The following is a 55,581-nucleotide window of genomic DNA, read 5'->3' on the forward strand; positions in this document are numbered from 1 at the left end:
GGCCGGGACTGGGCCCGCACGCCCGCGCACGAACGGGGCGCCGTGCTGCAGGCCGCGGCCGCCGTCGTCGAAGCCAATGCCGAGGCCTGGGGCCTGGAACTGGCCCGGGAAGAAGGCAAGACCGTGGCCGAGGGCCGGGGCGAGGTCCGGCGGGCGGCACAGATCCTGCGCTACTACGGCAACGAGGGCGACCGCACCGCCGGGGAGATCTTTTCCTCGCCCCGGCGCGGCGAGAAGATCCTGGTCACCCGCAAGCCGCTCGGCGTCGTCGGGGTGATCACTCCGTTCAACTTCCCCATCGCCATCCCGGCCTGGAAGATCGCCCCGGCGCTGGCCTACGGCAACACCGTGGTCTGGAAGCCGGCCAGCACGGTCCCGCTGCTGGCCATGCGGCTGGCCCAGGCCCTGGACGAGGCCAAGCTGCCGGCCGGGGTGCTGAACCTGCTGATCGGGCCCGGCTCGATGGGCAGCGGCCTGGCCGGCCATCCGGGACTGGACGGGCTGACCTTTACCGGCTCCACCGGGGTCGGCCGGCAACTGGCCGGGCAGGCCGCCTCCCGCGGGGTGCCGATGCAGGCGGAGATGGGCGGCAAGAACGCCGCCGTCGTGCTGGCCGACGCGGACCTGGAGCTGGCCGGCGAGCAGGTACTCTACGGCGCCTTCCGCTCCACCGGCCAGAAGTGCACGGCCACCTCGCGGCTGATTGTCGCCGAGACGGTCGCGGACGAATTCCTGGACCGGCTGCGGGACCGGCTGGCTACCTGGACGGTGGGCGATCCCACGGATCCCGGCGTGCACATGGGCCCGCTGGTTTCCGATGCGGCCCGCAAGTCCGTCCTCGCTGGCATCGCCGCCTCGGTGCGGCAGGGCGCGCGGGTGGCGGCCGGCGGCGGAGCGGCCGGAACCGGCGGCTACGACGGCGGTGCGCTGGCCGAGGGGGCCTTCGTCGCCCCAACCGTGCTGGAGGTCTCCGGCGCGGGAGCAGCGGCGAACCCGGCCTGGCGTGAGGAATTCTTCGGGCCGGTGCTCACCCTGCGCCGGGCCGCGGACACCCAGGAGGCCTTCGGCCTGGCCAACGACAGCGAATTCGGTCTCTCCGCGGCCGTGTTCACCCGGGATGTCGGCTGTGCCCTCGACGCCATCGACGACCTGGACGTGGGCATCCTGCACATCAATTCCGAATCCGCCGGGGCGGACCCGCATGTGCCCTTCGGCGGGGCGAAGAAGAGCGGGTACGGACCCAAGGAGCAGGGCGCCGCGGCCAGGGAGTTCTTCACCCACACCACCACGGTGTACCTCAGGGGTGGTGCGGCATGAGCGCCATCCCGTCCATCGAAGGCATCCACAACATCCTGGTCGTAGGCGCCGGCACCATGGGCAGCCAGATCGGCCTGGTCGCGGCGCTGGCCGGCTACGCCACCACCGTCCAGGACATCTCCGCAGAGATGCTTGCCCGGGCCCGGGAGCAACTGGCCGCCCGGCTGGATGCCACTGTGGCCAAGGGCCGGCTCGCCGCCACCGACGCCGAGGCTGCCCTGGACCGTTTGGCCTTCGCCACCGACCTGGACGCCGCCGCGTCCCGGGCGGACTTCATGATCGAAGCGGCCACCGAGCGGCTGGAGGTCAAGGAGCAGATCTTCGCCCGGCTCGGCAGGCTCGCTCCGGACCATGCCATCCTGGCCACCAACTCCTCCACGCTGGGCTCGTCCAAGGTCGCCCCCGCCACGGGCCGGGCCGACCGGGTGTGCAACATGCACTTCTTCAACCCGGCGCTGGTGATGAAGTGCGTGGAAGTGGTCCGGCACGAGGAGACCTCGCAGGCCACCGTGGAAACCACCATGGAGCTGGCCCGCCGCTTCGGCAAGGAGCCGGTGCTGATCAACCGAGAAATCCCGGGATTCATCGCCAACCGGCTGATGGGCGCCGTCCAGCGCGAGGCCCTGGCCCTGGCCGCCGCCGGCATTGCCAGCAGGGAGGACATCGACGCCACCGCGCGCACCGCGCTGGGCTATCCGATGGGTCCGTTCGAGCTGATGGACATGGTGGGCCTGGACGTCATCGACTTCATCGCCCGGGCCACCTATGCCGAAACCGGGGACGAGGCGGACAGGCCGGATCCGCAGGTCGCCGCGCTGGTGGCCCAGGGCAGGCTCGGCCGCAAGTCCGGCCAAGGCTGGTACAGGTATTGAGCGCGGACAAGACAACTTAATACTATGCGAATGATTAACTTCATTGTAATGTAGCTCTCACAGTTCCGGATGGTCCGGCCGTCCAGAGTACAGGAAGGCACTGCTTCACGATGAAGAGAATCACGGTCCTGGCCGGCGGCGTCGGCGGCGCGCGGTTCATCCGCGGGCTGCTGACCCACCTGGCCGCAGCCTGGCCCTCCGGCTCCGGCACCGGGTCCTCGGTGGAGGTCACCGTCATCGCCAATACGGGCGATGACCTGTGGCTGAACGGCCTGCGCGTCTGCCCGGACCTGGACACCCTGATGTACACCCTCGGCGGCGGCATTGAGGAGGACCAGGGCTGGGGGCGCGCCGGCGAGAGCCGCCGGACCTCGGCCGAAATCGCCGCCTACGGGCGCGGCTGGGCGTGGTTCACCCTGGGCGACCTGGACCTGGCCACCCATATCGTGCGCTCGGACCTGCTGCGCGAGGGGGCCACGCTGAGTGAGGCCACGGAGGTCCTGTGCCGGCGCTGGCAGCCGGGGGTCACCCTGCTGCCGATGAGCGACGAGCCGGTGGAGACCCATGTGCGGCTGGCGGAGGCCGCGGACGAACACCGCGCCGGGGACCTGATCCACTTCGAGGAATGGTGGGTCAGGTACCGGGCCGGCATCCCGGCCGCCGGATTCGTCCAGGTCGGTCTGGAAACGGCTGCCGCAGCTCCCGGGGTCGTCGATGCGATCCTGTCCGCCGATGTGGTCCTGCTCCCGCCGTCGAATCCGGTGGTCTCCGTCGGCACGATCCTGGCCGTCCCGGGCATCCGCGAGGCCCTGCGCGGCACGGCGGCGCCGGTGATCGGCCTCTCCCCCATGATCGGCGGGACCGCGGTGCGCGGGATGGCGGAGGCATGCCTGGCAACGATCGGCGTCGCCCCGGCCGCCCTCGACGTCGGGCTCCACTATGGGCCCCGCAGCGCCGGCGGGCTGCTGGACGGCTGGCTGGTGGACACCGCCGACGCGGAGGCCGTCCCGACGCTGGAGGACGCCGGGATCCGGGCAGCGGCCGTGCCCCTGTGGATGACCGATGTGCCGGCCGCCGCCGCCATGGCGGCCGACGCCCTGGCCCTGGCCCGGCAACCCGCCCGCACCTGAGGCACAACCTGGAATCGCAGCAGATCCGGCGAAGGTACCGACCCGACCAACCACCCGATTGGAGCCCCGACCATGGCTGACAGTGAATCGTTTGTTCCCTCCGAGAGCGCGCTGCGCCGGGCCCTGCGCCGGGCCGAAGACGGGGTGACGCTGAATCCGGCCGAGGCCGAGACGCTGCTGCACGCCCGGGGCGCGCACCTGGACCGGCTGCTGGCTGCGGCCTCAAGGGTGCGGGATGCGGGGCTGGAGCAGGCCGGCCGGCCGGGGGTCATCACGTATTCGAAGAAGGTGTTCGTCCCGGTCACGCAGCTGTGCCGGGACCGCTGCCACTACTGCACGTTCGCGCAGACCCCGGGGCAGCTGGGGCGGGCGGGCAGGGACATGTTCCTGTCTCCGGATCAGATCCTGGACATCGCCCGCCAGGGTGCGGCACTGGGGTGCAAGGAGGTTTTGTTCACCCTCGGGGACCGGCCGGAGGCCAGGTGGCCGGCGGCCCGTCAGTGGCTGGACGCCCACGGCTACGACTCCACGCTGGACTATGTGCGGGCCATGGCCATCCGGGTGCTGGAGGAGACCGGGCTGCTGCCGCACCTGAACCCGGGGGTGATGAGCTGGGAGGAGATCCAGCGCCTGAAGCCCGTGGCCCCGTCGATGGGCATGATGCTTGAGACCACCGCCGCCCGGCTCTTCACCGAAAAGGGCGGGCCGCACTTCGGGTCCCCGGACAAGGACCCGGCGGTACGGCTGCGGGTGCTCGAGGACGCCGGCCGGTCGTCTGTTCCGTTCACCACCGGGGTGCTGCTGGGCATCGGGGAGACCTACGCCGAACGCGTCGAGGCCGTCTTCGCCCTTCGCGCGGCCGACCGGCGCTACGGGCACCTCCAGGAGGTGATCGTGCAGAACTTTAGGGCCAAGGACGCCACCGCGATGATGAACAGGCCCGACCTGGCCATGGAGGAGTACGCGGCCGCCGTCGCCGTCACGCGCCTGGTGCTCGGGCCCAAGGCCCGGGTACAGGCCCCGCCGAACCTGACCGACGCGGCCGAACTGTCCCTGCTGATCCGGGCCGGGATCGATGACTGGGGCGGGGTCAGCCCGCTGACCCCGGACCATGTCAACCCGGAGCGGCCCTGGCCGCACCTGGAGGACCTGGCGGACCTCACCGCGGCGGCCGGTTTCACCCTGCGGGAACGGCTGACCGCGCACCCGCGCTATGTCCTGGCCGGGGAACCCTGGATCGACCCAAGGGTGCTCCCGCACGTGCGCGCGCTGGCGGGCCCCGACGGGCTCGCGGCCGAAGACGCGCTGCCGGCGGGGCTGCCCTGGCAGGAGCCGGACCCGGACTGGGCCGGAACCGGCCGGGTGAACCTGCACACCGAGATCGACACCACCGGCAGGTCCGGGGACCGGCGGACGGACTTCGACGCGGTCTACGGGGACTGGGACGCCCTGGCCGAACAGGTGAACGCACAGGCATCCGCGCGCCAGATCCCGGCCGGCGGCGGGGACCTGGCGGTCCGGGCCGCGCTGCGCAAGGCCGAGGAGGATCCGGCGGGCCTGGCGGACGCGGACTACCTGGCCCTGCTCAGCGCCGACGGGCCGGACCTGGACGCGCTGGCGGACCTGGCCGACCGGGTGCGGGCGGACACCGTGGGGGACACGGTGGGGTACGTGGTGAACCGGAACATCAACTTCACCAATGTCTGCTACACCGGCTGCCGGTTCTGCGCCTTCGCCCAGCGCCGCACCGACGCCGACGCCTACACCCTGTCCCTGGCCCAGGTCGGGGACCGGGTCGACGAGGCCTGGGCGATCGGGGCCACGGAAATCTGCATGCAGGGCGGGATCCATCCGGACCTGCCCGGCAGCGCCTACTTCGACCTGGCCCGCGAGGTCAAGAAAAGGCAGCCGGGCATCCACCTGCACGCCTTTTCCCCGATGGAAATCGTCAACGGGGCCGCCCGCACGGGCCTGTCCTACGCCGACTTCCTCGCCCAAGCCAAGGATGCGGGCTTGGACACCATCCCGGGCACGGCCGCCGAGATCCTCGACGACGAGGTGCGCTGGATCCTGACCAAGGGCAAACTGCCGGCCAAAACCTGGATCGAGATCGTCACCACCGCCCACCGGGCCGGCATCCGCTCCAGCGCCACCATGATGTACGGGCACGTGGACAACCCCACCCACTGGGTGCACCACCTGCGCACCCTTACCCGCATCCAGGACGAAACCGGCGGTTTCACCGAATTCGTGCTGCTGCCCTTCATCCACACCAATGCCCCGGTCTACCTGGCCGGCATCGCCCGGCCCGGCCCCACCCTGCAGGAAAACCGGGCCGTGCACGCCGTCGCCCGCCTGATGCTGCACGGCCGGATCGGCCACATCCAGACCTCCTGGGTCAAACTCGGCACCGAAGGCACGCAACTGATGCTCGCCTCAGGCGCGGACGACCTGGGCGGAACCCTGATGGAGGAGACCATCTCCCGCATGGCCGGGGCCGAGAACGGCTCCGAGAAAACCGTGACCGAACTCGAGGACATGATCCATGCGATCGGGCGCACTCCGCGCCAGCGCACCACCACCTACGGCACCCCGCCGCCCGAGCGCCTGGCCACTGCCGCCCGGCACGCCGACACCGGGTACGCCGCGACCGGAAAATCCCTCAACGTCCTGCCCGCCGAGGCCGACGGCGGACGCGTGCACCCGGGCAGGGTCCCGGTGACCATCGGAATGCGGCCGCTGTAAGCCTCCGGCGGGCGGCCGAAAGATAAGGAGTCCATTATGCCGATCAGACCTTCCCCGGATCCGGCTCCCGGCGGGGCATGGACAATTGTGGTGCCCTTCAAGGGGGGCGCCGCGGCCAAGAGCCGGCTCGGATTGGCTACAAAAGAAGGCCCCGGATTCAGCCCCGGCATGCGTCACGAAATCGCCATGGCCTTCCTCCGCGACACCGTCACAGCCGCCCTGGCCGTCCCCGGCGTGGCGAACATCGTGGTCGTCTCCTCGGATCCGGCCCTGGTGACGGCCGTTCCCGGCATCGTCCTGGTGGCCGATCCGGGACGGGGACTGAACGCCGCCGCCGCGGCCGGCATTTCATGGGCGAGGAGGCAGGAGCCCAATCGTGCCGTCGCCGTCCTGACCGGGGACCTGCCCTGCCTGGCACCCCGCGACCTGGCCGCCGCCCTGGAAGCGGCCCGGCACCACCCGCTGTCCGTGGTGCCCGACCGCCACGGCACGGGCACCACTATGGTTTCCGCCCTCCCAGGAACGGAACTCATCCCGCGGTTCGGCCCGCACTCGTACGACGCGCACCTGCGGGCCGGGCACACCGTCCTGCCCGTCCCGGCGGGGTCCACAGTCCGCCATGACGTCGACACGCTCCACGACCTGGCCCGGGCGCTGCAGCACGGTGTCGGCGGCCACACCCGGGCTGCGTTGCCGCCGTCATGGCCGCGTCCGCACGCCGGCCATCGTGCCGGCAGCCGGCGATCCTTCGCTGCGGCGGCAGCCGGTTGACCTGACCGGCCGATAAACTGCTTCAATCCTTCGATTCCAGTCACTCCCCTTTGCAGAGGTAACCGATGTCCGGTTTTTCCGTCACCGCCCTTGAGGGCATCCCCGAAATCGGTCCCGGCGACGACCTGGCGGCCCTCATCGGCGAAGCCCTCGCGGTCTCCGCCGAAGGCATCCGCGGCGGGGACATCCTCGTGGTCACCAGCAAGATCGTCTCCAAGGCCGAGGGCCGCCAGGTGCCCGCCGCCGACCGGGAAGCAGCCATCACCGCCGAAACCGTGCGCCTGGTCGCCAGCCGGACCCACCCCGGGGGCGTGACCCGGATCGTGGAAAACCGGCAGGGACTGGTCCTGGCCGCCGCCGGGGTGGACAACAGCAACACCCCGGAGGGCACCGTCCTGCTGCTGCCCGAGGACCCCGATGCCTCGGCCCGCCGGCTCTGCACCGCCCTGCGCGCCCGGTTCGGCGTGGCCCTGGGCGTGATCCTCAGCGACACTCTGGGCCGGCCCTGGCGTGAAGGCCAGACCGACGCCGCGATCGGCGCCGCCGGCCTGCACGTGCTGGAGGACTACCGGGGCACACGGGACGCGCACGGGAACCTGCTGGCCGTCTCCGCCGCCGCCGTCGCCGACGAAATCGCCGCCGCCGCGGACCTGGTCAAGGGCAAGGCCACCGGCCGGCCGGTGGCGCTCGTGCGCGGCCTGGCCCACCTGGTGCTCGACGACCTGGACGTTCCGGCGGGCACCGCCCGTGCCCTGATCCGCCCCGCCGGACAGGACATGTTCCGGCTCGGCAGCGACGAGGCCTACGCCCGGGGCTTCGCCGACGGCCAGGCGGCAGGCGCTGCCCTTCAGACGGCCGCGTCGACAGTGCCGGAATAGGCCACCACCGGCCGCCTGCTCACCGGATGGGCAGAGACCTCCGCCTTCACCGCATGACACCTTCGACCATCTCCGCGGTCAACACGTCCGCTACCGGACCCGGGGCGACCGCCCGTCCGCCGGCCAACACGATCAACACGATCAGGTCAACACGATGAGGTGGTCGCAGAACACGGCGGCCAGGTTCAAGTCGTGCAGCGCGGCGACGACGGTAACTCCCGCCTGGGGCAGCCTCCGGACCAGGGAAAGAACGTTGAGCTGCACGTGGATGCCGAGGTGGTTAGTCGGCTCGTCGAGCATCGGCGGCGCACTCTTCGGGGGCCGGCGCTGTTCCTGGTGCAACTGCTGGTGATCCGCACGGCAGACGCGCGCTCGCCGTCGTACTATCTGATGGGTGCGGCCCTGACGCTGATCACACTGTTCACCATCCGCAAGTACGCAAAGACCGGCGAAGCACTGGCTTAGCCCGCCTGCGTACTGCCGCTGCGGCCACGGACGCACGAACCGCAGCCTGGGCGAACGCGGCCCTGGCTCGTCGCCTCCGTGTGGCTTCCGCCGGCAAAGGACCGGCCCTCGCTGACCGCCGGCAGCGACCGGTGGAAAGCAACCGGCACCCGTGCAACAAGTACGGGTGCCGGGCGGCAGCGTCCGGGGAGCGTGCCGGACGGTTCCGTCCTTCACGCTCCCCGGACGGGATTGGTCAGCGGGTCACGGATCCGGTCAGGGACGCGACGGGCCGCAGCAGGAGCGGACGGGCCGCGATCCAGGCCGCCGCCATGACCACCAGGGAGGCTGCGAAGATCCAGAAACCGACCCAGCTGTGGTCATCGCGCCCGCCGTACATGTGGTTCAGGTTGCGCAGGGCGCCGGTGGCCATCACCAGGGTGACGTGGACGATGATGAAGGCCACGAAATAAATCATGACCGGTACATGGATGGCCCTGGCCGCCTCGATCGGATAGGCCTTGTTCAGCTTTGCGGCCTCTTTGGGCCAGGCGGGGGACATCCGCAGCCCGGTGATGATGGCCAGCGGGGCCGCAATGAACACCGTGGCGAAGTATGTCAGGACCTGCAGGCTGTTGTAGTTCACCCAGCCGTTCTCCGTCGGCCAGTCCAGCGAGGCGTACTGCAGGGCCGCCGATAGAGCATTGGGGAAGACGTCCCAGCTCGTGGGGACAATGCGCATCCACTGGCCGGTCGCGACCAGCAGGATGAAGAAAACAACCCCGTTCAGGACCCAGAGGGCATCCAGGCTGAGGTGGAACCACAGGTGCAGGCTCATCTTGGTGGGGCGGTTTTTGGTCCGGATCAGGCCGGTGTTGTTGCGCGTCCAATAGGCCGGCGGGCGGATGGTGGTGCGGACCTGCCATCCCGACCTGACGATCAGGAGGATCAGGAGCGAGTTGAGGAAGTGCTGCCAGGACAGCCAGGCCGGAAAGCCGGCCGGGGCCCCGTGCGGCAGTTCGGATTCACCGGGGTAGTCCGCCAGGAACGACTGGACTGCGGGGAGGTCGCGGAGGCCTTTGGCAACGAGGACGACGGCAAGGAGTGCAACGATGGCGCCGGACAGGATCCAGGCCAGCTTGAACCACTTGTTCTTGGGAGTCGTTGGTCTTGTCGAAGTCGATGTGGACATGAGGCTTCGTGTCTCTCTGCGATGGACGTTCCCGTCCGAGGTTGGTTGGAACGGTGACGCCGAGTGCCTGCGGCTCCGGACGGCGCCGGCCGGAGCCGCAGGCGAGTTGGCGCTGGTTAGCTGGCTCGGGCTTCGATGGCCTTGACCAGCTGGGGCACGACAGCGAAGACGTCGCCGACGACGCCGAAGTCGGCAATGTTGAAGATCGGCGATTCCGGATCCTTGTTGATCGCGACGATGGTCTTCGACGTCTGCATTCCTGCCCGGTGCTGGATGGCTCCGGAGATCCCCAGTGCGATGTAGAGCTGCGGCGACACCGAGGTGCCGGTCTGGCCCACCTGGTACGACTGCGGCACGTAACCGGCGTCGACGGCCGCGCGGGAGGCGCCGACGGCGGCACCGAGCGCGTCGGCCAATTGCTCGACAAGAACGAAGTTTTCCTTCGACCCGAGCCCGCGGCCTCCTGAGACTACCTTGTCGGCGCCGCGCAGGTCCGGGCGGCTCGAGGTGACGGCGGCGTCCTTGACGCTGTCGATGACCGCGGAGGCGGCGGCATTGGCGGTCACCGATGCGGCCGTGAGTGCGGCCGACGTTGGAGTGGCGCGGTCTTCGACGGCCCCCTGACGTACGGTGATCACCGCAAGCCCACCCTCGACGGTGGATTCGACGTTGAAAGCCCCGCCGAAGACGGAGTGGGCCGCGACAATGCGGTCGCCCTCCAAACGCAGGTCGACGGCGTCCGTCACCAGCCCGGCACGCAGCCGCACAGCGATGCGGCCCGCAACATCGCGGCCGTCGACCGAGTTGACAGCCACGATCGCGGACGGCTCCAGCGCCGCCGCGGCGGCGGCGAGGGCCTCGACCTGCGGGGTCGCCAGCAGCTTGCCGGCCTGGTCGGTTTCGGCAAGGTAGACCTGCGCCGCGCCGAGGGATCCAAGGTGTTCGGCCAGTCCGCCGGAGGAACCGGGTGCCATGGCCACGACGGCCACCGGGGTGCCGAGCTTGGCCGCTGCGGCAATGACTGCGGCGGCGGTGCCGCGGATCTCTCCGTCGGCCGAGGTTTCGATGAGCGCGAGTACGTTGGACATGTTCGATTCCTCCGTTAGATCAGGCGGTTGGCGGCCAGGAAGTCGGCGAGCTGCTCGCCCGCGTTCCCCTCGTCGACGATCTTGGTTCCGGCGGTGCGGGCCGGACGCTCACTGGTGTTCAGGACGACGGACCGTCCCCCCGCCGGCAGCGCAGCCAGCTCCAGTCCGAGTTCGGACAGCGAGACAACGCTCAGCGGCTTGCGCTTGGCAGTGATGATCCCCTTGAAGTTGGGGAAGCGTGCCTCGGCCGCCCGTTCGGTGATCGAAATGACCGCGGGAAGCGCAGCGCGCACGTCCTGGGTGCCGTATTCCGTAGCCCGTTCTCCAGTGACCTCGCCCGAGGAGAGGTCGACGGAATCCAGGAAGCTCAAGTGCGGGAGGTTCAGGTGCTCGGCGAGCATCGCAGGGATGGCGCCGCCGCGGCCGTCCGTCGACTCGTTGCCCGCAATGACGAGGTCGTATTCGTTGCGCGTCAGTGCGGCGGCGAGGACCGAGGCGGTGACGCCCATGTCGGCTCCCTCCAGCGCGTCGTCCTGTACGTGGATGGCCGCGTCCGCACCCATGGACAGGCCCTTGCGCAGGGCCGCGGTGACTGACGCCGGACCCATGGAGAGCACGGTGACGTGCGTTCCCTTATTCGCATCTTTGTACCTGAGCGCCACTTCAAGGGCGCGCTCGCTGATCTCATCGAGGATCGCTTCGCCGGCTCCGCGGTCGACCCGACCAGTCCGGGTATCGAGCCGGCGCTCCCCGTAGGTGTCCGGCACCTGCTTCATGAGGACGATGATCTTCATTGCTTCACTCCTTTGTTGCGTCCGATTCCAACGTGGACAACTTGGGCCGCTTTATGACCACCGTACCAGAAAGATGCATATCATGACCATAGATTAGTCCGAGTCTGGCCGGGTCAGTGTCCTAGGGCTGCCCGCCGTCGACGGTGATGATCGCGCCGGTGGTGTAGCTGGAGGCATCACTCGCGAGGTAGAGCGCCGTCCCGACGATCTCCTCTGGCCGGCCGCCGCGCCCCAGGGCGAACGCCTGAGCACGCCGGGCGAAGGCCTCCTCGTCCCACGACCTGCTCACATCGGTCAGGAAGGTGCCGGCCATGATGGCGTTGCAGCGCACGGTGGGTCCGAAAGTGTGGGCCAGGCCCACGGTGAGCGCATTCAAGCCGGCCTTGGCCGCTGCGTAAGGCAGGACGTGCGGCTTGGGGTGGACGGCCGCCGCGCTGGAGATGTTGATGATGGACCCCCCGCCATCCGCCGCCATCCTGGTGCCAACGAGCGCGGACAGCCGGAACGGGCCCTTCAGGTTCACGTCGAGCACCTTGTCGAAGAGCTCCTCGGTGATCGTGTCCACGGAATCGTAAAGCGGGGACATGCCGGCATTGTTGACCAGCACGTCGACTTTCCCAAACCGTTCGTAGGATGCGTCGACGAGCGACTCCAGATCACCCCAGCGGCCGACGTGCACGCCGAAGCCCATCGCCCGCCGGCCGGTTTCGGCCTCTATTTCGCGGGCGAACTCCTCACAGGCGTCACCCTTGCGGCTGGCCACGATGACGTCGGCCCCTGCCCTCGCCAAACCGAGCGCCATGGCCCGGCCCAATCCACGGCTCCCGCCCGTCACAAGAGCGACACGGTCCTTGAGATCGAAGGCGTTCGGGATTTCGGTACGCATACTTTCCCCTTGGTTAGGTGGTTGCCCTGGACTTCAACGGCGGCCGATGCAACCAGGCCGCTGCGCCAGGAGGTCCGCCGTTACATGACAACAGTACTATGATAATCATTGATTTGTTTATGGATTCCAGAAAATGCGACGTCGGCAAGGCCTTCCGGTACCGGAGCGGACCGGGGGACCGTTGTCATCCAACTTCCGTTAATCCATTATCATTATTACTATTTTCTAAACTTGGACCGAAGGAAGAGGGTGAGGCTGCCATGGACCAGCCCCAAACGGAAACCCCGCGCCTGCTCGAGGGTGTGCGGGTCGTGGAACTGGGATCGATGTATGCTGCCCCCACTGCGGGGCGCATGCTGCGCGATTTCGGCGCCGAGGTCATCAAGGTCGAAGACCCCGTCAGCGGGGACATGGCCAGGCAGTGGCAGCCGCAAAAGGACGGGCTGGCACTGGGGTTCGCACGCCTGAACTCCGGGAAGCGGTCCGTGGGAGTCGACCTGCGCCATCCGGAAGGGCGGGAAGTCGCACTTGAGCTCATCCGCACTGCCGACGTCGTCATCGAATCCTTCCGCCCGGGACGCCTCGAGGCATGGGGCATGGGCTACGACGTCCTGTCCAAGATGAACCCCGGCCTGGTGCTGACCCGGGTCAGCGGCTTCGGTCAAAGCGGGCCTTACAGCAGCAGGCCGGGATTCGGCACCGTCGCCGAGACCGCCAGCGGCTACGCCTTTCTCAACGGGTGGCCGGACACCCCGCCCACGGCCCCGCCGTTCGGTTTCGCCGATTCGATCGCCGGCATCTCCGCCGCCTTCGGCACCGCCATGGCACTGTTCCGGCGCGAAGTCAGCGGCGTAGGCTCGGAAGTCGACGTGGCTCTGTACGAGCCCTTGATGTTCATCCTCGGCGACGCCCTGCTGAACTACACGTCCACCGGAACCATCATGACCCGGGTGGGCAACACCTCCGGCTCCGCGTCGCCCCGGGGCATCTACCAGGCCGGGGACGGCGGGTGGCTCTCCATCGCGGCCTCGGCCCAGACCATCGCCATGCGGCTTTTCGATGCGATGGGCCGGCCGGAGCTGAAGACGGACGCGCGCTACGCCACCAACGAGGCCCGCATGCGGAACAATGCCGACCTGCAGGAGATCGTCAAGGCCTGGGTCGGCTCAATGCCCCGCAGCAAGGTCCTGGACACCCTGGAGGACTACGAAGTGGTCGCCGCGCCCGTAAACGACTCCAGCGACATCGTCCAGGATCCGCACTTCCTGGAACGCACCCTGGTCAACCTGTCCGGGACCATCCTCGGCAACGCGATGATGACGGGGCCGATCCTCCACGTGACCGGCTCCGCCGAACCGACCTACCACGGGGTCCCGGGGATAGGTGAACATACCGAGGCGGTCCTCGCCGCCCTTGGCATCGAAGCCGGCACCCTGCGGAAGCTCGCCGCCGACGGCATACTCACCGGGGCTTGATTTCCATGACGCAGACATCGATGCGCCCCCAGAAAACGGCGGTGCTGGTCGCACAACGGATCGTTGCGGACATCCAGCGCCGCGGCAACACCGTCGGGGATCGGCTCCCGCCCGAACGCGCCATGCTGGAGGAGTACCAGATCGGACGGGGAACGCTGCGCGAGTCGCTGCGCTTCCTGGAACTCCAGGGCGTCATCGCCCTCAAGCCGGGACCGGGCGGCGGGCCGGTGGTCCAGCAGCCGGACGGCAGCGGCCTGGCCACCGCACTGACGCTGCTGCTGCAGTTCGAAAATGCTCCGTTCCGTACCATCGCCGAGTCCCGGACAGGCCTGGAACCCATGATGGCCCAGCTGGCTGCCATGCGTATGAGCGATGCACAGATCGCCGAACTCAAGTACAGCGTGGACCATATGGGCGAGCACCTCGGCGACGAGGCCGAATTCCTGGAAATGAACAAGCGCTTCCACGACATCATTGCCCATGGCTCCGGCAACGTGATGTTCGGCTATCTCGTGGAGTCGCTGCTCGGAATGCTCGACGGCAGTGCCATCGGCATCGACTATCCCGAACATCGCAGGGGCGCGGTCCATGCGGCCCACGCCAACATCTACGAGGCCATCGCCGCCCGGGATCCCGAAGCATCCGCAGCGGCCATGCACGACCACATCGCGGCCTATGCGCATTATGCGGAGCGGAAGTTTCCGGAACTGCTGGATATGCCGATCTCCTGGACCTCCCACTAGCGGAGGACCCCGGAGGACGGACCGGTTCGAGAGGCAGGACGGGTATGGGACCGCACGCAGACATCAGCCGCGGGGCAAACCGGCAACGGGCCGCCGAGTCGTTCGAGGAAGTATGCGCGCTGCTGCGGCCCCGCCCGCTCGGCCACGGCCGGTATACCGGCGGCACGATGTCGGCCCGGTGGGGCGTTTCCTATGGGGGCCTGCTCGTCGCACAGGCGCTCGCCGCCGCTTCCGCGGATGTGCCGCAGGGCCTCTGGGTGCGCAGCCTGCATGCCTATTTTGTCGAAGCCGGGGCGGCCGACCGGGGCGTGGAGATCGACGTCGTTCCGATCCGCGACGGCCGTTCCACCTGCTGGCGCAGCGTGCGCGTACGGCAGGCAGAGCGGTTGCTGCTGACCGCAGACCTTACCTTCGCCAGGGATTCCAGCAGCCCTGCCCATCAGGCGCCGATCCCCGCTGTCCGGCCGCCCGAGGTACTGCCCAACGTCGGCCGCGTCCTGGCAGATTTTGACGACGTCCACGTCCATTGGAACGACGATTCGGCGTTTGACCTTCGCTATGTGGACAATCCACCGCGGCTGACGGCACGTGAAGCCGGCCGTGACCGGCCTCGGTCTTCGGTCTGGGTCAGGGCCATGGGGCCTGATCCGAACGACAGGGCACTGAATGCGGCCCTGCTCGCATACGCCAGCGATATGTGCATGCTGGATCCATTGCTGAAACCCCACGGCCTGTGGTGGGGAAACGGCAGCGCCAAGGGATTCTCGATGGATCATTCAATGTGGTTCCATGCGCCGGCCCGGACGGATGAGTGGATCCTGGTCGACCAGCATTCCCCGGCCCTGCGCGACGGCCGCGGCCTGGCGCTGGCGGACATGTTTACCCGCAGCGGCGAACTGCTGTGCAGCGTGGCGCAGCAGGGGTCCATGCGGGCCCCTCCCCCGCGGCACGGCTGATCGCCGGGAACACCGCACACCGGCCCGCATCCACCGAACGGCCGGACGCGGTCAGAGGTAGGCCTTGAGCCAGGCGCTGCCGTCCTCCGAGTAGAGCGCCTCGGGCCAGTCCGCCGGCCGGTGGTCGCCGTAGGCGCGCACGCTGTTGCGGTCCCCCAGGCCTTCGGCGTACTCGGTCACCGGCAGGTAGTACATGTAGGACATGAGCCGGTCGGCGAACTGCCAGCGGCCGCCCGCCCGGCGGTAGGTGTCCTTGTACCGCAGGGCCACCTGCATGGCCACACCGTTGCGGGCCACCTCGGCGTGGGAGGCCAGCAGCCCCGTCGCGGTGTCCGGGTCCTCGTCGTCGAAACGGATGACGTGCCCGTGGCTGTAGTGGTTCGTCGGGCCGAGTGCGGCGAAGCGGCCCAGGTAGGTCGTGACAATCTCCTCGATGCCGGTGGCCGCGAACACCCCGTCCTGGGAACGGAGGGTGGCGTCCGCGGCGAAAATCTGCCGGATGCCGGCCTCATCGCGCTCGTCCATGACGAACCCGTACAGGATCGCGAGTTCCTGGATTGCCGCGCGGTCTTCGAGCCGGCGGATCCGGTCCTCAAGCGACAGTTCTGCTGCCATGGTCACTCCTTTATCGCAGAACAGTTCTTCCGAGCATTCGGACCCTGCGGGACCGTGAGGGACATCACTGGCACCATTCATTATTACCATTTGCAGAGAATTTGGAACAGGAAAGGCTGAAGCAAGGCCGGCGGCCCCAGTGCCAGGCGAAATCCGTTGCCTCCATGATGACAATCATGATAAGCAATAAGGAGGAGGTTACCCTTATGACTACTGAGGCCCTGATCATCGACGCGCTGCGAACCCCCACCGGCCGGGGCCGCGGCAGCGGAGCGCTTGCCGGCGTCCACCCCGTGGACCTGCTGGCCCAGGCCCTGGCCGCCCTGGTGGACCGCACCGGCATAGATCCCGGCGCCGTCGATGACGTGCTTGTTGGCTGCGTGTCCCAGACCGGGGAACAGTCCGCCACGCCCGGGAGGATGGCCTGGCTGGCCGCGGGCTATCCCGCCCACGTTCCGGCCACCACCATCGACCGCAAGTGCGGCTCGTCCCAGCAGGCCGTCCACTTCGCAGCACAGGGCATCCTGTCCGGCGCCTACGACATCGTCATTGCCGGCGGCGTCGAATCCATGAGCCGGGTGCCCATGGGCTCTGCCCGCGCCGGCGCCGACCCCTTCGGTCCGTCGGTCACCGCCCGGTATGCCCCGGGCCTGGTCCCGCAGGGCGTCGCCGCGGAACTGGTCGCCGCCAAATACGGCATCACCCGCGAAGCCCAGGACGAGTATGCCGCCCGGTCCCACCGGCTGGCCTCGGCCTCGGCCCAAGCCTTCGAACGCGAGATCGTGCCTGCGGCCACGCCGGACGGCACCGTCCTCGCCCAGGACGAGACGGTGCGCCCCGACACGACTGCCGAGCGCCTCGCCGCACTGGATCCTGTGTTTGAAACCCCCGAACTGAGCGGGCGCTTCCCGCAGGTCAGCTGGTCGGTCACCGCCGGGAACTCCTCCCAGCTGGCCGACGCCGCCACCGTCGTCCTGCTGGTGAGCGAACGCAAGGCGCGGGAGCTGGTCCTGCAGCCCAGGGCCCGCGTCCACGCCATGGCCGCCGTCGGCGACGATCCCCTCCTGATGCTCACCGCCCCCATCCCGGCAACGGAAAAAATCCTCGCCCGGTCAGGGATGGCGCTGGGGCAGATGGACCATATCGAGATCAACGAGGCCTTTGCCCCGGTCCCGCTCGCCTGGCAGAGCCACTTCAATGCCGACTTCGACAAGGTCAACCCCCGCGGCGGCGCCATCGCCCTCGGACACCCCCTCGGCGCCTCCGGGACCCGGCTGCTGACCACCATGCTCCATGCGCTCGAGGACAACGGCCAGCGCTACGGCCTCCAGCTCATGTGCGAGGCCGGCGGCATGGCCAACGCCACGATCATCGAACGTCTCTAACAACCCAGGCAGGAGAAGAGCCATGAATATCAATGGAGCATCCGTCGTCGTTACCGGCGGCGCTTCCGGTCTCGGCGCCGCCACGGCACGCCGCCTCACCGCGGAGGGCGCGAAGGTCGTCATCCTGGACCTGCCCACTTCCCCCGGCGCGCAGGTCGCCGCCGATCTCGGCGCCACCTTCGTGGGGGCCGACGTCACGGATCCGGACACGGTGAACGCGGCGCTCGACGCCGCGGAGAACCTGGCGCCGCTGCGCGCGCTGGTGCACTGCGCCGGCCGCGGCGGTGCCGTGCGCCTGGTCGACCGCGACGGCAATCCGGGCTCGCTGGAGGCCTATGAAGGCGTGGTGCGGACCAACCTTATCGGAACATTCAACGTCCTGCGCCTGGCCGCCGCGCGCATGGCGAAGAACGACGACGTCGACGGCGAGCGCGGTGTCTGCGTCCTGACCGCTTCCGTTGCCGCATACGAGGGCCAGATCGGCCAGATCCCCTATGCCTCGGCCAAGGCAGGCATCGTCGGCATGACGCTGGTGGCCGCCCGTGACCTGGCCAGCAAGCATATCCGCGTCACAACGATTGCCCCCGGCCTCTTCGACACGCCCATCCTGGCCAGGCTGCCGGAGAACGTCCGCGACTCGCTGGCGCAGAGCATTCCCCATCCGAGCAGGCTCGGCGTGCCGGAGGAATACGCCTCCCTGGCCCTGCACATCATCAGCAATCCCATGCTCAACGGCGAAACCATCAGGCTCGATGGCGCCATCCGCATGGCCCCGCGCTAAAGCCGGAGAACGGAAAAGGACATGACACACAAAATCGCAGTTATCGGAGGCACGGGTCCGCAGGGCCGGGGCCTGGCCTACCGCCTGGCGCTGGCCGGGCACACCGTCACCATCGGCTCGCGCGACGCCGCGCGGGCGGCCGAAAAAGCTGAGGAAATCGCGGCGAAGATCGGCGGGCCGGCCGCCATCGGCGGAGCCGAGAACTCCGTGGCCGCCGCCACCTCCGACGTCATACTGCTGGCCGTCCCGTGGGACGGGCACGCAGAGCTGGTCACCGCCCTGGCCGCGGAGCTGGGAGGCAAGACCATCATCAGCTGCGTCAACCCGCTCGGTTTCGACCAGAACGGCCCCTACGGGCTGACCCTGGCCGAGAGCGCGGCCGAAGAGGCGCAGCGGATCGTGCCCGATGCCACCGTCGTCGGGGCGTTCCACCACGTGGCGGCGCTGTCGCTGTGGAAGACCGATGGCCTGCTCAGCCACGAGGACATCCTGGTCTGCGGCGACGACCTGCAGGCGAAGGAGCTGGTCATGGACCTGGCGGCCGCGGTCACCGGCAAGAAGGGGATCGACGCCGGCGCGTTGCGCCTGGCGCGGCAGCTCGAGCCGCTCACCGCCGTGCTGATCAACATCAACAAGGCGTACAAGACCCGTTCGGGCTTAGCCATCACCGGCGTCGGGGAACACGCATGAGCCGCGAAGAACAGCCGCTGCTCATCGAGGAACGCGGGCGCGTCCTCGTCCTGACGATGAACCGTCCGCAGGCCAGGAACGCCATGTCGCTACAGCTGTCCGAGGAACTGGCTGCAGCCTTTGCGGCCCTCGACAGCCGCGAGGACCTGAGCCTGGCGGTTATCACCGGTGCCGGCGGCACCTTCTGCGCCGGCATGGACCTGAAGGGCTTTGCCCGCGGCGAGATCCCCATCGTTCCGGACCGCGGTTTCGCCGGACTCGTCCAGCAGCCGCCGCGCAAGCCGCTCATCGCCGCCGTCGAAGGCTACGCCCTGGGCGGCGGGTTCGAAATCGCCCTGGCCTGCGACCTGATCGTCGCGGCATGCAATGCGACCTTCGGGCTGCCGGAAGTCAAGCGCGGGCTGACGGCCAATGCCGGCGGCCTGCTGCGCCTGCAGCACCGGCTGCCCTACCACTACGCGATGGAGCTGGTGCTCACCGGACGGATGCTGCCGGCCACCGAGGCCGGGGACCTGCATCTGGTGAACCGCGTGACCGAACCCGGCCAGGCGCTTCAGGCGGCACTCGAGCTTGCGGACGAGATTGCCAAGAACGCACCGCTGGCACTGGCTACCTCCAAGCGGATCATGGTCGAGTCCGTGGACTGGCCGGTCGAGGAGAAATTCGCCCGCCAGCACGAATTCGTCGACCCCATCCGCAAGTCCAACGACGCCGCGGAGGGAGCCCGGGCCTTCGTCGAAAAGCGCGTTCCGGTCTGGACCGGCAGCTAACCGGGAAAGAACTGCATTACAGCTGCGGCTGGCGGGAACTGCCGGCGCCCCGCGGCGGCTGTTGCGGACCTAGATGTCCGCAACGGCCGCCGCCTGCTTTGCACGGCAACACATCGGCCCGAGTCTCTGGGAGGCAGCAGTGAGTGGTGGAATGGCGTCCCGGGGCAGCACCTTGGAATTGCGACCCATCTGGGCGGGCAGGGCCCTTGCCCTTACCGGCATCGTCCTGGTCGCGCTCAACCTGCGCTCGGCGGTCACCGCCATGTCGCCGATCGTCGGCCGGATCAACGCGGACGTGCCGCTGGGTGACGTCGCCCTGGGCATCGTCGGCATGCTTCCCCCCTTGATGCTGGCCACGGGCGGCCTGCTGGGGCCGGTCCTCGCCCGTTGGATCCGGCTGGAAACCAATCTGGTCCTGGCCTGCGCCGGCATGTTCGCCGGGCACGTGGTCCGCTCGTTGGCCGATGACTTCGCGCAACTGCTCGTGGGCAGCATCGTGGCAATGCTCTCGATGGGCGTGGGCAACGTCCTGCTGCCGGCGTTGGTGAAGAAGTACTTCCCCGACCGGATCGCCCTGATGACCAGCATCTACGCCATGCTGTTCTCCGTCAGTACGGCCATTCCGGGAACCGTCTCGCCGATGGTCGCGGACGCAGCAGGCTGGCGAAACGCGCTCATGGCCTGGGGCATCGCCGCAGCGGTTGCGGCGCCGCCATGGATCGCTTTGGTTCTCAGGGACAGGTCGCGGTCCAGGCAGGACGAGGCTGCTTCGGCGGCGGTCGTCACCGGCCGCACCGCGGGGCCCCGACTGTGGTGTTCGCGTGTGGCCTGGGGGCTGATGCTGATGCATGGGCTGTCCGCGCTCAACGGATACGCGATGCTGGCCTGGCTGCCTGAGATCCTGGTGGACACCGCAGGGACCTCCAGCGTCGAGGCCGGCGTCCTCCTGTCCGCCTACGCCGTGACGGCCGGCCCGCTGGCGCTGGTTGTTCCCGCGATCGCCCTCCGGATGCGCAACCCCGGCGTGCTCGCCTACATCGGTGCTGCCATGTTCGTGGCCGGCTACGCGGGACTGATGATCTCTCCCGGCTTCCTGACGCCGGTCTGGGTCCTCGTCTCGGCATCGGGCACCGGCCTGTTTCCCGTGATGCTTGCATTGATCAACGCCCGGACCGAGACTGCGGCCACGACCGCGGCGCTGAGCGGTTTCGTGCAGGGGAATGGGGCGCTGATCTCGGTCGCCGGTCCGCTGGTCGTGGGTCTGCTCCACGACTGGACCGGCGGGTGGACAGCGCCGTTCTGCTTCCTCGTCGCGGCTGCGGTGGGCATCGTGCTCGGCGGAATGCTGCTGCGGAGCACGCTCTCGGTCGACGAGGAACTCCTGGACGACGCCGCACGCCGCTGATCTGAGCCGGGTGCCGTTGTGGTTACCAGTGCCGGGCTTCTTCGCCGGGCACCGCATGCCGAAGGTCCGCACCGTGCGCGGTGCGGACCTTCGGTGTCTGCCGTGACCGCCTAGACGAGAAGGTCTCTGGCGGACGCCTGCTGCCCACCTGCCGTCGTCGTCCTGCCGGCCGCGGTGCGTCCTGCAAGGTAACCGAAGACGAGCCCCGGGCCGAGGGTGCCGCCGGCGCCGCCATAGACCATGCCGGTGGGTCCAGCCATGACATTGCCCGCCGCGAAGAGTCCGGGGATAACCTGGCCGTCGACGGCCAGGACCTCGGATCTGGGCGTGGTGCGCGGGCCGCCCTTGGTGCCCAGCGTGCTGCTGTGGAGCTCCACCGCGTAGAAGGGGCCCCGTTCCAACGGCCCGAACGTGGAATCCGCGCCCGGGTATCCGTCCCGGTTGCCTACGAAACCGTCGAACGCGCTCTCGCCGCGCCGGAAATCCGGGTCGGTTCCCCGCCTCGCGTGCCCGTTCCAGCGCTCGACCGTTTCTTCCAGTGCGCCGGCCGGCACACCGATTTCCGCGGCCAGGCCGGCGAGCGTGTCCGCCCGGGTGATCCATTCGGGCACCGGGGAGCCCGGAGGGGCGCCAAAGCCCCCGAAGCGCTCCATCATCTGGGCATCGAAAACCACCCAGCATGGGATGTTGCGGTAGTCGAACGAGGTGGGATCGAGCTCGTGGAAGGCCCCGCCCATGGCGTTGTAGTTCGCGGCCTCGTTGACGAAGCGCTTGCCCTCGCGGTTGACCATGATCGAATGGGGTACCGTGCGCTCACGCTGGACCAGGTACACCGGCTGGGAACCGTAGGCGTTCTGCCCGGGCAGGGTGCACACCGGAACCCACCAGGCCTCGCGCATGTTGCCGAGCCTCGCGCCGACGCGCATGGCCATGCGCAGGCCGTCGCCGGTATTGGTGGGGACGCTGGCGGGGTGGCTGATCGGTCCGCGCAGGAAGTCGCGGGCCAGGTCCTTGTCCCACTCGAATCCACCGGTCGCCAGCACGACTCCCCGGCGTGCCGCCGCCTCGTGGACACCCTGCCGGCCCTCGAGGCGGACGCCGCGGACGGTTCCGTCCTCGAGCAGCAGTTCGACCGCGCGCTGCTCGAGGTGGACTTCGACCCCCTTGTCCAGGCACCCCTGCAGCAGCGCCGCGACCATGGCGCGGCCGAGCCCCTCAACCTGCTGTTCCTCGCGCTCGCGCGCGACATCGGGCGCCAGGAATCCTGTGCCGCCGCCGATCGGCGTCTCTCCCACGAGCATGCGGCGCGGTGTGCCCCCCAGGCGGTCCGCCCATTCGCCGAGGCCTTGAAGCGAGAACAGCTGCGGCTCCAGCGACCGCCCCCCGCCCGGCTTCCCGCCCGGCTGGTCGGGATGGTAGTCCGGGTAGCCCGGCACCAGCGACATCTTCAGCGGGGTGGTGTCCAGCCAGTCCAGCAGCTCCGGGATCGTGTCAACGAAGGCCTCCACCATCTCGGGAAGGATCATGCCGTTGGACAGGGATCCGAGGTAGGCGAGCGCGTCGTCGCGCGAGTCCTGGACCCCCTGTTCCCGCGCGTAGCGATTGTCCGGCATCCATGCGACAGCGCTTGACAGGCAGGTAGTGCCGCCCACGACGGGCGCCTTCTCGAAGACTCCCACAGTCGCGCCTGCGTCCGCCGCTGCGAGCGCGGCGCAGAGGCCCGAGGCCCCGCTTCCCAATACGATCACGTCATAGGCGGAATTACTTGCTGTAGTGCTCACTTGCCCATTCCCCTTTCCTAGTGACACACGCCATAAGGGAAGTTAGCATTGAAGGGCCACCATTACAATGGTTATCCTAGATTTAGGACTGCGCAGGATTAAAGGCCTTCCCGGCCTGCCGCAGCCCCTCAGGCGGCGGGCCAAAGCCTGGAAGTTGGGCGTTCACGGCCCTCAGGAACTCGGGCTGTTCAGGACGTCCAGGAAATCGGGGTGTTCAGGACGTCCGGGAACTTCCGTTCGACGTAGTTCGCATACTCAAGGATGTGGTCGTGCATGGCACTCGCGGCGGCAGCCGGGTCCTTGGCAGCCAGGGCCTCGTAGATGGCTGCGTGCGCCTTGTGGACCGCGACCCTGCGGTGCTCCGGGTAGTCGACACCGATCGCAGTGCCGTCCAGCATGCCCAGAAGGGTATCGATCAGATGCCCGAACAGGGCGTTTCCGGAGTTGTGCGCGATGAGGTCGTGGAACCGCTTGTTCATCTCCAGGAAGACCGACTCGTCCCCCACCTTGTCGAGCATGTGGTCGACGGTGTACTTCAATTCCGCCAACTGCTCGTCGTTCATCCGCGTCGCAGCGAGTTGGGCCATCATCGGCTCCAGCGCCGTCCGGGCTTCGGTGATGGTGCGGAACGGGGCATTCTCGAACTGCAGCAACAAGGTCAGGGCCGTCGCGAGGCCGCTGCCGTCGGGCTGCTGCACCACGGGCCCGCCGCCGGGTCCGGGTTTGAGCACGATCAGGCCTTGCAACTCAAGGAAGCGCAGCGATTCCCGCAGCGTTCCGCGCCCGATGTTGTATTCCTCCAGCATGACCCGCTCAGGGGGCAGTCGGTCTCCGGGCTTGCTCCCCCTCCGCTGGATGTCGGCGATAATACGCTGGGCCACCAGCACGGCCGTCTTCTGCGGCCGTAATGAGGTCTGCATGGATCTCCTTCAACAACGGATTTTGGCGGCGCGGTCGCCGTAATAATCGAATCATAAGTATAGTCCGGCTATTACTATTCTCCACGCCGCCCCAGCTGTCAGGAAGCGGGCTCCAGTTCCGCCATCAATTTCTTGAGCGGAGTGCCCGCGTCCCCGGCCCGGTCCGCCGGAACGTTGAGCCCCTTGGCCAGGAGAGTCTTGACGGCCATGAAATCCACAGGGTTGTTGATGCAATCCACCGCGATGACCTGCCCGTCGCGATAATAGATCACCGAGAACTTCTCGCCGGAGACCGTCCCGCGCACCACCACCTGGTCGTGCCCTGCCGACAGGCCGGCCATCTGCAGCTTCAGGTCGCCCTGGTCGGACCAGAACCACGGAACCATGCGGTAGGCGACTTTTTCACCGACGATCGTGGCGGCGGCGTTGCGTGCCTGCTCGACGGCATTGTTGACGCTCTCGAGCCGCAACCGTTCCGGCGCACCCTCGCGCGGCAGGGGGTTTGGTATATCGGCACAGTCGCCGGCCGCCACGGTAGTGCCATCGGAGGCCAGCGAGTACTCGTCCACCACGACCCCGTTAGCGCAGGCGAGCCCCAGCGATTCGGCGAGTTCCGTGCGCGGGACCACGCCGATGCCCACCAGCACGACGTCGGCAGGCACAATTTGCCCGCCGTCCAGTTCGACGCCGGATACACGCCCCCGGGCATCGCCGGCGAAGCGGACGATCCTCGCGTCCAGGGTGACATCAATACCGCGCGACCGGTGGGCCCCGAGGAAGAATTCCGAAGTGGCCTCGCCCACCGCCCGCCCGATGAGCCTGGGCGCCGCCTCGAGGACGGACACCGTCTTGCCCAGCTTCCGGGCGCTCGCCGCGGCCTCCAGTCCGACGAAACCGCCGCCGACCACGACGACGTTCCGGGCACGTTCCAGCCGGGCCTTCAGGTCGTCCGCGTCGTCGGCGTCGCGTAGATAGAGCACTCCGTCCAGCCCGGCGCCGTCGATCTGCAGCTTGCGCGGCCGGGCGCCGGTTGTCAACGCCAGGCGGCCGAAGGCGAATTTCCTGCCGGAGGCGGCGGTCGCCATCCCGGCGCCGTCGGCTCCCTTGTCGATTGACACGATCCTTTCGCCCAGTACCAGGTCGATGTTGTGCTTCCCGTAGAAGTCCGGGGTCCTGTACGCCAGGGTCTCCGCGGTCACGAGTCCCTGCAGGAACGCCTTGGACAGCGGCGGCCGCTGGTACGGGGCGTGCCGCTCCGCGCCGATCATGGTGACCGGCGCCTCGTAGCCCAGTTCCCGGAGCGTGCTGGCCAGCTGCACGCCGGCCTGCGAGGCTCCGACGATGAGGATCCCATTGTTCTGCGCCATGCGATCAGACCTGGCTTTCGGGTGTTTCGACGTACACATGGACATCGCCTTCGAGCTTCAGCTGGCATGAGAGGCGGGAGTTGTGGCGGCGTTCTTCGGCGGTGCCGTCGAGCATCTCGTCCTCGAGTTCGCTCATGGCCGCCAGCCGCTCCAGGTCCTCCTCGCGCACGAACACGTGGCAGGTGGAACATGCCAAGGATCCGCCGCAGTCGGCCACGATGCCGGGCAGGCCGTTCCGCACCGCAATTTCCATTACGGAATCCCCGGCGTTGCCGTCGAGGACTCTGACGCCGCCCCCGGCCGAGGTATAGGTCACCTTTGGCATGCTCTTTCCCTTTCATTCCGGAAGTTCGTCGAATTTATGATTATGATTGTAACCATAAGTGGCCACATGCAACAGGGCGTGCGCAAATGTTTCGCAGGGAACCGCGCCGGGCTACGCCGCGGCACAGAACCTGACCGGCTCCAGGAGTTCGCCGACGGCATAGACCCCGTTGAAGACCTCGACGCCGGCCGGCGTCAGTTGCGCCTGCATCTGTTCCCACCCCTGCGGCATGCGCGCCGCGCCGGATTTGGCAGGCAGCAGCGTTGCCAGCTCAATGCGGCGCTCGCGGCTGGGCCAGTGCTCGGCGTCGACGGCTGTCAGCACAGCTCCGGCTCCCCGGAACTCGATCCAGGGATCAACTATCATCACGAAGAGCAACCCCCCGTGCCCCTTGTAACGCAGGTCGCCGCGGTATTTGACAATCCCCTCGCGGAGCGCCGGATCGTAGCCGGAGGCGTCGTCGAGCTCGAAGAAGTAGACCCCCTCGCCCGCCTCCGTGGCGCCATAGCCTGCACCCCGCCGGCCATCCGGCATCGAGTCAATGTAGCGCGTGAAACTGCTCTTGACGCCCCAGGAAAGCCCGGGGCGGGCCGCCGGCTCCTCCCCGCCCGGCATCTGGGTCGGGACACTGATACCCATCTCCACCATCCTCGTCGGTGCTTAAAGCAAGGCCGGGCTGCCGGCCGGAAGGCGCGGCAGCCCGGGCGCTGGTACGGCTCCGGGCATCCGGAGGCGCAGGCTCTCCTAGAGCCGCTCGTCCAAAAGGCGCTTGCCCGGGGTGAACGTCGCAGGGAGCTTGTCGAAGCCAGTATTGACGCCCTGCCGCGGGTAGCGGACTACGTTGGCATGGTCCACCTTGTAGTCGGGCATCCGCTCCAGGACCTGGGTCAGGATCGTCTTGGCCATCAGACGGCCCAGGTGGGAACCAGCGCAACGGTGGCTGCCCACACCGAACGACATGTGGCGGTTCGGCATGCGCTCGATGTCGACCTCGTCCGGGTTCTCGAAACCACCGGCGGCATCGCGGTTCCCCGAGGCCCAGGCAAGCAACGCCCGGTCCCCCTTCCTGATCTTGACGCCGTGGAAGTCGGCATCCTTGCCGACGGTGCGCGCGAGGGCCTGGGTCGGGGAGAAGAACCGCAGGAACTCCTCGACGGCATTCTGCATCAGGCCGGGATTGTCGATCAGCCGCTGCCGGACATCGGGGTTCGCGGACAGCCACTCAAGCGCCTGGCCGCTGAGCGAGGCGACGGTGCCCACGCCACCGGAGATGATCAAGTCGACCATGTTCAGCACTTCCTCATCCGTGATCGGCCTGCCGCCGATTTCATGGCCCAGGATAAAGCTGATGGGGTCGTCACCGGGGTTGCGCCTGCGCTCGGCGATGATCTCCTTCACCTTCTCGGTCAGGGCGGGGATCTCTTCCTCGGTGACCTTGATGTAGTCCGGACTGCCCAGCGGCGCGGAGAGGACCTTCCGGTGGGCGAAGGAGTAGCGGCGCCAATCCTCGACCGGCAGGGACAGCCAGTCGATCGTGATAATGGACGGGATGCCGGTCAGGGTGGCGAAGTCCGCCTCGCCGCTTTCGATGATGTCATCGATGAACAAGGTGGTGTACTTCTCAACCATCGGGCGCATCTCCTCGACCCGCGAGGGCGTGAGCAGCTGGTTCATGATCCGGCGGTACGGCAGCGATGCCGGCGGGTCGAGGTCGATGGGAAAATGCTCGGTGATCGGACGCTTGGGGATGAGGATCGCCTGGCCTTCGCCGCCGTGAGGACTGCGGGCCGAGGAGAACATCTCGTCGTCGCGGGCAGCGTCGAAGATGGCGTCATACCCGCTCAGAACCCAGTAGCCGCCCCACGCGTCCGTCCAGGTGATTGGTCCCCGGGACCGCAGCTTGCGATAGCTCGCGACCGGATCCTTACCGTGCTCTTCGGCGTTGTGGTCGAAGTCGACGACCGGGCGATCGGTCCGCGCCTCTGTCTCGAGGGCCGTTTGCTCTGTCATAGAACTCCCCTTCATTTCCGGCTTGCGCTTCGGCGGCCCGGACCACCCGGTGTCCGCAGCGAAAATCATCCTTGTATCTACTAATTATTATAATAGAATCGGGATTAAGCCCAGTCCAGAGTCCACCGAAGATTTCACGAAGGATTTTCGCCCCGGACCTCGCGACCGGCTCACCACCGTTCGGGTAGGACCACCAGAAGGAGTACTGATGCGCATTGAACTCAACCGCAACGTCTGCCAGGGACACGGCGTGTGCCAAATGACCGCCGCGAACCTATTCCGGCTCTCCGATGAGGACGGCCTGGCCATCCAGCCCGCCAACCCGATCGCCGAGGAGTTCCAGGACGAAGGACGCCTGGCCTCCGCCAGTTGCCCGGAGCGCGCGCTCAGCATTATCGAGGACTAGCGGATCGGTGCCGGGCCGGCTGCGGTCCGGCACCGCATCCCTTGAGCCCACACAAGAGATGCCCCACCATGGCCGGCGGGGCATCTTGCCCGCTCAGCCTCAATGGGAAACAGCCACACCGGAGGCCCCGCAGAGACATCAGATGGCGGCGCCAACAGACTCCGCCGGGCCGTCAGGTGAATCAAGGCGCCGATAGCCGCCGCCAGTGCAGCGACAGCGAGTTCATTAGCCCCAGAGGGTCTCCACCCGCAGAAAGCGTACACAGCCCAATCCGTCTGTGTCCGGCCTGGTTCCGTCCCCAAGGCCTTCCGCACTCAGCAAGCTTTCAAGAACGGACTGGGCTCGGCATGTACCGAACGGCTGCCGGCAGCGGTTCCAGCAGCCCCTTACGGACCGTGAGCAAAATCCCGGCACCCACGGTCAGTGCCAGCGCCAGCACACAGACCAGCGCTATGGCCGCGCCCAGGCCCAGGGCAGGGACCAGTGCACCGGTGGCGAGCACTGTGGCCATCCCCGCGGCGTAGCCAAAGAAATTGATCCGTGCGAACCCCTGCGCCAAGGCCTCCTCGCCCAGGAACTCGCGGGCAATGGACATCGCTGCCAACTGCCCCGCGCCTTGGCACCCGCCGCTTAGGACCGCGGAGGCAAACAGCGCCGGCACCGAGGCGGTGAGCATCCCGTAACCCAGGACGGCAGCCCCGGCAAGGCCCAGGGCCAATGACCAGTACGATTTGGCCTGCACCGATGACCGCCCGAGGACAATCTGGCCCAGAAAGCCTGCCGCAAACACCATGGCAACCATGCCGCCGGCGGCGAGCCCGGTCCGTACCCCGAGCTCCAGGGCCAGATAAACCGAGCCCACGGACATGTGGACCGAGCAGATGATGCCGCAGGTGATGATGACAGCCAAGGCCAGCCGCAGCTGCGGCGGTCGCTGCCGGGACGAACGCAAGCGCGCACGGCAGGTCCTTGGCTGGACTGCTACGGTTTCGAGGCCGGCTGCCGGGCGTTCCTGCTGCGCGGCAGGCACCGCCGGCCGCAGCAGCACCGCGAGGCCGGCAGCCAGCAGCAGCGCGGCCTCGGCGGCGAACACACTCACCTCCGGATTGGCCACCAGATCAATGAAGGCACCTCCGGTCAGCGGTCCCAGGCCGAGCCCGGCCGTGATACAGAGCGACGCCACCCAGTGCCCGTTCGTCCGGCCGCGGGCCGTGTACTGCGCGGTGACCGTGGCCGCGCCGTAGGAGACGAAGATGCCGGACGCTATTCCACTGAGGAACCTGGCCAGCCCCAACTGCCACGGCAGCGCCGCCAGCGCCAGCAGCACGGCGGAGGCAATTGCGATGCCGATGGTCACGGGCAGCGACCATCGCGGCCACCGGCGTTCCGCGGGCCGGGCCAGTCCGAGCAGTCCGCACAGGACGCCGACTTGGTAGGCAGCGAAAAGCAGCGTGGTCGTCGCCGCCGAATAGCCCATCTGCAGCTGCCAGACCGGATACAGCGGCGAAGGGGTGTTGGACAAGAGAAAGACTATGAACAACGCGCAGGCGAACCGCATCACCGTGCCCCGTCTCCGGGAATCGTTCCCGGCTCATCGGCTGCCGTGCCCCGGGGAAACGCCGCCGGCACGGCCGGCCTGCAGCACGACGCCGGGGCAGGAAGCCCCGGCGTCGTGCTGCAGCGGTCAGGGAATCCTGCTGCGGCGGTCAGAGGTAGGCCTTGAGCCAGGCGCTGCCGTCCTCCGAGTAGAGCGCCTCGGGCCAGTCCGCCGGCCGGTGGTCGCCGTAGGCGCGCACGCTGTTGCGGTCCCCCAGGCCTTCGGCGTACTCGGTCACCGGCAGGTAGTACATGTAGGACATGAGCCGGTCGGCGAACTGCCAGCGGCCGCCCGCCCGGCGGTAGGTGTCCTTGTACCGCAGGGCCACCTGCATGGCCACACCGTTGCGGGCCACCTCGGCGTGGGAGGCCAGCAGCCCCGTCGCGGTGTCCGGGTCCTCGTCGTCGAAACGGATGACGTGCCCGTGGCTGTAGTGGTTCGTCGGGCCGAGTGCGGCGAAGCGGCCCAGGTAGGTCGTGACAATCTCCTCGATGCCGGTGGCCGCGAACACCCCGTCCTGGGAACGGAGGGTGGCGTCCGCGGCGAAAATCTGCCGGATGCCGGCCTCATCGCGCTCGTCCATGACGAACCCGTACAGGATCGCGAGTTCCTGGATTGCCGCGCGGTCTTCGAGCCGGCGGATCCGGTCCTCAAGCGACAGTTCTGCTGCCATGGTCACTCCTCCGAGTCACAAATTCTGAACTTCATTATCATTTATTGATGCTTTGCCCACGATACGTGCGGGAACTTACCTTGAATCAGGCTGGCGGATTACGGCTCAGGCCGGCCAGCCCTTAGCAGCTAGAATGAGTTCCCGGCGACGTCGGCGGGTGCATGCCCGGTAATGCCGGGCAGGGCGACGCCCGGAATGCTGAGTCCGCAACTGTCTTACGATCTGATGAGCCTCTTGGATTTCATCCCACATTGTCATCACTTCCTTTCATGCATGGTTCCCTGGGCGTTCGGTGCACATAGACGGCACGCCTCATGTCCCTTAGAACGTGTTGGGAAAGCAGATGCCTGCCCGTTAACCGCCACGGCCGGCGGGGCAAGTGCTGAGGCATGGAGGCCTCAGCACTTGCCCCTGTCCATCGGATCTGGCCGATGCGCAGTGGGCGCCGATCACACTCATCGTTCCGGTCAAACCCGGCGGCCGTCCGGCGAAGCATTCGAAGCGGCGGTTCGTGGAGACGATCCCACACCTGAACCGCACCGGGTGCGCCTGGCGGATGCTGCCGCACGACTTCCCGCCCTGGGACACCGTGTACTGACACTTCCAGCGCTGGAACGCCGAGGGCATGACTGACCGGATCCGCAGCGCGACGCCCCTGGCAACCCGAAACGGCCTGCCCGTTCCCCACACCTACTAAGAAACTTTTAGGGCAGCTGGATGAGCTTGGTTTCGTGGAACTCGTCGAACCCTTCGATGCCGCCTTCGCGGCCGAGGCCGGACTGCTTGTAGCCGCCGAAGGGCTGGAGCACGTTCATGCCCCAGGAGTTGACGGAGATCTGCCCGGTACGCACCTGCCGGGCGATGGCCTCGGCGGTGGCGTCGTCGCCGGCGAAGACCGCACCGGAGAGGCCGTAGTCGGTGCCATTGGCGATCTGCACCGCCTCCTCGATGCTGTCGTAGGGGATGACCGAGAGCACGGGGCCGAAGATCTCCTCCTGGGCGATGCGCATCTCCGGGCTGACGTCGGCGAACAGGGTCGGTTCAACGTACCAGCCGGTGTCCAGGTGCTTGGGCCGGCCGCCGCCGGTGACCAGGCGCGCCCCCTCGGCCTTGCCGATCTCGATGTAGTTCTCTACGCGCTCGCGCTGGCGCTCGGCGGCCAGCGGGCCCAGCACCGTGTCCGCCTCGCGCGGGTCGCCGACCTTCAGGCCCTCCATCACGGCCTTGATCCGCTCCACCACCTCGTCCTGGCGCGACCGCGGGACCAGGATCCGGGTCAGCGCGGCGCAGACCTGGCCGGAATGGCCGACACCGTAGAACACCAGCTCCGGGAACACCGTGTCCAGGTCCACGTCGTCGGTGAGGATGGCGGCGGACTTCCCGCCCAGTTCCAGGGTGACCCGGGCGATCCGCTCGGCCGCGATGCCCATGATCTTCCGGCCGGCGGCGGTGCTGCCGGTGAAGGTGATCATGTCTACGTCCTTGTGCCGGACCAGGTGCTCCCCGACCTCGCGGCCTGCCGGCAGAAGGCTGACCACGCCCTCGGGCAGCCCGGCCGCCTCCAGCGCCTCGGCGAAGACCATCATGCTCACCGGCCCTTCCGGGGCCGGCTTGACGACGACGGTGCATCCGGCGGCCAGCGCCGGGGCGAACTTCAGCGACGCCGTGGCCACCGGGCCGTTCCACGGCAGGACGGTGGCCACCACCCCGATCGGCTCGCGGACCAGCCGGCCCCTGCCGCCGGGCCAGGAGCGTTCCTCCTCGAAGCTGAACCGTTCGTGCAGGGTGACCACGTCCTCCCACACCTTGACCGCATTGTCATGGAACGCCGTGCTGGCCGCGGCCGGCGCGCCGATCTCGGCCGTGAACGCCGCGGACATTTCCGGAATCCGCTTTTTCACCTCTTCGCCGACCCTGGTAAGGACCGCGGCACGCTCCGCCGGGCTCATGCGCGGCCACGGGCCCTCGTCGAAGGCCTTCCGCGCGGCCGCGACCGCCGCGTCGATGTCAGCCTCCTGCGCATCCGGGACGGTCGCGATCACCTGCCCGGTCATCGGCGAGACCACCTCGATCACCTGCCCGCTGGAGGGCTCCACCCACCTGCCCCCGATGAAGAGCCGGTCGAAACTGCGCAGCCCCCGCGAGGCCCCTGCCGATACTGCCGAAGTTGCTGTTGTCATGCCTGCTCCTGACCTCCAAGACCATTCCCCCGGACTTCCCGCGTACGGGCGGCAGCAAACATCGCGGCCGACCCGGTGTACAGCACACAACCTCCTCGCCGTTGAGGACAGACGGTCCCGCTGACGGCGACGTGCATCACATGCGGATGCTCAAAGCTATGAATGATAAGCACTGTTTGTCAACGTTTCGCGGCTCCTTTGCAGCAATTCCGGCTGGCCGGACCCGCTGGACAGGATAAATACATTGTTGCCCGCAGTGTCCCGAATATAACCGTTGACACATTTCGGCTAGGTCCATACGGTGAGAATCATGCGCCTGGATTGGCGGCACGTCGACGTGCCGCGTTGGGGACCGGGAGCAGGAGAGTGCGCACTCTGCCAAGAGAATTTCCACTACTCGGCTGGGAGATACACCCATGGCTAAAACGACAGTAATCATTGGTGCAGGCAGCGGCGGCGGTGCGCTGGCAGCACGACTGACCGAGGACAAGGACCAGAACGTCATTCTGGTGGAAGCCGGCCCGGACTACGCGGAGCTGGCACTGGTGCCGGACGACGTGCGCGATGCCGGCGAGATGAGCGTGGAGAAGCATGACTGGGGGCTGAAGGCCTACTTCCTGGAGCCGCAGGACGCACGCGCCGCGATGCCTTACCCCCGTGGCCGCATCGTCGGCGGATCCTCGGCGGTCAACGCCGCGATCGCCGAGCGTGCCACCCGGGAGGACCTGGACACCTGGGTGGCGGCGGGCAATCCCGAATGGTCCTACGAAAAGACCCTGCCGTACTTCATGCGCCTGGAGAACGACCTGGACTTCCCCGACGCGCCGGGCCATGGCTCCTCCGGCCCGGTCCCAATCAAGCGGCACTTCGACGATGACTGGCCTGCCGCTACCCGCGCCTTCGCCCAGGCCTGCGCCGACCGCGGATTCTCCCGTTCGGAGGACGCCAACGCCGATTCCGCCACCGGCTTCGGGCCGACCCCCCGGAACCTGATCGGCGAGGAGGAACTGCGCGCCAGCTCCTTGCTGACTTACCTGGCCGAGGCCCGTAAGCGCCCCAACCTGACCATCCGGCCCGATACCCTGGCCCGGCGGGTCGTTTTCGAGGGAACCACCGCCGTCGGCGTCGAGGTTGAGCATGCAGGCAAGGTCCAGATTATCTCCGCGGACCAGGTCGTCCTCGCCGGCGGGGCCATGCACAGCCCGCACCTGATGATGCTCTCCGGCATCGGTCCCCGCGAGGTCCTGGAGCGCCACGGCATCGAGCCTGTCATCGTCAATGAGGCCGTCGGCCGGAACTTCCAGGACCATCCCTTCGCCCCGATGGTCGCGCTGCTCAAGGAGAAGACGGACCGGAACGGCGTCCGTGCACGCCTGAAGTACAGCACCGGCACGGACGACCTGGTGGACGACATGATGATTTTCGCTGCCGTCCTGGATCCCTCGACCATGAACATCCCCGCCGACACCAAGGGCCGCAAGGCGCTGATGATGAACAACCTGCTGGCCAAGCCCCGCTCGGTCGGCTGGATCACGCTCTCCTCGCCGGATCCGAAGGTACAGCCCGAGCTGCACGTGAACTTCCTCTCCGATCCCAGCGACATCGAGCGGCTGAAGGGATCCCTGCGCCTGTCCTGGGACATGATCACTTCGTCCCCGCTGGCGGACGAAATCCTGGAGATCTGCTTCCTGGACGCCGAGACGATCGCCGACGACGCCAAGCTCGAGGCCTACATCCGCGCGTTCGCCTCCACCTCGCTGCACGCGGCCGGAACCTGCCGGATGGGCCCGGCAGGCGATCCCACCGCCGTCGTCGATCAGCACCTGGCCGTGCACGGCGCGCAGAACCTCTGGATCGCCGACGCGTCGGTCATGTTCAACGTGACCACCGGCCTGACCAACCTGACCGCCTACATGATCGGTGAACGGCTGGCCGATTGGCTCAAGAACGGCACGGACTCCCCCACGGACGAGACCGAGCTCGTCTCGGCGGCCTCCTAGGCGACAGGCGGCAGCCATGACAGCAGCAGAAACAGCGACGGCTGCACCGGCGGCGACCCAGTGCGTGGACACGGACGTGGAGGCGATCCGCCGCCTGACCCACGAGTACTCGTGGGCCGTGGACAATGCCAGGCTCGACGACATCGTGGCCCTCTTCACCGAGGACGCCGAGTGGGACGTCACCGCCTTCGGCATGGACACGGTGCGCGGATCGGACGCGCTCCGGGCCTTCTACGCCGGCCTGATCGAGAACACCACGCACCGCTGCCACCTGGCACTCAACCACCGTATTGATGTGAACGGCGATTCCGCCGCCGCCACGGTGTATATCCACGCGTTCGTCACCATGCCCGACGGCAGGCGGGACGAGTCGCTGGGCTATTACTCGGACAGCTACGTGCGGACCGGACAGGGCTGGAAGTTCCAGCGGCGGGCGGCGTATCCGCTGCTGCCCGCGCCGCCGGCGCCGGTGTAGCCAGGGCCCGGGCACTGCCGGGCCGGACATGCCGCGGGGTTTCCCTCACCGCGGGAAACCCCGCGGCACCACCATCGAACCACCGGGCCCGGCGGCGACGAAGCTGTGCCGGACCCAAAAGATAAAGGAGCAGACATGTCTGCAGTCCAGACCACCGAAACAACCGTTGACGCGGACGTAGAGCAGATCCGCCGCCTGGTCCACGAATATTCCCGGGCGATCGACACCTTCCAGCTGACCGGCGTCGTCGGCACTTTTGCCGACGACGCGGTCTGGGACATGAGCGCGCTGGGGGCGCCGCAGGCCAGCGGCATCGACCAGGTCCGGGCTGCGTTCGCCGCCCTGATCGACAGCCTCACGGCCTGCTGCCACTTCACCACGAACCATCTGGTCGACGTCGACGGCGATACCGCCACGGGAACGGTCTACTGCCACGCCTTCGCCGTCGGAGCCGACGGGAGCCGGGCAGAAAACCTGGTCCTGTACTCGGACGACTACACCCGGACGGCCAAGGGCTGGAAGTTCCAGCGCCGCACCGTCACCCCGCTGATGCCGGCCGCGGCACCTGCCGAATAGCCCGCATCCGCACCGGCATTACCCGCCAGACAACTCAATGAAGAGGAACTGACATGGCACTTGACAACTCAACCATGGCCTTTTTGGCCGCCGCGGCCGAAGCCGCCGGCCCGGACGCCAAACCGATGTGGCACCTGCCGCCGGCCGAGGCACGCGCGGTTTCGGCCGGCATGACGCCCATGTTCGGCACCGGCCCGGACATGCATTCCACCCGGGAGCACCTGCTGACCGGCGTCGACGGCGGCCAGTTCGCCGTCCGCGTCCACGTCCCGGTCGAGAAACCGGCCGGCGTGTTCGTCTACCTGCACGGCGGCGGCTGGGTGCTCAGCGACATCGACTCCTTCGACACTCTGGGCCGGCAGCTGGCCGACAAGTCGGGCTGCGCCGTGGTCCTGGTCAACTACCGCAAGGCCCCCGAGTCCCGCTTCCCCGTCGCCGTCGAGGATTCCTGGACCGCGCTGCAGTGGGCCGCCGACCACCTCGGTGACATCGCCGGGGCGCAGGTGCCGCTCTTCGTCGGCGGCGACAGCGCCGGCGGCAACCTGTCCGCCGTCATGGCCCTGCGGGCCCGCGACAACAACGGCCCGCAGCTGGCCAGGCAGATCCTCATCTACCCGGTTACCGACGCGAACTTCAGCCGCGGATCCTACCTCGAGGAAGAGAACCAGACCCTGCTCACCACCGAATTCATGCAGTGGTTCTGGGACCACTACGTGCCCAATCCCGAAGACCGCGGGCACCATGAGGCATCGCCGCTGCGCGCCGAAAGCCTCGTGGGCCTGGCCCCGGCGCTGGTGATCACCAGCGCCCACGATGTGCTGCGCGACGAAGGCGAGGCCTACGCCCAGCGCCTGCGGGAAGCCGGCGTGCCCACCGAGCACCGGCGCTGGGAGGGCCAGATGCACGGCTTCTTCTCGATGGTCAATGTCCTGCCCGCGGCGGCCGAAGCGATGGACTTCGTCGCGGCCACGGTCCGCGCCGACCTGAAGCAGGAGGCTGCCCGATGAACACCAACCGCGAAGCCGACGTTGTCATTGTCGGAGCAGGCTTTTCCGGCCTCTACATGCTGCACCGCCTGCGCCAGCAGAACCTGGCCGCCGTGGTCTTCGAAAAGGGCGACGGCGTCGGCGGCACCTGGTACTGGAACCGCTACCCGGGTGCGCGCTGCGATGTGGAGAGCCCCTACTATTCCTATGCTTTCTCCCCCGAGCTGGAGCAGGAATGGGAGTGGACCGAGCGCTATCCGTCCCAGCCCGAGATCATGGCCTACCTCAACCACGTCGCGGACCGTTTCGGCCTGCGCGACGGCATCGAGCTGGAAACCGAGGTCACCGCGGCGGCTTTCGACGACGCCACGAACCGGTGGAGCGTCAGCACCAACCGCGGCGAAACGGTGTCGGCGAAGTATGTGGTGATGGCAACCGGCTGCCTGTCCACCGGGCGTATTCCGGAATTCGACGGCATGGAGTCGTTCGCCGGCGAGATTTACCACACCGGCTCCTGGCCGCACGGCGGCGTTGACTTCACCGGCAAGCGCGTGGCAGTGGTCGGAACCGGGTCCTCCGGCATCCAGGCCATTCCCGAGATTGCCAGGCAGGCGAAGCACCTGACGGTTTTCCAGCGCACGGCCAGCTTCAGCGTCCCCGCCCGGAATGCGCCGCTGGACCAGAAGGAATGGAAGGAAATCAAGGCGGACTACCGCAACCTGAGGGAGCTGGCCCGGCATTCGGCGACCGGCCTGCCCTTCGCCGGCGGCACGTCGTCGGCGCTGGAGGCAACCCCGGAGGAACGCCAGTCCAACTACGAAGCGCACTGGGGCCTGGGTGGGTTCCGGATCGGCGCGGCCTATGCCGACCTGATCGTGAACAAGGAAGCCAACGACACGCTGGCGGAGTTCATCCACGCCAAGATCGACGAACAGGTGGAGGATCCGGACACCGCCGAACTGCTCAAGCCACGCGACTATCCGGTGTCCACCAAGCGGATCTGCGTGGATTCCGATTACTACGCAACCTACAACCGAGACAACGTCTCGCTGGTGGATGTGCGCAGCGTACCCATTGTGGGCCTGAGCGAACACGGGCTGAAGACCGAGGACGCCGAGTACGAGTTTGACGCGATCGTCTTCGCCACCGGGTTCGATGCCATGACCGGTTCGATGCTGAAGGTGGACATCACCGGCTCCGGCGGCATAACGCTGCGGGAGAAGTGGGCCGCCGGTCCGCGCACCTACCTGGGCCTGTCCATCGCAGGATTCCCCAACCTGTTCTCCGTGGCCGGCGCCGGCTCGCCGTCCGTGCTGACCAACATGGTCACGGCCATCGAACAGCATGTGGAATGGATCAGCGACCACATCGCCTACCTGCAGGAGCGCGGACTTAACCGGTCCGAGGCCTCGCCCGCGGCGGAGGACCAGTGGGTGGACCACGTGAACGAGGTGGCCGCGATGACGCTCTTCAACCAGGCCAACTCCTGGTACCTGGGCGCCAATGTGCCGGGCAAGACGCGGGTGTTCATGCCCTATGCCGGCGGCCTCGGCGCCTACCGGGCCAGGTGCGACGAGGTGGCTGCCGCGGATTATGAAGGCTTCACGCTAAGCTAGGCGCAGTTCCGGACGGCGGCGGCGGTACCCACCCCGGGTACCGCCGCCGTCGTTCTGCGTGCGGCAGGTTCCGGCGTCGTGCGAACCCCCGAGGCCCTGCCGCCGCCGTGCCAACCGCACCGCCATCGTCGGGCATCCGCCGGCAGGGACTCCCCCACAGCAGACAAAAGTCCGGCGGTCGGATCGCCGGCCGCCGGACTTTTTAGCTATCTGAGCGCAGCTTACACGCGCCACTGGATGTGCTTGGCCTCCAGGTACTCGTGCACGCCCCATTCGCCGAGCTCGCGTCCGACGCCGGACCGGCCGTAGCCGCCGAACGGCGCATCGGGGCGCATCGAGCCGCCGCCGTTGATCCACACCGTGCCGGCGCGGATCTGCTCGGCCACCCGGCGGCCCTCGGCCAGGTCCTCGCCGCACCACACGTTCGCGGCCAGCCCGTACGGGGTGTCATTGGCCAGGCGGATCGCCTCGTCGGTGTCCTTGAACGGCACGATGACGGCAACGGGGCCGAAAATTTCCTCCTGCACGGCACGCGCACTGTGTGGCAGCCCGCCGAGCAGCACCGGGTTGACGAACCAGCCCTTCTCCGGCAGCGGCCTGGTGACCTCCAAGAGCTTCCGGCCGCCTTCGGCCACCGACCCGTCGATGAAGCCCCGGACCCGGGCCTGGTGGTCGGGGCGGATCATCGGGCCGATGTTCGTCGCCCGGTCCCAGGGGTCTCCCACAACCATCTGGTCGAAGGCCGAGGCACCGGCTTCGAGGAACTCGTCGTACAGCGCATCGTGTACCAGGATGCGCGCCAGCGCCGCGCAGCCCTGGCCGCCGTTGCGCGCCCAGCGCAGGTGCATCTCGACGGCGATCTGCTGCACGTCGACGCCGGGCAGGATCAGCGTCGGCGATTTTCCGCCCAACTCCAGCGTGACGTCGGTGAGGTTGGCGGCCGCCTGGGCCATGATCTTGGCACCGACGCCGTCGGATCCGGTGAAGGAGACCTTGTCCACGCCCGGGTGCGCGGACAGCTGCTGGCCGACGTCGGCGCCGCCGATGATCACGTTCATGACGCCGTCCGGCAGGCCCGCCTCGCGGATCAGGTCGCCCAGGAACAGGGTGGTCAACGGCGTGCGGGGCGAGGGCAGGAGCACCACGGTGCAGCCGGCGGCCAGGGCTGCACCGAACTTGAAGACGGCCAGGTTCAGCGGGTAGTTGTAGCCGGTAATGGCCGCCACCACGCCCACCGGCTGGTGCACGACGTCGCTCATGGTCGGGTGCGGCTTGTCATAGCCGCCCAGGTGCTGGATGCGTTCCTGTTTCGCCGCCTCGGCGGCCCAGCGCAGATGCTCCTGGACGGCCATCTTCACCTGCAGGTACTCGGCCAGCGAGACGGGAGTGCCGACCTCGTTGACGATAGAAGGCAGCAGCCTGTCGGCGGCTGCCTCGAGCACGTCGGCCAGCCGGTGGATATGGCGCGAACGCTCCTCCCCGGAAAGGGCCGCCCAGGCCGGGAAGGCGGCACGGGCCGCGGCGACGGCGTCGTCGACCTGCCGGCTGGAAGCGCCGGCGACGGTGCCGATGACCTCTTCGGTGGCCGGGTTGAAGACGTCCCAGCTCTCGCCCTCGGGCTGCACCTCGGCGCCGCCGACCAGCAGGGTGCGGGTCCCGGGGACCCAGTCCTTGAGCGGATGCTGCCCGGTTTCGGTGCTCAGCGTCATGCTGCTGCTCCTTCCGTGGGCCGCTTGGCCATGAGACCGACGCGGATCATGTCGCAGACGACCTGGTCGCGCTGGTTCAGGCCGAGGTGCTTGAACCAGACGATGCCCGAATCGTCGCGGGACTTCGACTCGCGCTTCTTGAGAATGGTGGTCTCCGCCCGGAGGGTGTCCCCGTGGAACACGGGGTTCGGGAACTTGACGGAGTCGTATCCAAGGTTGCCCAGGGTGGTGCCCATGGTCAGCTCCGGCACATGGAAGGCGCCGATCAGGGCGACCGTGAAGAGGCTGTTGAGCACCCGCTGCCCGTGGATCGTCGTCTTGGCGTATTCCTCGTCCAGGTGTAGCGGCGCCACGTTCATCGTCAGGGACGTGAACATGACATTGTCCATCTCCGTGATGGTCCGGGTCAGGGCGTGCTTGTAGTGGGCCCCTTCTTCGAACTCCTCGAACCACAGTCCGCGCATGGTCATTTGTTTCCTCCAGTGGTGATCTGTGCCGCGCGGTCGAGCCACTCAACGGCCTTGTCGTAGTGTGCCTTGTCGATGTGCAGGCCGCGGTAGCGCAGGGCGCCGGTCCCGTCCGCGGCAGCGGCCTCGTAGGCCTTGACCATCCCTTCGTAGAAGGCGATGTCCTCGGCCGACGGCGAGAAAACCTCGTTCACGGTGGCGACGTGCTTGGGATGGATCGCGATCATGCCGCGGAAGCCCAGCTGCCGGCCCCGGAGGGCGAATTCCCGCAGCCCGGCGATGTTCTCCAGGTCTTCCCAGAGTCCGGTCAGGGCGTGGATGCCCGCTTCCCGGCAGGCCAGCAGCACCCGGCTGCGCAGGTAGAGCGTCTCCTGGCCCTCCGGAGTCCACTCGTAGCCAACCGCGCGGGCAATGTCCGCGTGCTCGGCGCTGGGGCCGATCATGGCCCCGACCCGGGGTGAGCTCAGCGCCACCTCGCGGCAGTTCTGGATGGCCTGCACGGTCTCGACCGGCACGATGTATTCCAGGCCGCGCACGCCGTTGCGTTCCTCGAAGTGGTCCAGCAGCGCGTCATACTGCAGCACGTCAGTGGCCCGCTCGACCTTCGGGGCGAAGATGCCCGTCAGCCCGGGTACCACCACTTCCTCCAGGTCGCCGCCGGTCAGGCGGGTGGCCAGCGGGTTGACCCGGACGAACAGACCGACTTCGAAGTTGGTGGCGCGGACCCGGCGGATCGACTCCGCGACCTGTGACCGGGCGGCCACCTTTTCCGCCGCCGGGACCGAGTCCTCCAGGTCCAGCACCACGCAGTCCGCGCCGGCATTGATGGCCTTCTGGACCCAGGCAGGCCGGTGGCCGGGCACGAAGAGAATGGAGCGGTACGCGCGCATCAGTAGCTCCTCGGCAGCTCGAGCACGTGCTCGGAAAAGTAGTTCAGCACCATCTCCTGGCTGATCGGCGCGATGCGCATCAGGCGGGCCTCCCGGAAGTAGCGTTCCACGTGGAACTCCTTGCCGTAGCCGAACCCGCCGTGCACCTGCAGGGCGACGTCGGCGGCGAAGAAGCCGGCCTCCGCACAGAGGTATTTCGCCGCATTGGCTTCGCGGCCGCAGGGGATGCCGTTGTCCACCATCCAGGCCGCCTTCTGCACCACTGCTTCGGCGGCGTCGAGCTTGATCTGGGCCTCGGCGAGCTGGAAGGCAATGCCCTGGTTCTGGCCGATGGGCCGGCCGAAGACCTCGCGCTCGTTGGCGTAACGCACGCCGCGGCGCAGGGCGGCCTTGCCGATACCCAGGGCCGCATTGGCCGAGATGACCCGCTCGGCGTTCAGGCCGCCGAGGATGGCGCGGAAACCGTGGCCGACCTCGCCGACCACGTCCTCGTCGGCGACGAACAGTTCGTCGATGAACAGCTCGTTGGTGTCCACCGCATTGCGTCCCATCTTGGGGATGGGCCGGATCGAGACCTTGGCCCGGTCCATCTCGGCAAAGAACAGCGTCATGCCGGCGGTCCGCTTGCCGTTGGGGTCGCGCGGGCTGGTGCGGGCCAGGATGAGCATGCGCTCGGCTTCCTGGGCCTTGGTGATCCAGACCTTCTGGCCCGAAATCAGGTAGCCCCCGTCCACCTTCTTCGCGAAGGTGGAAATGTTGGTGGTGTCCGTACCGGCATCCGGTTCCGTGACGGCGAAGGAGGTGTGCAGCTCGCCGGTGACCACGCGCTTGAGGAAGCGGTCCTTCAGGTCCTTGCTGCCGTGGTGGATGATCGGCTCGAAGCCGAAGATGCCGATGTGCACCGCGCTGCAGCCGCCCATGCCCGCACCCGAGGCCGCAATTTCCTGCTCCACGATGGCCGCCTCGGTGACCCCAAGCCCGCCGCCGCCGTACTCCTCCGGGATGGTCAGTCCCAGCCAGCCGCCCTCGGCCACCGCGTTGTAGAACTCCCACGGGAATTCCTTGGACTCATCATGTTCCATCCAGTATTCGTCCGGAAAAGCCTTGCACAGGGTCCGTACCGATGCCCTGATGTCGTCGTGCAAGGGGTTGGGGCTGAAATCCATCAGTTTCTCTTTTCTCGTGAAGGGGCGGGTCGTCAGGAAACGGATACTGCCAGGCGGTCGAAGGTGTCCCCGTCAATGGCTTCGGCGCGCAGTACCGCCTTGCGGATCTTCTGTGACGGTGTCTTGGGCAGCTCGTCGACGATGCGCAGGTAGCGCGGGATGGCGAAGGCCGGGATGCGGCCTTCGCACCAGGACAGGATGTCCGCCGGCGCCACCTCGTCGTTGACGACGACGACGGCGAGCACCTCGTCCTCGCCGGCCTCGACGTCGGCCGGAACACCGACCACCGCACATTCGACGACCGCCGGGTGGCCCATCACCGCGGATTCGATCTCGTAGGAGCTGATGTTCTCGCCCCGGCGGCGCAGGGCATCCTTATAGCGGTCCACGAAGTAGAACCAGCCGTCCTCGTCCTGGCGCAGGGCATCGCCGGTGTGGAACCACAGGTTCCGCCAGGCCTCGAGGGTCTTTTCCGGCATCCCGTAGTAGCCGTTGCTGCAGGTCCACGGCTGCTTGGGGCGGACCACCAGTTCGCCGACCTGCCCGACCGGCACCTCCCGATCCGTTTCCGGATCAACGAGGCGGATGTCGAACCATTCGGCGGCGGCCAGGCCTGCCGCACCGGCCGGCCGCGGCACCCCGTACGGGGACAGGATCGGCGCGCACGTTTCGGTCAGCCCGAAGGCGTCCACGAAGGCCTCGATCCCGTAGCGCTCCTTGAACTGCTCCACGATGGTGCTGGCGGTCGGCGCCGCGTAGACCGCGCGGAGCACGTTGTCCCGGTCGTTCTCCCTAGGCGGCTGCTTCCAGGCGAAGTCCATCATCACGCCGACGAAGTTGGTGACGGTGACGGCGGAATCACGGACATGGTCAATCCAGCGGCTGGCACTGAATTTCGGCCGGATCACCGCCCGTCCCCCGGCGATGATCACCGGGTAGACGGCCATGAACTGCGCGTTGCCGTGGAACAGCGGGGTGGTGGTCAGGTAGGTGTCTTCGGGGGTGAGCCGGGTCAGGCACACCACTTCCTGGGCGAAGAAGTAGAGCTGGGAGTGCGGCATCGCCACGCCCTTGGACGGACCGGTGGTCCCGGAGGTGAAGAAGATCGCGCCCAGGTCCTGGGCCCGGGGCGGCACGATCTCGAGCACGGGACCGTCTTCCAGATCCTCCCACGGAACCGCGTCCCAGCCGTTGGCGCGCAGCAGGTCGATCGCGGCGCCGCGGATTCCGGCGCCTGAATCGATCACCCAGAACCGCTCGATGCCGCGGGCATGCTCGGCGATGGCTACGAAGCGCTGGGCGAAGGTGTCATCGATGACCGCGAACCGGGCATTGACCACGTTGAGCTGGTGGCGCAGGAATTCGCCCTCGTAGTTGGTATTGATCGGCACCTCGACGAAGTTGCCCACTGCCGCGCCCCACCAGGAGCGGACCAGCTGCGAGGAGTTCATCGCCATGATGGCCACACGGTCCCCGGCGGTGCCGCCGGCCTCCAGCCAGGTGCCCGCGATGCGCTCGGCGCTGGCCAGCGCCTCGGCGTAGGTCCAGCGGGCCTGCTCTACCGGCGCGTCCAGGCACACGGCATCGGGACGGACGGAGGCATGGTGGCGCAGCACCTGGTCCAGCGTCCAGGTTTCCGGGTCCGGGAACGTCGGAACGAGATCCGTGTAGACCTGCCGCTTGCTCATCGATTGCCTCCAAACATCGAATCCTCCGTGAAATCCATCCGCGGGATAGCGGTCCATCCGTGCGCGGCCGAAGCCTGGGGCCGTCCTAGGATGTGTTATCCAGCTAACAATTCAGAACCGTAGCACCAACCTCTGTCCATGACAATCATGCGACTAGATTGTGTCGGCAGATAGTCTCGGCTCCCCAGAAACCAGGGCCCCAGCATCGACGTACCATCGGGCGGCGCCGCCGTTTGACCCATTGAGGTGCCCGGTGCCGGCGGCGTGCAGCAGGAAGGGGCCGGTCAACAGTACGGACTGTCACCCGGCCCCTTCCCTGATACACCCCAGCGGGTGTGGCCGCCAATGGGACGCTGGAGCGCAGACGGCGGCTGCGCGCCCAGCGGCTGGAGCTAACGGGCTCCCACCGCGCCCATGGCCTTCTCGAACGACGTACTCTCGAGGCCCGCCAGCGGCTTGACCACCTCTTCGCCCACCTTCTTGAGGTAAGCAGCCGTCTGCTCCGCGTCCATTCCGGGCCAGTGCGGACGGATGAGCAGCGGGCCGATCGGCAGCCGGCCGGCAATGGCGGAGATCTGGTTGCGCACGTCGGCGGCCGAGCCGAGGAGGACGTGGTCGCGGATGGTGTCCACGAACCCGTCGCGGACCGCCTCGTCGGACAGCAGGTCCATGCCCCGATCGGCGTACGCCTCGTACTTCACCCGGGCCACGGCGGCGAAGTTGTTCACGGCGTCGTCGAAGTCGCGGCCAATCATCAGTTCGCGGCGCAACGGCAGCTTATTCAAGGGCAGACCCGCATCCACCCGCTCGTCGACGTAGATGCGGATGAGCTCCTCCACCTGGTCCACCGTCTGCTGCGGGGTGATCGTCCAAACATCGCCCAGGCGGGCGGCGCGACGCACCCCGTTCGCCTTCATGGCGCCCAGCCAGATCGGGGGCCGCGGATTCTGCACCGGACGGATGTGCGTCGGGGCATCCTCGATATTCCAGAACTTGCCGTGGTGGGCCACCCGGTCCTGGGTCCAGAGCTTGGTCATGACCTCGATAAGCTCTTCGAGGAGCCCGTACCGCTGCTTGAAGGGCACGCCCATCGTCTCGTACTCCGCAGGCAGGTAGCCGGTGCCGATCCCGACGACAAGCCGTCCGCGGGTGATGATGTCGAGGGTCGCCAGCTCCTCGGCAAGGATCACCGGGTGGTGGACCGGGCCTACCAGCACGGTCGTCCCGAGCTTGACGTCGTCGTCAAGCTCGGCGGCCAGCCGGCTCAGCAGCGGGATGGGCTGCAGCCAGCGGAAGCCGTCGTACAGGAAGTGCTGTCCGATGGTCAGGTACTTGAAGCCCGCCTCCTGCGCGGCCTCGACCTTGCGCAGCATGAGGTCGAGGTGCTCGGTGGGCGAAGACTCAACGGGCTGGTCGCCCATGAGGATGCCGAACTCCATGGTGATCTCCTTGCTCTCTCGCCCCCAAAGGGGCATGGGTCTACTTGGCGGTCAGTCCGCCGTCGACGGGGATGGTGATCCCGGTGACGTAGCTGGACAGGTCGCTGGCCAGGAAGAGGGCAACGCCGGCGACCTCTTCGGGCTGCGACGCACGACCCAGCGGGATCTGCGCGAAGAAGGCCTTCTTGCGCTCCTCGACCTCTTCGGGCGAGGCCCGGAAGAACCCGGGAAGCCCGGGGGTGTCGACGGAGCCCGGCGCGATGGCGTTGACGCGGATCTTGTCCGCCGCAAAGGCCAGCGCCAAGGAACGAACCAGGGCGATGAGGCCGCCCTTGGTGAAGGAATACAAGGGGCTCCATGGCGATCCGACCAGGCCCGAGCTCGAGCTCTTGAAAATGACGGACGCGCCGTCGGCGGCCTTGAGCAGGTCGGTCAGGTAGTGGGTGAGGTAGAAGCTGGCGCGCGCGTTGATCTCGATCAGGGCGTCCCATTCCTCCTCGCTGAGGTCCAGGCCGGCGGCGCCGGGGATGCCGACATTGTTGTAGAGGACGTGGAGCACACCATGGTCCTTCCGCACCTGTTCGGCGACGCCCTTCAGGGCCTCCAGGTCCCGGACATCCGCGACGATGCCGGTTGCCTGTCCGCCCTTCGCACGGATCCCGTCGACAACCGCCTTGGTGGCGTCCTCATCCCGGTCGACGACGTAGACGAATGCGCCCTGCTCGGCGAAACGCTCGGCACCTGCCTTGCCCATCCCGGAGGCGCCAGCCGTGACCAATGCGACCTTGTTCTGCAGCATATTTTTCCTCTTCGATGCTCGGGTGAATCGACGGTGGGGCATGCGGGGCTCGCGGCTAAAACGCATCGTTCACCCGCTGACCCATTTGATAATCATCATTATTACGGATGGTTGATCAGTGCACAAGGGGGTTTCGACAGCATCTCGCACAGGCCCGGCCAAGGGAGGGCCTTGGCCCCCTCCATGCTTACCATCTTCAGCGGGACACGGCCCTCTCAAGAGACAAGCAGCCGCCAGGTTTCTTCGCCCGGCACAAGCCGCTGCTCAGCGCGCACGCCGCCGGAAGGCGGCGACGGACCCGGCGTGCTGGTCGGTCCCAAACAGCAGGGCGGTCGCCTCCACCGACTCGCTGAAGCCGGACGTTGTGTGCCGCTTGATGAACGCCTTGCCCACCTGGACCGCAAGGGGCGGCTTTGCTGCGATCTCGCGCGCGAGTCCCAGGGCTCGGGCGAGCAGTTCGCCGTCGGGATGGACCTCCTGAACCAGGCCGCACGTTCGCGCCTGGCACGAATCGATATCGCGGCCGGTGAGCGCCAGGTAGCTGGTCCACTGGGGACCGATCACCTGGGGCCCGCGGACGATCCCAAATCCGGGCTGGAGGCCGACGTTTGCTTCCTTGAAGGAGAACCGTGCCGATTCTCCGGCGAGGACCATGTCGCAAGCCAGCGCGAGCTCGGTTCCGCCCCCGTAGGCCAGGCCGCTGACCGCGGCGATCACCGGCACTGCGCAGCGCTCCACGGAGTGGAAGGCATCGTAGACGCGACGCAAATGTGGCCGCACCTTTTCCACATCGCCGCCGAGGTCGTGGAACATGTCGATGTCCCCGCCGGCGGAGAACGCACGTCCCTCGCCGGTGAGGACCACTGCGCGAACGTCGTCGTCCACTCCGAAGCGTCCCATCACGCTTGTCAGCTCGCGGAACCAGCGTTGGTCCATCGCGTTCAGCTTCTCCGGGCGCACCATGCGCAGTTCGACGACGTGGGCGGCGTGCTCGACGATCTTGAATCGCTGCAAAGGCTCGTTCATGACGCCGGCGCCTGGCTGTCCCACGTGTCTGCGGTGACTCCCTCGGCCCGCAACCGGTACTTCTCCACCCGCTGGCTGGGGGTCATGGGCAGTTCCTTGACCAACCTGATGAAACGGGGAATCGCAAAGGAAGTGAGTGCGCCGGCGCAATGGTCCAAAAGCCCGGCCGGCTCCAAGGTTCGGCCACCCCGCGGCACGACGGCGACCATCACCTCTTCCTCGCTCAGCGTGGACGGGACGCCATAGGCGGCGACCTGGGCGACGTCCGGGTGCTCGCCTACAACCCGCTCGATCTCCCACGACGAGATGTTTTCCCCGCGGCGCCGGATCGAGTCCTTGACGCGGTCGACGAAGGTGAGGAAGCCGTCGTCGTCCAAGTGCCCGCGGTCGCCCGTGTGGAACCACAGGTTGCGCCAACTGTTGGCGGTGGCCTCGGGCATCCGGTGGTAGCCGTTGAACATCCAGCCGGGCTTCTTCGGACGGACCACGATCTCGCCCGTCGTCCCGGCCGGCACCGGCTCGTCGCGGTCGTCGACGACGGCAACCTGGTAGTTCTCCGACTCGTTGCCCGCGGTCCCGATCCTGCGGTCCCACGGCGGCATGTCGGTGACGATGGAGACTTCGGTGCTGCCGTAGATTTCGGTGAGGCGGACACCGAACCGGCGTTCGAAGTCGGCGAAGATCTCGGGCGGACACGGCGCTCCGAATCCAAGCCGGACGGGGTTGTCGGTGTCGTCGGGGCGCGGCGGCTGCTTATGCAGGATGCTCATCATCGCACCCTGGTAGTTGAAGGCGGTGATGCCGTGCCCGCGGCAGATGTCCCAGAACCGGCTGGCGGAAAACTTCCGGTGCATGACGAGGTCCGCCCCCACCTCGATCGCCGCCATGACGCTGCAGTACCGCGCGTTGCTGTGGTACAGCGGGAAGACGGAGTACAGGCGGTCGTCGGCCGTGTACTCGAGCAGCCTGGCGGTGTGGCGGGCCAAATTGATGTTCGCCCGGTGGCTGAGCAGCACGCCTTTGGGCGGTCCCGTGGTTCCCGACGTATAGAGGATCACGGCAGCCGATTCCGGGTCGACGCCGCAGGCCGCGTCCGCGGGATGGACCAGCAGGTCGTCGAACGCCATCCGGTTGGCCTGCGCCGCCGCCTTTGGCGTCCCGTTGCCCACCACGACCAGGTGCCGGACCGTGTCGATGCCCCGGATCAGCTCGCAAACCACTGCCTCGCGCTCGGCGTCGCAGACCACCACCGGCGCGCCGGACTGCTCGATGCAGTACCGCAACAGCTCGGATCCGCCGGTCGGATTGAGCGGAACCTCCACGAGGCCTGCCTTCGCCAGTCCGAACCACCCCTGGAGGGCCTCCACGCGGGCGGACATGACCATGCAGACACGGTCGCCGGCCGCCAGACCCAGGGCCCGGAAGCCGGCTGAGACCCGTCCCGCCGCGGCATCGAGGTCGGCGACCGAGGTGGCCTGTCCCTCGATCTCGATGGTTGCCTGCGGATGGCGGCCGGCGGCGTCGGAGAGCCAACCGCCGATCGACAACTGCTGCTGCCCGAGTGCTGTAGGTGGCACCATGTCGGGTCCTTTCTCGCGGGATTCAGTGCGCGTCAGGTCTGTCCTGGCGGCGGGGCAGGGTCGACAGGATGGTGGCAAGGCGGGCCGGGACCGGTGCCTTGTCCCAACCCGGGTTACGGCAGGCGAAGGACATGTGGCCGCGGGTAACCAGCGCACCGTCGCGGGTGAAGTCGAAGCCGAGCGTGTAGGAGCTGGCCCCGAGCCGCTCCAGCACCACTTGGCAGGTGAGGTGGTCGAAGACCCGCACCTGCTGCGCATAGGTTGCACCGGAACTCACCCCGACCGTCACGATGCCCAGGTCCTCCAGCATCTGCCCGCTGCGGATGCCGTGCGCGTGCAGCCACGTGGTGTAGGCACGTTCCATCCACCGGTAGTAGATGGCGAAGTAGGCGATGCCGACGACATCGCAGTCGCCGTACGCGAGCTGGAATGACAGCCGCCCCTCCCCGATGTCAGTCGAAGCGGTGTCCGCCGGCGCGTTTGCCGCAGTTGTCATGGGCTGGTCTCCTCGTCGTTGTGGGCTTCCGCCGGCCGGACCCTCGACGCCGGGACGGCAACCGTCGCCGTCCCCTGCAGGACCGGCCGGCCATCGACCGTCGACAGGTCCACGTCGCATTCGGCCAGGTACTCGCCGTGGTCCGGTGACAGGCACAGGCCGGTCACCACGCCGCCGGCCCGCACCCGGTCGCCGGCAAGGACATTGGCCAGGAAGCGCACCCGCAAGCGCCGGAGGCGGTCGTGTGATCCGGTGAAGGCCGCGAGCATGTTCATCACGTAGCCCATGTTGAGCGGCCCTTGGTTGACCGGCCGGTCCCCCAGCCCGAGTGCCCGGACCGCCCGGACATCGAAATGAATCGGGTTGGGATCCGCCAGCAGCGCGGCGGTGGTCTTCATCTTCTCGGCGCTGACGACGACCTCCAGTGGCGGGACCTCCATCCCGACCTCGATGCCGCCCGCGGCTGCGTCCCGGCGGAACTGCGTTTGGTTCACGATCCACCCCTGGGGAAGACGATCGAATTCCAACAGGTCGCCACGTGGCCGCCATCCGTCTCGTCGTGCAGTTCCAGTTGGTATTCGACAAGGTCGAACAGACAGGCGGTGCGGCCCCGCTTGCGCACGACGGAGACGATGCCTCCGCTCACCCGGTAGCACCGGCCCGCCTGCACCGGCCGGTGCAGGGCGGTTTCGTGCTCCCCGAACATCGGACCGTCCTCCGCCGTGGCTCCGAACCAGGCGAACAGCTCGTCCCAGGCCAGGCCCATGCCTGCGGTGGCGGCAAGCCAGGCGTGCAGCGGGTGGGCGGCGGCGTCGCCGGGTTGGTCCGCCGTCGCGTCCGCGAGAAGCCAGGCGCGGTAGGGCTCGACCGTGTAGGTCCCGCCTGGGAACCGGCGCCCGGTTTGGGCTCTGATACTCTCCGGCAGCTCATCGGACATGACTCCGCACCTTCATTCCGCACGGAACCTGGCCGGCTCCCGCCCGCGTGCACGCCTGCATCAGGACCGGGGCATCGGCTCGAACGAACTGGCGTTGAGCGGGGCAAGCATGTCCTCGCCGACCAGGGCCGTGCGCGTCACCTGGATGCGCTTGGCGGTGAAGACCCACCTGCCGCCGTGTTCGGCGATTTCGTCGTCGTAGCGGCCCCAGGTGGCGCGTGCTCCGTCCGGATGCGTCGTGATGGCCAGGAAACGTGCCGCCACGGCCAGCGAACCGTCGTCCAACTCGGTGGCCGACACATTGGTAGTCATGTGCTGGCTCTCCTGCACATCGGATCGCGCGAAATCCCGGTAAAGGTCCAGGAAAGCCTCGCGGCCCGTCCGGGGAGCCGCGTCGGCGCTTCGGACCAGGACAATGTCCGGGTGCGCGATGGCCGCCAGCCCCTCGATGTTCTTGGCGTCGACCATGCGCGTGTAGGTGGTCAGGAGTTGATGCGCACGGAAGTGGTGAAGCATGGCTGCCGGGGTGTCTGACACGTCGGTCGCTCCTATGGGTGTAAGGCCGCGGGAGATGCGGCGCTAGTCGGAAATGATGGATTCCTGCTTGCCGTCCCACCGGGCCAGCACACCGGGGACCCGCATGTCGTTGCCTTCGAAGGTGATGTCACCCATCGCGCCGGTGAAGCCCTCCCGCGCTATCTGCTCGAGGCCGTCGCGGATTCCTTCCCGGGACGAATCACCGCTGGCCTTGATCGCATGGGCGATCCACCAGACCGCGTCGTAGCCTTCCGCGGCATAGGTCTGCGGGAGTTCGCCAAATTCCTTCCGGTAGGAATCTACGAATTTCCTGGCGTGTGGTTCAGTCTGGGCTGCGGAGAAGTCAACGGGGTACACCATGCCGACCGCGTGCTGTCCCGCCTGGGCTGCATTTCCACCGGCGTTATTGGTGTTTCCAACGAACTGTCCCTCGTAGCCGGCCTGGCGCAGCTGCGTCATCGCGGTCACCGACTGGGAGGACAGCAGCAAGACCACAACGGCGTCGGGGGCCTTCTGCGCGATTTGCTGAGCCGGTGACGTGAAGTCCTGGGTTGTCGACTGCACCGGGATGCTTTCCACGATGTTCAGCCCCGCTTTCTCAGCCATTGCGGGGAAGTGTGTCTCGGCGAGCTCGGCGAGCGTCGGGTAGGTCGAGTTGTACAGCACTGCGACGTCCTTGAGCCCCTCCTTGCCCAGGAACTCGGCGGCGTGCCCATAGAAGGTGTGCATGGGCGCGGTGGCGCGGAAGGTGTAGTCGCCGATCACCACGCCATCGGAAGCCGACTGGGTAAAGACGACGGGAACCTTCTGCGCCTCCACGATGGGCGCGACGGCAGCGGACTGCTGTCCCTGGACGGGTCCCAGGACCACGCTGACATCCTTGTCGGAGAGTGCCCGCGTCACCTCGGCCGCGGCACGTTCGATCGCACCCGCGCTGTCGATTTCGTCGAGGACAAGCGAGACTCCTTCACCGAGGTACTCCTGCCCGTTGATCTCCTTCACGGCAAGTTCGGCCCCCCGGGCAGCGCCGACGCCTGCGTAGGCGACAGGTCCGGTGAGATCGCGTACACCGACCATTTTGATCTCGTCCGCGATTCCGGCCCCGGCCGCCTCGGTCGTCGCGGCGGCGCCGCATCCTGCCAGGGCCAGCATGGCTGGCACCATCATCAGCGCTGCGGCCTTCCTGCAGGTCAACGTCCAGTTCATCGTGTTGCTCCAATCGTGGTCGGATGGGTCGTCGCCGGGTGCGGCGCGCCGTCGTCGGCCGCGGCGCGGGTTGGCCAAGCGCGTCTTCAGACGCCCAGCGCTGCCTCGCCCAGGAAAGCGTGCACCAGTGCCGTGTCCGTCTGTGCCTCTTCAGCCGTGCCGGTCCACACCACTTCCCCACGCTGGACCAGGACGACGTCGTCGGCCACCGATAGGGCGGCGTCGGCGTTCTGCTCCACCATGAGGACCGCGATCCCCGTGTCCGCGATCTCGCGGACACGGGACATCACCCGGTCCACCATCCCAGGTGCCAGGCCCATGGACGGCTCGTCCAGGAGCACCACCTTCGGTTGCGACATCATGGCGCGCCCGAAGGCCAGCATCTGCTGCTCACCGCCGCTGAGCAGCCCGCCGGGCATGGCCTTGCGCTCCAGGAGGATGGGGAATTTCTCGTAGATCCCGGCGATTGTGCGCTGCGCGTCCGACCGGCTCACGGTGTAGGCCCCCATGCGCAGGTTCTCCTCGACCGTGAGGGACGGGAAGATCCGGCGTCCTTCGGGCACCATGACGACGCCCTGGCGGACCTGCCGGTGCGCGGACTGTCCCAGGATTTCCTTGCCGTTCAGTTTGACCGAGCCGCGCCGGGCCTTCAGCAGACCGTGGATGGCGCGCAGGGACGTCGTCTTGCCGGCTCCGTTCGAGCCGAGGACGAGCGTGATCCGGCCGGCGGCGGCGGACATCGAAACACCGCGCACCGCATTGACCGAGCCGTAGCTGACGTGCAGATCGTTGATCTCAAGCATGCTTGCTCGCCTGCTTTCCTAGATAGGCTTCCTGGACCGCCTGGTTCCGTACGACCTCCTGCGGGTCCCCTTCCACGATCAGTTTTCCGAAGTTCATCGCGAGCAGCCTGTCGCAGGTGTCCACCATCATCTGCACGTCGTGCTCCACGATGAGCTGGGTGAGCCCCTCGGCCCGCAGCGACGACATGAGGACGGAGATCTCATCCTTCTCGGCACGCCCCATACCGGCCGTGGGTTCGTCGAGGAGCAGGAGTTTGGGTTCCATGGCGATCGCCCGGGCGATTTCCACACGGCGGCGGTTTCCGTAGGAAAGCTCGTCCGGCCTGACCTTCGCCAGATGGTCGCATCCGGTGCGCACCATGGCCTGCTCGGCCCGTTCGTGGGCCTGGCGGCGGGCGGTCCGGCCGCCCGCGGTCAGGGAGTCGGTGCCGAGCAGGACGTTCTCCAGCACGCTGCGCTCCTCGAGGAGGCGCACCGTCTGGAAAGTGCGGGCGATGCCGCGGTGGGGCACCGAGTGCGGGTGGTCGCCGGCGTAATCCTCCCCGAGGAACTTCAGCGTGCCGCGGGTTAGCAGCACGTGCCGGGTGATCGCGCCCACGAGGGTGCTCTTCCCCGAACCATTGGGGCCCAGGATGCCGGTGATCTTGCCCTCCGGAAGCCCGAAGGTCAGTCCGTCAACCGCTTTGACTCCGCCGAAGTGCACCGCAACGTCGGCGGCTTCGAAAATCATCCGTGGTCCGGAACTCTCGTTCTGCGCGTGGCTCACAGTGTTCCTCCTTGGGTGGATGCCAGGCTGCGCTCCGGTTCGGGAGCACCGGGTTCGCCGCCGGGCGTCGTTGCGGCGTCCGGCGCGGTCCCGCGCCTTGTCCGCCAGCGGTGGATGAGGTTCTTGGCCAGGCCCAGCACACCGCTCGGCAGGAAGATCGCGGCCAGGGCGACGAGGAAGCCGTAGATGATGGCTTCCCAGTCGGCCACGAAGCCCAGGACGGTCGGCAGCCAGGTAATGACGATGGCTCCGATCAGGGCCCCAAGCCACGAGCTCGACCCTCCGATGATGATGACCGTCAGCGCCATGACCACCATGTGGAAATTGATCTCGGCCGGCGTGATCGTGGAGCGCAGGAGCGTAGTCACCGCGCCTGCGAGGCCGCCGATCAGGCCGCTGGCCAGGAAGACCAGCTTCCGGTACCGGGCGACGTTGATGCCGAGGGCCGAGGCCAGTTCGGGGTCTTCCCGAACGGTATCGATCCTGCGTCCGAACCGCCCGTATTCCGAGATGGCCAGCCCGACGATGACCAGTGCCAGCAGGAGGAAGACGTGCAGGTTGGTGATGCCGCCGAGGGCACCGAAGATTCCGGAGGCCCCGCCGGTCAGGCTGCCACCGTTAGTCGCGACCACCGCGATGATCAGGGTGAAGGCGACCGTCGCCATGCCGAGGTAGAGCCCGGAGAGCTTGTGGATGATGAGGCCCAGCAGGTAGCACAGGAGGCCGGCGAGCAGGGTCCCGAGGGCCACAGCCGTCCAGGTGTCCACGTCGAACTTCGCGTACAGGATAGCCGCCGTGTAACCGCCGATCCCGAAGCAGCCCACACCGGCAAAGGAGAAGACGCCCATCCGCAGCGGCAGCTGGATGCTCAGGGCCAACAGCAGTGTTGTCATCGTCGCCTGGAGGACGACGGCGTTGGTGGTGTACCAAGCGATCATGTCCGACGCACCTCCTGGCGTCCGAAGATGCCCTGCGGGCGAAGCAGCAGGACGATAAAGATGAGTCCGAAGGAGACGGCATCCACCCAGGTCCCCAGGTTCGCCGCGAAGATCAGCGTCTCGGCTCCGGCCAGGGCGAAGGCGCCGAGGATGACGCCGGCCATCGATCCGAGGCCGCCAAGAACGATCATCGCGAATGCCTTGATGAGGAGCTGGTCGCCGGTTCCCACGCCCATGGCCTGGAGCTGGAAGACCTGGAGGGAGCCCGCGAGCCCTGCCAGTCCACCGGCGATCGCCATCGTGCCGATGGCCATCGCAGTGCGGTTGACGCCCATGAGCGATGCGGTCTCCGAATCGACACCGATGGCGCGCAGGCCAAGCCCCTGGCGTGATGCGCGGAGCCAGAGCGTGAGGGCCACAGCAATGCCGACCCCGGTGACGATGACGATCAGTGACGTGTTCGTCATGCGCAGCCCCAGGAACTCGTAGACCTCGGTCTTGTACGTGGAGTTGGAGAAGCCGAACGGCGCGGAGGCCGTCGCCTTGTCCACGATCGCGATCGGGATGGCCGCGACGCCGATGCCGCCGATGAGAACGCGCAACTCGGCGGACCGGTGGTTTGTCGATCTCTTGAGGATCTGTTCGAAGGCCAGCCACTGGGTGAGGGCGGACAGTACTGCACCGACCAGAATGGAGATCAGGATGAGCACCGGCATCGGCAGCGCCACTTGCTCCGAAATGAAGTGGGCGCTGAATGCCGCGAAGACGAAGATGGCCCCGTGCGCGAAGTTCAGGATCCCGATGGTGCTCCACGCCAAGGCCATGCCCAGTGCGAACAGCAGGTAGATGGACCCGAGGGTCACGGTGTTGAGCAGCTCTTGCACGCCGTCTGTCCTTTCAACTCGACTGTGGTGTCGATCCAGTCAGCGGCCGGGCACCGGGTGCCCGGCCGCTGACTGGATCACTTGGTGACGAGCTGCTCCTTGGAACCGTCCCACTTCACCAGGACGCCCTTCACACGGATGTCGTTGCCTTCGAAAGTGAGGTCGCCCATGACGCCTTCGAAGCCTTCCTTGGCAACCTGCTGCATACCCTTCCTGATCCCCTCGCGGCTGGAGTCACCGCTGGCCTTGATCCCCCGGGCGAGCCACCACATCGAGTCATACCCCTCGGCCGCATATGCGTCGGGCGCCTTGCCGTACTTCTTCTTAAAGTTCTCGACGAATTTCACGGCAAGCTCGCTGTCCTGCACCGCGGAGAAGTCGACCGGGTACACGAGGCCCGC

General features: G+C 67.6%; 55 protein-coding genes (1 of these 55 only partly in view). 22 read left to right on the forward strand and 33 right to left on the reverse strand.

Going from position 1 to position 55,581, the window contains the following annotated elements:
• The 7 genes from ACFQ36_RS01780 to ACFQ36_RS01810 form a co-directional block, all read left to right on the forward strand.
• A partial coding sequence (locus tag ACFQ36_RS01780; protein ID WP_377009984.1) for an aldehyde dehydrogenase family protein occupies positions 1-1,317 on the forward strand: 1,317 nt, incomplete at its 5' end.
• The gene (locus tag ACFQ36_RS01785) at positions 1,314-2,189 is read left to right on the forward strand and encodes a 3-hydroxyacyl-CoA dehydrogenase family protein (RefSeq protein WP_377009986.1); all 876 of its coding nucleotides are present in this window, start codon (positions 1,314-1,316) and stop codon (positions 2,187-2,189) included. The genes ACFQ36_RS01780 and ACFQ36_RS01785, both read left to right, overlap by 4 nt.
• A gap of 110 nt (positions 2,190-2,299) precedes the next feature.
• A complete protein-coding gene (cofD, locus tag ACFQ36_RS01790) occupies positions 2,300-3,319 on the forward strand; it encodes a 2-phospho-L-lactate transferase (protein WP_377009988.1) in 1,020 nt (339 codons plus the stop codon).
• Between the two features lie 72 nt (positions 3,320-3,391).
• A complete protein-coding gene (locus ACFQ36_RS01795; protein ID WP_377009990.1) occupies positions 3,392-6,064 on the forward strand; it encodes a bifunctional FO biosynthesis protein CofGH in 2,673 nt (890 codons plus the stop codon).
• A 36-nt stretch (positions 6,065-6,100) separates the two neighbouring features.
• Positions 6,101-6,835, forward strand: a complete 735-nt coding sequence (gene cofC / locus ACFQ36_RS01800; protein WP_377009992.1) for a 2-phospho-L-lactate guanylyltransferase — start codon at positions 6,101-6,103, stop codon at positions 6,833-6,835.
• Between the two features lie 65 nt (positions 6,836-6,900).
• Positions 6,901-7,713 (forward strand): coenzyme F420-0:L-glutamate ligase, encoded by an 813-nt coding sequence (locus ACFQ36_RS01805; RefSeq protein ID WP_377009994.1) that lies wholly within the window; start codon positions 6,901-6,903, stop codon positions 7,711-7,713.
• A gap of 159 nt (positions 7,714-7,872) precedes the next feature.
• Positions 7,873-8,178, forward strand: a complete 306-nt coding sequence (locus tag ACFQ36_RS01810) for a hypothetical protein (RefSeq protein ID WP_377009996.1) — start codon at positions 7,873-7,875, stop codon at positions 8,176-8,178.
• Between the two features lie 235 nt (positions 8,179-8,413).
• Here the strand turns inward: ACFQ36_RS01810 and ACFQ36_RS01815 are convergent, their stop codons facing one another.
• From ACFQ36_RS01815 to ACFQ36_RS01830, 4 genes are all read right to left on the reverse strand, one after another.
• On the reverse strand, positions 8,414-9,349 hold the full coding sequence (locus tag ACFQ36_RS01815; protein ID WP_377009998.1) for a cytochrome b/b6 domain-containing protein: 936 nt from the start codon (positions 9,347-9,349) through the stop codon (positions 8,414-8,416).
• A 116-nt stretch (positions 9,350-9,465) separates the two neighbouring features.
• A complete protein-coding gene (locus tag ACFQ36_RS01820; RefSeq protein ID WP_377010000.1) occupies positions 9,466-10,437 on the reverse strand; it encodes an electron transfer flavoprotein subunit alpha/FixB family protein in 972 nt (323 codons plus the stop codon).
• A gap of 14 nt (positions 10,438-10,451) precedes the next feature.
• Positions 10,452-11,231 carry an electron transfer flavoprotein subunit beta/FixA family protein gene (locus tag ACFQ36_RS01825; RefSeq protein WP_377010002.1) on the reverse strand — a complete coding sequence of 260 codons (780 nt, stop codon included), beginning with the start codon at positions 11,229-11,231 and terminating at the stop codon, positions 10,452-10,454.
• A 121-nt stretch (positions 11,232-11,352) separates the two neighbouring features.
• Positions 11,353-12,117: an SDR family NAD(P)-dependent oxidoreductase gene (locus ACFQ36_RS01830; protein WP_377010004.1), complete on the reverse strand. Its 765-nt coding sequence runs from the start codon at positions 12,115-12,117 to the stop codon at positions 11,353-11,355.
• A 260-nt stretch (positions 12,118-12,377) separates the two neighbouring features.
• Here ACFQ36_RS01830 and ACFQ36_RS01835 point away from each other — a divergent pair, with 260 nt between their 5' ends.
• The 3 genes from ACFQ36_RS01835 to ACFQ36_RS01845 are packed head-to-tail and all read left to right on the forward strand — an operon-like array spanning position 12,378 to position 15,291.
• Positions 12,378-13,592, forward strand: a complete 1,215-nt coding sequence (locus ACFQ36_RS01835; RefSeq protein ID WP_377010006.1) for a CaiB/BaiF CoA transferase family protein — start codon at positions 12,378-12,380, stop codon at positions 13,590-13,592.
• Positions 13,593-13,612: 20 nt separating this feature from the next.
• On the forward strand, positions 13,613-14,335 hold the full coding sequence (locus tag ACFQ36_RS01840) for a FadR/GntR family transcriptional regulator (RefSeq protein ID WP_377010008.1): 723 nt from the start codon (positions 13,613-13,615) through the stop codon (positions 14,333-14,335).
• Between the two features lie 44 nt (positions 14,336-14,379).
• Positions 14,380-15,291 carry an acyl-CoA thioesterase gene (locus ACFQ36_RS01845; protein ID WP_377010010.1) on the forward strand — a complete coding sequence of 304 codons (912 nt, stop codon included), beginning with the start codon at positions 14,380-14,382 and terminating at the stop codon, positions 15,289-15,291.
• A gap of 51 nt (positions 15,292-15,342) precedes the next feature.
• Here ACFQ36_RS01845 and ACFQ36_RS01850 read toward each other — a convergent pair whose 3' ends face one another.
• Positions 15,343-15,906: a nuclear transport factor 2 family protein gene (locus ACFQ36_RS01850; protein WP_377010012.1), complete on the reverse strand. Its 564-nt coding sequence runs from the start codon at positions 15,904-15,906 to the stop codon at positions 15,343-15,345.
• Between the two features lie 206 nt (positions 15,907-16,112).
• Here ACFQ36_RS01850 and ACFQ36_RS01855 point away from each other — a divergent pair, with 206 nt between their 5' ends.
• From ACFQ36_RS01855 to ACFQ36_RS01875, 5 genes are all read left to right on the forward strand, one after another.
• Entirely contained in the window at positions 16,113-17,291 is a 1,179-nt protein-coding gene (locus ACFQ36_RS01855) for a thiolase family protein (RefSeq protein WP_377010014.1), read from the forward strand.
• A 22-nt stretch (positions 17,292-17,313) separates the two neighbouring features.
• Positions 17,314-18,072: an SDR family NAD(P)-dependent oxidoreductase gene (locus tag ACFQ36_RS01860; protein WP_377010016.1), complete on the forward strand. Its 759-nt coding sequence runs from the start codon at positions 17,314-17,316 to the stop codon at positions 18,070-18,072.
• 21 nt (positions 18,073-18,093) lie between these two features.
• Positions 18,094-18,762 carry an NADPH-dependent F420 reductase gene (gene npdG, locus ACFQ36_RS01865; protein WP_377010018.1) on the forward strand — a complete coding sequence of 223 codons (669 nt, stop codon included), beginning with the start codon at positions 18,094-18,096 and terminating at the stop codon, positions 18,760-18,762.
• Positions 18,759-19,532, forward strand: coding sequence for a crotonase/enoyl-CoA hydratase family protein (locus ACFQ36_RS01870; RefSeq protein WP_377010020.1), 774 nt, complete (start codon positions 18,759-18,761; stop codon positions 19,530-19,532). The genes npdG and ACFQ36_RS01870 overlap by 4 nt, the downstream gene beginning before the upstream one ends.
• A gap of 172 nt (positions 19,533-19,704) precedes the next feature.
• A complete protein-coding gene (locus ACFQ36_RS01875) occupies positions 19,705-20,937 on the forward strand; it encodes a CynX/NimT family MFS transporter (RefSeq protein WP_377010022.1) in 1,233 nt (410 codons plus the stop codon).
• Between the two features lie 110 nt (positions 20,938-21,047).
• Here the strand turns inward: ACFQ36_RS01875 and ACFQ36_RS01880 are convergent, their stop codons facing one another.
• From ACFQ36_RS01880 to ACFQ36_RS01905, 6 genes are all read right to left on the reverse strand, one after another.
• Positions 21,048-22,718 (reverse strand): FAD-dependent oxidoreductase, encoded by a 1,671-nt coding sequence (locus ACFQ36_RS01880; RefSeq protein ID WP_377010025.1) that lies wholly within the window; start codon positions 22,716-22,718, stop codon positions 21,048-21,050.
• A 188-nt stretch (positions 22,719-22,906) separates the two neighbouring features.
• Positions 22,907-23,638: a FadR/GntR family transcriptional regulator gene (locus ACFQ36_RS01885; RefSeq protein ID WP_377010027.1), complete on the reverse strand. Its 732-nt coding sequence runs from the start codon at positions 23,636-23,638 to the stop codon at positions 22,907-22,909.
• Positions 23,639-23,736: 98 nt separating this feature from the next.
• Positions 23,737-25,005 (reverse strand): NAD(P)/FAD-dependent oxidoreductase, encoded by a 1,269-nt coding sequence (locus ACFQ36_RS01890; protein ID WP_377010029.1) that lies wholly within the window; start codon positions 25,003-25,005, stop codon positions 23,737-23,739.
• Positions 25,006-25,009: 4 nt separating this feature from the next.
• The gene (locus ACFQ36_RS01895; RefSeq protein WP_377010030.1) at positions 25,010-25,330 is read right to left on the reverse strand and encodes a 2Fe-2S iron-sulfur cluster-binding protein; all 321 of its coding nucleotides are present in this window, start codon (positions 25,328-25,330) and stop codon (positions 25,010-25,012) included.
• A 111-nt stretch (positions 25,331-25,441) separates the two neighbouring features.
• Positions 25,442-25,969: an HtaA domain-containing protein gene (locus ACFQ36_RS01900; RefSeq protein ID WP_377010032.1), complete on the reverse strand. Its 528-nt coding sequence runs from the start codon at positions 25,967-25,969 to the stop codon at positions 25,442-25,444.
• Positions 25,970-26,074: 105 nt separating this feature from the next.
• The gene (locus ACFQ36_RS01905; RefSeq protein ID WP_377010034.1) at positions 26,075-27,340 is read right to left on the reverse strand and encodes a cytochrome P450; all 1,266 of its coding nucleotides are present in this window, start codon (positions 27,338-27,340) and stop codon (positions 26,075-26,077) included.
• 208 nt (positions 27,341-27,548) lie between these two features.
• Here ACFQ36_RS01905 and ACFQ36_RS01910 point away from each other — a divergent pair, with 208 nt between their 5' ends.
• Positions 27,549-27,746 (forward strand): ferredoxin, encoded by a 198-nt coding sequence (locus ACFQ36_RS01910; protein WP_377010036.1) that lies wholly within the window; start codon positions 27,549-27,551, stop codon positions 27,744-27,746.
• 325 nt (positions 27,747-28,071) lie between these two features.
• Here the strand turns inward: ACFQ36_RS01910 and ACFQ36_RS01915 are convergent, their stop codons facing one another.
• Complete coding sequence (locus ACFQ36_RS01915) at positions 28,072-29,304, reverse strand: MFS transporter (RefSeq protein WP_377010116.1); 1,233 nt, start codon at positions 29,302-29,304, stop codon at positions 28,072-28,074.
• Between the two features lie 148 nt (positions 29,305-29,452).
• Positions 29,453-30,016 carry a nuclear transport factor 2 family protein gene (locus ACFQ36_RS01920; protein ID WP_377010012.1) on the reverse strand — a complete coding sequence of 188 codons (564 nt, stop codon included), beginning with the start codon at positions 30,014-30,016 and terminating at the stop codon, positions 29,453-29,455.
• Positions 30,017-30,395: 379 nt separating this feature from the next.
• Between ACFQ36_RS01920 and ACFQ36_RS01925 the strand changes: the two genes are divergently transcribed.
• Positions 30,396-30,614 (forward strand): transposase, encoded by a 219-nt coding sequence (locus ACFQ36_RS01925; protein WP_377010039.1) that lies wholly within the window; start codon positions 30,396-30,398, stop codon positions 30,612-30,614.
• A gap of 106 nt (positions 30,615-30,720) precedes the next feature.
• Here the strand turns inward: ACFQ36_RS01925 and ACFQ36_RS01930 are convergent, their stop codons facing one another.
• Entirely contained in the window at positions 30,721-32,196 is a 1,476-nt protein-coding gene (locus ACFQ36_RS01930) for an aldehyde dehydrogenase (protein WP_377010041.1), read from the reverse strand.
• Positions 32,197-32,612: 416 nt separating this feature from the next.
• Between ACFQ36_RS01930 and ACFQ36_RS01935 the strand changes: the two genes are divergently transcribed.
• The 5 genes from ACFQ36_RS01935 (at position 32,613) to ACFQ36_RS01955 (ending at position 37,849) form a co-directional block, all read left to right on the forward strand.
• The gene (locus tag ACFQ36_RS01935) at positions 32,613-34,196 is read left to right on the forward strand and encodes a GMC family oxidoreductase (RefSeq protein ID WP_377010043.1); all 1,584 of its coding nucleotides are present in this window, start codon (positions 32,613-32,615) and stop codon (positions 34,194-34,196) included.
• A gap of 16 nt (positions 34,197-34,212) precedes the next feature.
• Positions 34,213-34,671, forward strand: a complete 459-nt coding sequence (locus tag ACFQ36_RS01940) for a nuclear transport factor 2 family protein (RefSeq protein ID WP_377010046.1) — start codon at positions 34,213-34,215, stop codon at positions 34,669-34,671.
• A gap of 135 nt (positions 34,672-34,806) precedes the next feature.
• Positions 34,807-35,247: a nuclear transport factor 2 family protein gene (locus ACFQ36_RS01945; RefSeq protein ID WP_377010048.1), complete on the forward strand. Its 441-nt coding sequence runs from the start codon at positions 34,807-34,809 to the stop codon at positions 35,245-35,247.
• A 53-nt stretch (positions 35,248-35,300) separates the two neighbouring features.
• Entirely contained in the window at positions 35,301-36,254 is a 954-nt protein-coding gene (locus ACFQ36_RS01950; RefSeq protein WP_377010049.1) for an alpha/beta hydrolase, read from the forward strand.
• A complete protein-coding gene (locus ACFQ36_RS01955) occupies positions 36,251-37,849 on the forward strand; it encodes a flavin-containing monooxygenase (protein WP_377010051.1) in 1,599 nt (532 codons plus the stop codon). The genes ACFQ36_RS01950 and ACFQ36_RS01955 overlap by 4 nt, the downstream gene beginning before the upstream one ends.
• A gap of 221 nt (positions 37,850-38,070) precedes the next feature.
• On the opposite strand, the gene ACFQ36_RS01960 is transcribed toward ACFQ36_RS01955, so the two are convergent.
• The 19 genes from ACFQ36_RS01960 to ACFQ36_RS02050 form a co-directional block, all read right to left on the reverse strand.
• Complete coding sequence (locus ACFQ36_RS01960) at positions 38,071-39,558, reverse strand: aldehyde dehydrogenase family protein (protein WP_377010053.1); 1,488 nt, start codon at positions 39,556-39,558, stop codon at positions 38,071-38,073.
• A complete protein-coding gene (locus tag ACFQ36_RS01965) occupies positions 39,555-40,028 on the reverse strand; it encodes a MaoC family dehydratase (RefSeq protein ID WP_377010054.1) in 474 nt (157 codons plus the stop codon). Before ACFQ36_RS01965 ends, ACFQ36_RS01960 begins: the two co-directional genes overlap by 4 nt.
• Complete coding sequence (locus tag ACFQ36_RS01970) at positions 40,025-40,915, reverse strand: HpcH/HpaI aldolase/citrate lyase family protein (protein WP_377010056.1); 891 nt, start codon at positions 40,913-40,915, stop codon at positions 40,025-40,027. Before ACFQ36_RS01970 ends, ACFQ36_RS01965 begins: the two co-directional genes overlap by 4 nt.
• Positions 40,915-42,081 (reverse strand): acyl-CoA dehydrogenase family protein, encoded by a 1,167-nt coding sequence (locus tag ACFQ36_RS01975; RefSeq protein WP_377010059.1) that lies wholly within the window; start codon positions 42,079-42,081, stop codon positions 40,915-40,917. Before ACFQ36_RS01975 ends, ACFQ36_RS01970 begins: the two co-directional genes overlap by 1 nt.
• A 32-nt stretch (positions 42,082-42,113) precedes the next feature.
• On the reverse strand, positions 42,114-43,769 hold the full coding sequence (locus ACFQ36_RS01980) for an AMP-binding protein (protein ID WP_377010061.1): 1,656 nt from the start codon (positions 43,767-43,769) through the stop codon (positions 42,114-42,116).
• A 392-nt stretch (positions 43,770-44,161) separates the two neighbouring features.
• Positions 44,162-45,208, reverse strand: a complete 1,047-nt coding sequence (locus tag ACFQ36_RS01985; RefSeq protein ID WP_377010064.1) for an LLM class flavin-dependent oxidoreductase — start codon at positions 45,206-45,208, stop codon at positions 44,162-44,164.
• 40 nt (positions 45,209-45,248) lie between these two features.
• The gene (locus ACFQ36_RS01990; protein WP_377010066.1) at positions 45,249-46,007 is read right to left on the reverse strand and encodes an SDR family NAD(P)-dependent oxidoreductase; all 759 of its coding nucleotides are present in this window, start codon (positions 46,005-46,007) and stop codon (positions 45,249-45,251) included.
• Between the two features lie 264 nt (positions 46,008-46,271).
• The gene (locus tag ACFQ36_RS01995; RefSeq protein WP_377010068.1) at positions 46,272-47,033 is read right to left on the reverse strand and encodes an enoyl-CoA hydratase/isomerase family protein; all 762 of its coding nucleotides are present in this window, start codon (positions 47,031-47,033) and stop codon (positions 46,272-46,274) included.
• On the reverse strand, positions 47,030-48,613 hold the full coding sequence (locus ACFQ36_RS02000) for an AMP-binding protein (RefSeq protein ID WP_377010070.1): 1,584 nt from the start codon (positions 48,611-48,613) through the stop codon (positions 47,030-47,032). The genes ACFQ36_RS01995 and ACFQ36_RS02000 overlap by 4 nt, the downstream gene beginning before the upstream one ends.
• A 22-nt stretch (positions 48,614-48,635) precedes the next feature.
• Positions 48,636-49,109, reverse strand: coding sequence for an acyl-CoA thioesterase (locus tag ACFQ36_RS02005; RefSeq protein WP_377010073.1), 474 nt, complete (start codon positions 49,107-49,109; stop codon positions 48,636-48,638).
• Positions 49,106-49,603: a MaoC family dehydratase gene (locus ACFQ36_RS02010; protein WP_377010075.1), complete on the reverse strand. Its 498-nt coding sequence runs from the start codon at positions 49,601-49,603 to the stop codon at positions 49,106-49,108. The genes ACFQ36_RS02005 and ACFQ36_RS02010 overlap by 4 nt, the downstream gene beginning before the upstream one ends.
• A complete protein-coding gene (locus ACFQ36_RS02015; protein WP_377010077.1) occupies positions 49,600-50,046 on the reverse strand; it encodes a hypothetical protein in 447 nt (148 codons plus the stop codon). Before ACFQ36_RS02015 ends, ACFQ36_RS02010 begins: the two co-directional genes overlap by 4 nt.
• A gap of 60 nt (positions 50,047-50,106) precedes the next feature.
• Positions 50,107-50,583, reverse strand: coding sequence for a nuclear transport factor 2 family protein (locus ACFQ36_RS02020; protein WP_377010079.1), 477 nt, complete (start codon positions 50,581-50,583; stop codon positions 50,107-50,109).
• Between the two features lie 42 nt (positions 50,584-50,625).
• A complete protein-coding gene (locus tag ACFQ36_RS02025) occupies positions 50,626-51,789 on the reverse strand; it encodes an ABC transporter substrate-binding protein (protein WP_377010081.1) in 1,164 nt (387 codons plus the stop codon).
• Positions 51,790-51,875: 86 nt separating this feature from the next.
• Positions 51,876-52,592, reverse strand: a complete 717-nt coding sequence (locus tag ACFQ36_RS02030; RefSeq protein ID WP_377010083.1) for an ABC transporter ATP-binding protein — start codon at positions 52,590-52,592, stop codon at positions 51,876-51,878.
• On the reverse strand, positions 52,585-53,358 hold the full coding sequence (locus ACFQ36_RS02035) for an ABC transporter ATP-binding protein (RefSeq protein WP_377010085.1): 774 nt from the start codon (positions 53,356-53,358) through the stop codon (positions 52,585-52,587). The genes ACFQ36_RS02030 and ACFQ36_RS02035 overlap by 8 nt, the downstream gene beginning before the upstream one ends.
• On the reverse strand, positions 53,355-54,296 hold the full coding sequence (locus ACFQ36_RS02040) for a branched-chain amino acid ABC transporter permease (RefSeq protein WP_377010086.1): 942 nt from the start codon (positions 54,294-54,296) through the stop codon (positions 53,355-53,357). The genes ACFQ36_RS02035 and ACFQ36_RS02040 overlap by 4 nt, the downstream gene beginning before the upstream one ends.
• Positions 54,293-55,180, reverse strand: coding sequence for a branched-chain amino acid ABC transporter permease (locus tag ACFQ36_RS02045; protein WP_377010090.1), 888 nt, complete (start codon positions 55,178-55,180; stop codon positions 54,293-54,295). Before ACFQ36_RS02045 ends, ACFQ36_RS02040 begins: the two co-directional genes overlap by 4 nt.
• Positions 55,181-55,257: 77 nt before the next feature.
• Positions 55,258-55,581 carry the 3' end of an ABC transporter substrate-binding protein gene (locus tag ACFQ36_RS02050; RefSeq protein ID WP_377010092.1) on the reverse strand. 855 nt of this gene lie beyond the right edge of the window, so the window shows 324 of its 1,179 coding nt (coding positions 856-1,179); its start codon lies beyond the right edge, outside the window; the stop codon is at positions 55,258-55,260.

It is taken from the genome of Arthrobacter sp. GCM10027362 (genome assembly GCF_042679445.1).
Lineage (GTDB): Bacteria > Actinomycetota > Actinomycetes > Actinomycetales > Micrococcaceae > Crystallibacter.

Bases quoted from the DNA above. Each gene is read 5' to 3' on its own strand.
- cofD (WP_377009988.1), top strand. From the start codon at position 2,300: ATGAAGAGAATCACGGTCCTGGCCGGCGGCGTCGGCGGCGCGCGGTTC.
- ACFQ36_RS01900 (WP_377010032.1), bottom strand. From the start codon at position 25,969: ATGGGTATCAGTGTCCCGACCCAGATGCCGGGCGGGGAGGAGCCGGCG.
- ACFQ36_RS01805 (WP_377009994.1), top strand. From the start codon at position 6,901: ATGTCCGGTTTTTCCGTCACCGCCCTTGAGGGCATCCCCGAAATCGGT.
- ACFQ36_RS01930 (WP_377010041.1), bottom strand. From the start codon at position 32,196: ATGACAACAGCAACTTCGGCAGTATCGGCAGGGGCCTCGCGGGGGCTG.
- ACFQ36_RS01870 (WP_377010020.1), top strand. From the start codon at position 18,759: ATGAGCCGCGAAGAACAGCCGCTGCTCATCGAGGAACGCGGGCGCGTC.
- ACFQ36_RS01995 (WP_377010068.1), bottom strand. From the start codon at position 47,033: ATGAACGAGCCTTTGCAGCGATTCAAGATCGTCGAGCACGCCGCCCAC.
- ACFQ36_RS01830 (WP_377010004.1), bottom strand. From the start codon at position 12,117: ATGCGTACCGAAATCCCGAACGCCTTCGATCTCAAGGACCGTGTCGCT.
- ACFQ36_RS01965 (WP_377010054.1), bottom strand. From the start codon at position 40,028: ATGACCATGCGCGGACTGTGGTTCGAGGAGTTCGAAGAAGGGGCCCAC.
- ACFQ36_RS01905 (WP_377010034.1), bottom strand. From the start codon at position 27,340: ATGACAGAGCAAACGGCCCTCGAGACAGAGGCGCGGACCGATCGCCCG.
- ACFQ36_RS01840 (WP_377010008.1), top strand. From the start codon at position 13,613: ATGCGCCCCCAGAAAACGGCGGTGCTGGTCGCACAACGGATCGTTGCG.
- ACFQ36_RS01950 (WP_377010049.1), top strand. From the start codon at position 35,301: ATGGCACTTGACAACTCAACCATGGCCTTTTTGGCCGCCGCGGCCGAA.
- ACFQ36_RS01970 (WP_377010056.1), bottom strand. From the start codon at position 40,915: ATGCGCGCGTACCGCTCCATTCTCTTCGTGCCCGGCCACCGGCCTGCC.
- ACFQ36_RS01850 (WP_377010012.1), bottom strand. From the start codon at position 15,906: ATGGCAGCAGAACTGTCGCTTGAGGACCGGATCCGCCGGCTCGAAGAC.
- ACFQ36_RS01895 (WP_377010030.1), bottom strand. From the start codon at position 25,330: ATGCCAAAGGTGACCTATACCTCGGCCGGGGGCGGCGTCAGAGTCCTC.
- ACFQ36_RS01795 (WP_377009990.1), top strand. From the start codon at position 3,392: ATGGCTGACAGTGAATCGTTTGTTCCCTCCGAGAGCGCGCTGCGCCGG.
- ACFQ36_RS01945 (WP_377010048.1), top strand. From the start codon at position 34,807: ATGTCTGCAGTCCAGACCACCGAAACAACCGTTGACGCGGACGTAGAG.
- cofC (WP_377009992.1), top strand. From the start codon at position 6,101: ATGCCGATCAGACCTTCCCCGGATCCGGCTCCCGGCGGGGCATGGACA.
- npdG (WP_377010018.1), top strand. From the start codon at position 18,094: ATGACACACAAAATCGCAGTTATCGGAGGCACGGGTCCGCAGGGCCGG.
- ACFQ36_RS01940 (WP_377010046.1), top strand. From the start codon at position 34,213: ATGACAGCAGCAGAAACAGCGACGGCTGCACCGGCGGCGACCCAGTGC.
- ACFQ36_RS01885 (WP_377010027.1), bottom strand. From the start codon at position 23,638: ATGCAGACCTCATTACGGCCGCAGAAGACGGCCGTGCTGGTGGCCCAG.
- ACFQ36_RS01825 (WP_377010002.1), bottom strand. From the start codon at position 11,231: ATGAAGATCATCGTCCTCATGAAGCAGGTGCCGGACACCTACGGGGAG.
- ACFQ36_RS02000 (WP_377010070.1), bottom strand. From the start codon at position 48,613: ATGGTGCCACCTACAGCACTCGGGCAGCAGCAGTTGTCGATCGGCGGT.
- ACFQ36_RS01920 (WP_377010012.1), bottom strand. From the start codon at position 30,016: ATGGCAGCAGAACTGTCGCTTGAGGACCGGATCCGCCGGCTCGAAGAC.
- ACFQ36_RS01815 (WP_377009998.1), bottom strand. From the start codon at position 9,349: ATGTCCACATCGACTTCGACAAGACCAACGACTCCCAAGAACAAGTGG.
- ACFQ36_RS02005 (WP_377010073.1), bottom strand. From the start codon at position 49,109: ATGACAACTGCGGCAAACGCGCCGGCGGACACCGCTTCGACTGACATC.
- ACFQ36_RS01820 (WP_377010000.1), bottom strand. From the start codon at position 10,437: ATGTCCAACGTACTCGCGCTCATCGAAACCTCGGCCGACGGAGAGATC.
- ACFQ36_RS01855 (WP_377010014.1), top strand. From the start codon at position 16,113: ATGACTACTGAGGCCCTGATCATCGACGCGCTGCGAACCCCCACCGGC.
- ACFQ36_RS01910 (WP_377010036.1), top strand. From the start codon at position 27,549: ATGCGCATTGAACTCAACCGCAACGTCTGCCAGGGACACGGCGTGTGC.
- ACFQ36_RS02040 (WP_377010086.1), bottom strand. From the start codon at position 54,296: ATGATCGCTTGGTACACCACCAACGCCGTCGTCCTCCAGGCGACGATG.
- ACFQ36_RS01990 (WP_377010066.1), bottom strand. From the start codon at position 46,007: ATGCTGCAGAACAAGGTCGCATTGGTCACGGCTGGCGCCTCCGGGATG.
- ACFQ36_RS01860 (WP_377010016.1), top strand. From the start codon at position 17,314: ATGAATATCAATGGAGCATCCGTCGTCGTTACCGGCGGCGCTTCCGGT.
- ACFQ36_RS02015 (WP_377010077.1), bottom strand. From the start codon at position 50,046: ATGTCCGATGAGCTGCCGGAGAGTATCAGAGCCCAAACCGGGCGCCGG.
- ACFQ36_RS01960 (WP_377010053.1), bottom strand. From the start codon at position 39,558: ATGACGCTGAGCACCGAAACCGGGCAGCATCCGCTCAAGGACTGGGTC.
- ACFQ36_RS01845 (WP_377010010.1), top strand. From the start codon at position 14,380: ATGGGACCGCACGCAGACATCAGCCGCGGGGCAAACCGGCAACGGGCC.
- ACFQ36_RS01915 (WP_377010116.1), bottom strand. From the start codon at position 29,304: ATGCGGTTCGCCTGCGCGTTGTTCATAGTCTTTCTCTTGTCCAACACC.
- ACFQ36_RS02025 (WP_377010081.1), bottom strand. From the start codon at position 51,789: ATGAACTGGACGTTGACCTGCAGGAAGGCCGCAGCGCTGATGATGGTG.
- ACFQ36_RS02030 (WP_377010083.1), bottom strand. From the start codon at position 52,592: ATGCTTGAGATCAACGATCTGCACGTCAGCTACGGCTCGGTCAATGCG.
- ACFQ36_RS01975 (WP_377010059.1), bottom strand. From the start codon at position 42,081: ATGGATTTCAGCCCCAACCCCTTGCACGACGACATCAGGGCATCGGTA.
- ACFQ36_RS01955 (WP_377010051.1), top strand. From the start codon at position 36,251: ATGAACACCAACCGCGAAGCCGACGTTGTCATTGTCGGAGCAGGCTTT.
- ACFQ36_RS01935 (WP_377010043.1), top strand. From the start codon at position 32,613: ATGGCTAAAACGACAGTAATCATTGGTGCAGGCAGCGGCGGCGGTGCG.
- ACFQ36_RS01785 (WP_377009986.1), top strand. From the start codon at position 1,314: ATGAGCGCCATCCCGTCCATCGAAGGCATCCACAACATCCTGGTCGTA.
- ACFQ36_RS01985 (WP_377010064.1), bottom strand. From the start codon at position 45,208: ATGGAGTTCGGCATCCTCATGGGCGACCAGCCCGTTGAGTCTTCGCCC.
- ACFQ36_RS01980 (WP_377010061.1), bottom strand. From the start codon at position 43,769: ATGAGCAAGCGGCAGGTCTACACGGATCTCGTTCCGACGTTCCCGGAC.
- ACFQ36_RS01835 (WP_377010006.1), top strand. From the start codon at position 12,378: ATGGACCAGCCCCAAACGGAAACCCCGCGCCTGCTCGAGGGTGTGCGG.
- ACFQ36_RS01890 (WP_377010029.1), bottom strand. From the start codon at position 25,005: ATGGCGCAGAACAATGGGATCCTCATCGTCGGAGCCTCGCAGGCCGGC.